Consider the following 56817-nt stretch of genomic DNA (forward strand, 5'->3'; position numbering starts at 1 on the left):
TCGTGGAAACCCGATTCTCTCGGATTCCCAACGGGGAACCGCCGCCTTCAACCTTCAACTACGCCTGGGACATTGCCGGCAAAGGCCGAGAGCAGCTACTTTGCCTACGCCTTCGGGGTACTGTTCTCGGACGAAGATCTGCTCGGACGGGGCGCGCAGCGCATGGCCAGCACGGTGGAGTTGCGCAGCCGTCGGGACACCTTGCGTCTGTTCGAGGAAAACAAGCTGGCCTACCGCGAGACCCCTCTAGGCGGCTGCGTGTCGACGGAAGCCTGCAAAACCGATCCTCTGGAGCCCATCCCGTACCACTGCCTGGAGACCAACTGCGTGAGTCAAGTGATCTTCGGCAAGCGACTCGAACACGTCATCAAGTTCCAAGAAGTGGCCGTGGCCACCTTAGAGAGGGACGAAGCAGGCAGTGTTGAGCATCGGCTGGAAGCTCGCCATCTCGAAGTGCTTCTTAAGGCAAATGAACGTCTGCGGAAGGGAGAGCGTTAATGGCTGCTAAGAGCCAAGTCGACAAGTATCTCCAAGCCCTCGAACGGCTCAAGGCCCGCGGGGCGCTCATCAATAACGATTCGGTGGCCAAAGAAGCCGGCTCAGGCAAGGGCAGCATCAAGAAATCAAGGCCAGGCTACGCGACGCTCATCGCCGCGATCGAGCAAGCCGCACTTGAACAAAAGCAAGTCAAAGCGGCAGCCGATCCCACTCCGCTGTTGCGGCAGCAACTTGCGACGTTGCAGCAACGGCTCGACAGCGCCCTAGAACGAGAAGTGTGTCTGCTCAACGAGGTGTATCACCTCAGAGAGGAGGTCCGCCAGCTCATGCTAGGCAGATTGACCGTCGTGCCCAACGCGACCCGCTGACCAAGTGCCACACTGATTGGTTACTCACCGACGGCGTGGCGTATGTCACGCAAGCGACGCGGAACGATGACGCAAGTTAGCGGCGCCCGACAATGGACACATCGCCCCCTTCAATACGGTCAAGTGTCCACAAACTGGAAACCTTGATGGACGAATGCCGAACGCTAAGTCGTTGATTCCGCTCGTGGCGGATGTGTCCACAGTCCGGCGAAGCGCCGAATAGGCGCGTATGTTTACCAATTTCATCACCCCGGCAGGGGTCGCAATCGCGCGTGGTCGCGAATTCTACCATCGCTCGCGGGAGCCCCCAAGAACGCCCGCCGCCGCATTCATCCCCAAGTCACAAAGCTTGCCGATAATCCGCTCACGAAAACGATTACAGCGGACCGCAAACCGATGACGCCGACGATCAAGGATGTCGCCGCCCACGCAGGCTTTTCCATCGCCACGGTATCGCGCGCGATCAACGCGCCGCACACCGTGAACCCCATCACGCTCGACAAGGTACGTCAGTCGATCGACGCGCTGAAGTTCCGCCCGAGCCCGCTCGGCCGGCAATTGCGCGGCGAGCGCACGCGCCTGATCGGCGTCGTGCTGCCGACGCTCGCGAACCCGGTGTTCGCGGAATGCCTGCAAGGCATCGACGATCTCGCGTCGGCGCAAGGCTATCGGCTGATGCTGATGACCACGCAGTACGACGTGGACCGCGAACGTCACGCAATCGAAACGCTGCGCGAGCATCGCGTCGAAGGGCTGATCCTGACCGTCGCCGATGCCGACACCCATCCGCTGCTCGACGAACTCGACCGCGACGGCCTGCTCTACGTGCTGATGCACAACGACACGGTGCGGCGCCCGTCGGTGTCGGTCGACAATCGCCTCGCCGCCTACGACGGCGTGCGCCGGCTGATCGCCCACGGCCATCGCCGCATCCTGATGCTGGCCGGCTCGTTCGCCGCGTCGGATCGCGCGCGTCAGCGGCATCTCGGCTACACGCAGGCGATGCAGCAGGCCGGACTCACGGCCGCGCCCGCGCTCGAAGTCGATTTCAACGCCGACGAACTGGCGCCGTCCGTGCTCGCGCATCTGACGCACGGCGCCAACCGTCCGACCGCCCTCTTCTGCAGCAACGATCTGCTCGCGATGGTCGTGATGCGCGGCCTGCGTCGCGCGCGTCTGAAGATTCCGCAGGACATGTCGATTCTCGGCTTCGACGGCCTCGCCATGAGCGAACTGCTGTCGCCGGCGCTCGCGAGCATCCGCGCGCCGAATCGCGAGATCGGCTGCGCGGCGTGGCAGCGTCTGCTCGCCCGCATCGGCGGCACGCGCGACGAGCGCGCCTTCCCCGCCACCTCGCTCGCGTTGACCTTGCCGCACAGCGTGCGCGAAGGCGCGACGATCGCGGCGCTCGGCTCGCAGACGAATCCCGACGAAGCGTCGCTCACTCATGGGCTGAGCGCCGCGGCAGCCACGCAACAGCCGTTCGTATAAGAAGTGCAGCAAGGCAAGCGCATCCGCACGCCCAACTGTCGTCACAAACTCGCGCAACACATCCAACCGCAACCACGTTATGGGCTCGGAGTCAGTGCCAATGCACCGACTCCGATCGACACAGGAGATCCGCAGTGACCCGCTCACCCTCACGCTTCGCGTCCTCGCTCAAACCGCTCTGGCGGAAACTGTCGCGCGCCGCCGCGACCGCACTGCCGGCGAGCCTGCTCGTCGCGGGCGCGGCGCTCGTCACGCTCGCACCGCAAGCCGCGCGCGCCGACGAAACCGCGATCTGCTACAACTGCCCGCCCGAATGGGCCGACTGGGCGAGCCAGATCAAGGCGATCCAGCAAAAGACCGGCATTCGCGTGCCGTTCGACAACAAGAACTCGGGCCAATCGATCGCACAACTGATGGCCGAGCAGAAGAGCCCGGTCGCCGACGTCGTCTATCTCGGCGTGTCGTCGGCGTTCCAGGCCAAGGACAAGGGCGTGATCCAGCCGTACCGGCCCGCGCACTGGGACGACATTCCCGCCGGCCTGAAAGACCCGCAAGGCTACTGGTTCACGATCCACTCGGGCACGCTCGGCTTCTTCGTCAACAAGGACGCGCTCGAAGGCAAACCGGTGCCGCGCTCGTGGGCCGATCTGCTGAAGCCCGAATACAAAGGCATGATCGGCTACCTCGATCCGTCGAGCGCGTTCGTCGGCTATGCGGGCGCGGTCGCGGTCAACCAGGCGCTCGGCGGCACGCTCGACAACTTCGAGCCGGGCCTCGACTGGTTCAGGAAGCTCAAGGCCAACGCGCCGATCGTACCGAAGCAGACCGCGTATGCGCGCGTGCTGTCCGGCGAAATTCCGATCCTGCTCGACTACGACTTCGACGCGTATCGCGCGAAGTACAAGGATCACGCGAACGTCGAGTTCGTGATTCCGAAGGAAGGCACGATTTCGGTGCCGTACGTGATGAGCCTCGTGAAGGGCGCGCCGCATGAAGCGAACGGCAAGAAGGTGCTCGATTTCGTGCTATCCGACGAAGGCCAGAAGCTGTGGGCGCAGGCGTATCTGCGGCCGGTGCGCGCGAGCGCGATGAGCGCGGAGACCGCCGCCCAGTTCCTGCCCGCGAGCGAATACGCGCGTGCGAAACCGGTCGACTTCGCGAAGATGGCCGAGAAGCAGTCGAGCTTCGGCGAGCGCTATCTGCAGGTGATGCATTGAACGACGTCACGTTCCCGCTGCGCTGGCGCATCGCGTTGCTCGCGCCGGCACTCGCGGTGTTCATCGCGTTCTGGCTGCTGCCGATGGGCGCGCTCGCGCAACTCTCCGGCGGCGGCCACGCATTCGCGACCTATCGCGCGATGCTGACCAATCCGCGCTATATGTCGAGCCTCGGCGCGACCGTCGTGCTGTCGGCGGCGGTCACGGCGGCCACGCTGGTGCTGTCGGTGATCGCGGGGCTGCTGCTCGCGCGCCGCGAATTCGCGGGCAAGCGCACGCTGCTCGCGCTGCTGACGTTTCCGCTGGCGTTTCCGGGTGTCGTCGTGGGCTTCATGGTCATCATGCTCGCCGGACGGCAGGGGCTGATCGGCGCGCTGTCGCTGAAACTCGCGGGCGATCGCTGGGTGTTCGCCTATTCGATGAGCGGTCTCTTTCTCGGCTACCTGTACTTCTCGATTCCGCGTGTGATCGTCACCGTGATGGCATCCGCGAGCAAGCTCGATGCGTCGCTCGAAGAGGCCGCGCGCTCGCTCGGCGCATCGCCGTGGCGCATCATGCGCGACATCGTGCTGCCGGCGCTGTCGCCCGGACTGATCGCGGCGGGCGCCGTGTGCTTCGCGACCGCGATGGGCGCGTTCGGCACGGCGTTCACGCTCGCCACCGACATCGACGTGCTGCCGATGACCATCTATACCGAGTTCACGCTGAACGCGAACATGGTGACGGCTGCTGGCCTGTCGATCGTGCTCGGCTTCGTCACGTGGGCGGTGCTCGCGATCGCGCGCAGCGCGAGCGGCTCGGGCGTGGCGGCGAGCGCATGAACGGCCACGCGTCGCCCGAACCTCGCGTTCGCGAACAGAACGACACCCTCCCTATGCACTCGATCACCGCCCCTTCCCCCTCCTCGCAGCCGGTAGCGGGACCACGCGCGCGACGCGCGTGGCCTTCCACGCGAACATGGCTCGCCGCGGGTCAATGGTTCGTCACACTGCTGCTGTGCGCGTTCCTGATCGTGCCGGTCGTCATGTCGATCGTCGCGGGGCTGACGGTCAACTACTTCAAGGGCGTGTCGAGCGGACTCACCTTGCGCTGGCTCGTCGAAGTGTGGACCCAGTATCACGACTCGGTGTGGCTGTCGCTCGAAGTGGCCGCGGCGACGCTCGTCGTCACGCTCTTGACCGGCGTGCCCGCGGGCTACGTGCTCGCGCGCAGCAAGACCCGCTTCGCCCGCATCGTCGAGGAGTGTCTGGTGCTGCCGATCGCGCTGCCGGGCCTCGCGTCGGCGCTCGCGCTGCTGGTGATCTACGGCGGCTTCACCGCGTTCCGGATGAGCGCGGCGTTTATCGTCGTCGGGCATGTGGTGTTCACGCTGCCGTTCATGGTGCGCGCGGTCGCCGCGGTCTGCGCGAGCAGCGATCTGCGCACGCTCGAAGAAGGCGCGGCGAGCCTCGGCGCGAGCTTCTTCACGCGCTTCGTGACGATCGTGCTGCCGAACGCGCGCCCCGGCATCGTCGCGGGCGCGCTCGCTGTGCTGACACTGTCGATCGGCGAATTCAACCTGACCTGGATGCTGCACACGCCCGACACGAAGACGCTGCCGGTCGGCCTCGCCGATACCTACGCGTCGATGCGCATCGAGATCGGCAGCGCCTACACGATCCTGTTTTTCATCATGACGATGCCGCTGCTCGTCGCGATGCAATGGCTCGGCGTCGATGCGACCGGCCAGCGCAGCGCGTCGAAGCGGCGCGCCGTTTCTTCCGCGAAGCCCATCGACACGCCATGAAACTGACCTCGGTTCCCATCACGCTCACGCAGTGCGCCAAGACGTTTCGCGGCACGCGCGTGCTCGAACCGCTCGACCTGTCGATCGGCGCGGGCGAGACCCTCGTGCTGCTCGGACCGTCGGGCTGCGGCAAGACGACGACGCTGCGCCTGATCGCCGGGCTCGAAAGCCCCGACGCGGGCGGCCGCATCGCATTCGGCGACGACGACGTGACCACGCTGCCGATCGAAGAACGCGCGGTCGGCATGGTGTTTCAAAGCTACGCGCTGTTTCCGAATCTGAACGTGCGCGGCAACATCGGCTACGGTCTGAAGATCAAACGCGTGCCGGCCGCGGCCGCGCGACAACGCGTCGACGAACTGCTCGGCATGATGCGGCTCACCGCGCACGCGGACAAACCGATCGATCAGCTTTCCGGCGGCCAGCGTCAGCGGGTGGCACTCGCGCGCGCGCTCGCGGTGCAGCCGCGCGTGCTGCTGCTCGACGAACCGCTGACCGCGCTCGACGCGCGTCTGCGCGACGCGTTGCGCACCGAGATGAATGCGCTGTTGCGCGAGCTCGGCATCACGACCGTCTACGTGACGCACGATCAGGCCGAGGCGATGGAGCTCGGCGATCGGATCGTCGTGATGAGCGCGGGACGCATCGAGCAGATCGGCTCGCCGCGCGACATCTACTATCGTCCGGCCAATCGCACGGTCGCGCAGTTCGTCGGCACGATCAACCGTGTCGCGGGAGAGCCGCGCGACGGCATGCTGATGACGACCGGCGGTGCCGTGCCCCTACCCGCGCATGGGCCGAATGCGCACGGCGCGTATGAAATCTTCTTTCGCCCCGAGGACGCGCGGCTCACCGACCCCGCGCTCGCGCAGCTGCACGGCCAGATCGAAAGCACCGCGTTTCTCGGCGAACGCACGCGTTTGACGATTGGCGGCGCCGCGTCCGAGCCGCTCTTCATCGATGTCGCGGGCCGTATCGAGCTTGCGCGCGGCACGCCGGTCGGCATTTCGATCGAGCCGGACGCACTGATTGCGCTATCGTAGGTAAAAGCGGCGCCGCGGCCTGGCGCTCAACACGAAGAAACCCGAAGGACCTCTGTCATGCTGCTGGCTCAAATTAGCGACCTGCATATCAAGCAACCCGGCGGACTCGCGTATCGCCGCGTCGATACCGCCGCCTATCTCGCGCGCTGCGTCGATGCGCTCAACGCGCTGACGCCGCGCCCCGACGCGGTGCTGATGACCGGCGACCTCGTCGATCAGGGCGACCCGCAGCAGTACGCGCACCTGAAGACACTGCTCGCGCCGCTCGAGATTCCGTACTTTCTGATGGTCGGCAATCACGACGAGCGCAACGCGTTGCGCGCGGCGTTTCCCGAGCGCGACGAATTGCAGAGCGGCGGAGAGTTCGTGCAGTACGCCGTTGACGTCGGCCCGCTGCGCGTGATCGCGCTCGATTCGCTGGTGCCCGGTTCGAGCGCAGGCATGCTGTGCGACACGCGGCTCGCGTGGCTCGCGCAGCAACTCGATGCGGCGCGCGGCAGGCCGGTCGTGGTCGCGCTGCATCATCCGCCGTTCGTTTGCGGCATCGGACATATGGACGAGATGCGGCTCGACCAGACTGCATCGGACCGGCTCGCGGCGCTGATCGCCCAGCATCCTAATGTCGAGCGCGTGCTTTGCGGGCACGTGCATCGGTCGATGTTCGTGCGCTTCGGCGGCACGATCGCGAGCGCGATTCCGGCACCCGCGCACCAGGTGGCGCTCGATTTTCGCGAGGACGGACCGTCGGCGTTCGTGATGGAGCCGCCCGCGTACGCGCTGCATTACTACGATCCGGCGACGGGCATCGTCACGCATCATGCGTATGTCGAGCCCGCCGACGGCCCCTATCCGTTCTACAACGCTGGCGCGTTGATCGACTGATTTGATCGACTGAGTTGATCGACTGAACCGGTCGCCATACTTCGCCACATCCTGATACCGGACGCGCGGGCGCGCCTCGCGCCCCGGCGCTGCGAGTGGCAAGCCACGATTGCCGGCTTGCGTCCGCGCTAGCGCTCGCGCAGGCTGCCGCGGCCGTCAGCAGGAACCCCGCCGCTCCGGTATGATCGGCACGCTTGAGGACCGCGCATGGGCCGGTCCGTCAATCCGTCTCCGTCATGTCCACTTCCGACGCCTCCACTTCCACTTCCGCTTCCTCCGCCCGGTCGTTGCGCGGCCTGTTGCTGCTGCTCGCGACGATCGCCGGTGTCTCGGTCGCGAACATCTATTTCAACCAGCCGCTGCTCGACAACTTCCGCCAGTCGTTTCCGGGCAGCGCGTCATGGGTCGGCACGGTGCCGGCCGTTACGCAACTCGGCTACGCGGCCGGCATGCTGCTGCTCGCGCCGCTCGGCGACCGCTTCGACCGGCGCCTGTTGATCCTGCTGCAGATCGCAGGCATCTGCGTCGCGCTCGTCGTCGCGGCGTCGGCACCGACGCTCGCGGTGCTGGTCGTCGCGAGTCTCGCGATCGGCGTGCTCGCGACGATCGCGCAACAGGCCGTGCCGTTCGCGGCCGAACTCGCGCCGCCGTCCGAGCGCGGCCACGCGGTCGGCACCGTGATGAGCGGCCTGCTGCTCGGCATCCTGCTCGCGCGGACCGCGTCGGGCATCGTCGCCCAATACTTCGGCTGGCGCGCGGTGTTCGGCGCATCGGTCGTCGCGCTGCTCGCGCTCGCGGTCGTCATCATTCTGCGTCTGCCGAAGAGCCAGCCGACCTCGACGCTGCCGTACGGCAAGCTGCTCGTGTCGATGTGGCATCTGGTGACCGAGCATCGCGCGCTGCGCGAAGCATCGCTAACGGGTGCGGCGTTGTTCGCGGCGTTCAGCATTTTCTGGTCGGTGCTCGCGCTGCTGCTCGCGGGCGCACCGTTTCATCTCGGGCCGCAGGCGGCGGGGCTGTTCGGTATCGTCGGCGCGGCCGGTGCGCTGGCAGCGCCGCTCGCCGGCAAATTCGCCGACCGGCGTGGGCCGCGCGCGATCATCACCGTGTCGCTCGTGCTGGTCGTGATCGCGTTCCTGATCTTCGGCGCGTCGGCGAAGAGCATCGCGGGACTCGTGGTCGGCGTGATCATTCTCGACATCGGCGTGCAGGCCGCGCAGATTTCGAATCAGTCGCGCATCTACGCGTTGCAGCCCGATGCGCGCAGCCGCGTGAATACCGTGTTCATGGTCGCGTATTTCATCGGCGGGGCGCTGGGCTCGGGCGTCGGCGCGATCGTGTGGCCGGTGTTCGGCTGGATCGGCGTCACTATCGCGGGCATCGTGTTCGCCGGGCTCGGGGCGTGGAATCATTTGCGCTTGCCGGCGCGAGCTGGGCATTGAGCGAGCGCTTCGATGTTTGACTGATGACGGCGCTGCCCGGACGGCGTGCGTTCTTCAGAACTTGCAGCGAGCGTTCAAACGCCGCCGCTCCGCCCCGACGCATACTCATGCAGCGCATCCAGCACACGGTCGAACTCGAACGATTTGTCGTAAAAGTGCCGCACGCCGTACTGCTCGCAGCGCGCGCGATACGCGGGCAACGCGTGATTGGTCAGTACCGCCGCGAACATCGAATCGATCAGACCCTCGCGCTGCAGATAGGCGAGCACCGGTACGCCCGAGCCCTGCTTCAACTGCAGATCGACGATCACCGCGTCGAACGCTTCGTCGCCGAGCAGCGCGATCGCCTGATCGGCGGAATCGGCATAAGCGGCGACGCGCAGCAGGCCCGACGCGTCGATCGCCTCGACGAGGCTGCGGCGGATCAGCGGCGAATCCTCGATCAGCAGCACGCGCAACGGTGCTCGGCTGGCTGATTCGGTAGCAGGGTTCGGTTCGCTGTTCATCGGGATGTCTCGATCGTCCGTCATTCGATCAGGCCATTCTTGATCGCGTAATACGTGAGGTCCGCGTTGTTCGCGAGACGCATCTTCTCGAGCACCCGCGCGCGATACGTGCTCACCGTCTTGACCGACAGATGCAGTTCTTCGGCGATCTCGGTCGGCAACTGGCCGGCCGCGAGCTTGCAGAAGATCTGGAATTCACGCTCCGACAGCGCTTCGTGCGGACGCCCGGCGGCGGGCTTGTCGAGATTGTCGGCGAGCGTATCGGCGACCGCCTCCGACAGATAGCGATGCCCGCGCGCGACCGAGCGGATCGCGCGCACGATTTCCTCCGGCTCGCAGTCCTTGTTCAGATAGCCGTTCGCGCCCGCGCGCAGCAGGTTGATCGCGTACTGGCTCTCGGGATAGCCCGACAGGATCAGCACGCCCTGCTCGGGACGCACCTGCTTGATCACCCGCAACGTATCGATGCCGTTCTTGTCCGGCATCGCGATGTCGAGCAGCACGACGTCGAAAGCCTGCTCCCGCACGAGGCCGATCGCTTCCTCGCCGGTGGCGGCCTCGGCGGCGACGCACATGTCCGGCTCGTCGGCGACGAACTGTCTGAAACCACCTCGAACGATCGCATGATCGTCAGCTATCAGCACTCGAATCATCGGTTGGGTGTCCGTGCAAAGGGAATCGCTCCGAAGCCGACATTGTAATGACCCGGGGCCGCGCCTGAACGCGCAATGCGAAGGCGGCTTCGCGCCGCAGCCGCCGGCATTGCCGGGTTCACTCGCGCCCGCTTCTTCGTCGCTTCTTCGTCGCTTCTTCGTCGCTTCCCTGTCACTCTGGCGCGTTACTCACGCCCCGTCAGCAGATCCGCCATATCGTCGGCATGTTCTTCCTCGACCGCGAGAATTTCCTCGAACAGCCGGCGCGTGGTCACGTCCTTCTCGCCGAGATAGCGGACGATCTCCCGGTACGTGTCGATCGCGATGCGCTCCGCGACCAGGTTCTCGCGAATCATGTCGGTCAGATCGGTACCTTCCTTGTATTCCGAATGCGCGCGCGTCTTCAGGCCGTCCGGCGCGAAGTCCGGTTCGCCGCCAAGCTGCACGATGCGCTCGGCGATACGATCGGCGTGTTCCTGCTCCTCGGTGGCGTGCTGGGCGAATTCCGCCGCAACCGCTTCGGAATTGATGCCCTTCGCCATGAAGTGGTGGCGTTTGTAGCGCAGCGTGCAGACGATCTCGGTAGCGAGCGCGTCGTTGAGCAGCTTGAGCACCGTGTCGCGATTCGCGGCGTAGGTCTGCGTCACCGGACCGTCCGACATGTGCTTGCGCGCGTCCTCGCGGATCTTCTTGATGTCCATCACGAACGTGTCGCCAGATTGCTTCGTCATCGAACTTCTCCTTTATCCGGTATTGGGGGAATCGCGCATCGGCACGCATTGCGCCTGATGCGCGGAGGGTGGAACAACGTATACGTATTGCGTACTTCGCTGCCTGGCCCGTGTTGCGTTCATCCAGGCTCGCCCGGCTACGCTCGGAACACGCCGAGCAGCAACGTGACCACGAACACGACGAGGAAGATGTAGAACAGGATCTTCGCGATTTCGGCCGCGCCTGCCGCGATGCCCGTGAAGCCGAACACGGCCGCGATGATCGCAATCACGAAGAAGACGATCGCATAGTGAAGCATGGCATTTCTCCCTTTTGTTGGCCCTTGAATCGACTACGAGCGACTACCAGCAAACCGCTCGCCCGCTATGAAGGCGCGGCTTGACGCCGTTGCGACGGCCGCGCTAATCGATCATTTTCTTCGTCACGACGAAACCCAGCACGAGGAACACCACGCACAGCACGACGAAGACGAAGAACAGGAACTTCGCGATCGCCGCCGCGCCGGCCGCGATGCCGGTAAAGCCGAGAAGACCCGCAATCACCGCGACGACCGCGAAGAACAGTGCCCACTTCAACATGATGGCTTCCTCCGGAAACATTGAATGAACGATCGAGTCCATGCTATCGATGCGCGGGGCCGCACGCATTCCGACGCTCGCCGTTTTTCGTGTGAGAATCCGCTTACATTGGATTACGACGACGTTACGCCCGCGGCTTCGCACGATGCTGGAGTCGATGCCTGGGTCCGAGTCGATGCCCCCTTTCCGGAGCCGAAAGTGTCGAATCTGCAGAACCCGCCGGACCAACCGGGCGCGCGCGCCACGGCTCGGCTCGCCGACTGGATGCGCAATCGCAGTTGGGCGATCGCGATGACCGTGGCGATCGTGATCACGGTGGGCGGCCTCGTGATTCTGGAGACCGCGCGGCAGCGCATCACCGCCGAGTACGAAACCGCACTCGAAGCACGCGACGTCACCGTGCGACTGAGCACGCTCGCGAGCGACCTGTCGCGCCTTACGGCGCAGCAAAACCAGTTTCTTCTGACGAAGGACGACGCGACCGCCCACGCGTTCTGCGCGAGCGCCGCGCGCATCCGCGACACCACGCAGCAGCTGGAGCGCTTCTATCGCGGCGGCCGTGCGGACAGCGCGGAGCTCGCGAGCTTCACGCAGATTCTCGCGCTGATCGACGCGCGCATCGGCGCGGGCGCCGCCGCGATGCAGCACGCGGCGCCGCATCCGCTCGATCTCGGCGCATGCGGGCCCGCAAGCGACGTCAATCCGGCGGACGCGTCGTTGATCGACAGCACGCTCACGCTGCTGCGCGACAACGAGGAGCGTCGCGCGCAGCATGCGCTGGCCGCGAGCCGCGCCGATCAGCGGCTATCGACGCTGTGCGCGGCGGGTCTGTCGGCGCTCAATATCGTGCTGTTCATTCTGCTGTTTCGCAATCTCGGCATCCAGATCGACAGGCAGGCGCGCGCGCAGCGTCAGTTGGTCACGCAGCAGGAGGAGCTCGACCAGTTGGTGGGCGAGCGCACGCGCCAGCTCGAAGCGCTCGGCTGGCATCTGCAGGCGGTCAGCGAAAACGAAAAAACCCAGCTCGCGCGTGAGTTGCACGACGAGCTCGGCGCGATTTTGACCGCCTGCCGGATGGACGTCGCGTGGGCGCGCCGCAAGCTGAAGGACAGCGAGCCCGACATCGCCGACAAGCTGCAGCGCGCGCTCGCCAATCTCGACCAGGGCATCGCGTTGAAGCGGCGCATCATCGAGGACATGCGGCCGACCGTGCTCGCCAATTTCGGGCTCGTCACCGCGCTGCGCACGCTCGCCGACGAAGCCGCGCAGCGCAACAACTGGACGCTCGAGCTGCACCTGCCCGCCGACGACATCCAGCTCGACGAGCAGACCGAGATCGCGCTGTTTCGGGTCGCGCAGGAGTCGCTGACGAACGCCGCGAAGTACGCGCGGGCCTCGAAGGTCGGCATCGCGTTGCGGGTCGGCGACGGCGAGGTCGCGCTGCATATCGCGGACAACGGCGTCGGCATCATGCCCGCCGACCTGACGCGCACGCATACGCACGGCCTGCTCGGCATGCGCCAGCGCGTGGCCGCGCATGGCGGGCGCTTCGAGATCCGCCGCGGCGCGCAGAGCGGCACCGACATCGATGTCGTGATGCCAAGCGCGAGCACCGCGACGCCTTCGGTCGATCTGCCGCCGGCGTCGCCGGCCACGCCGTCGCAAAGCCCCGTCTGACAGGTACTCATCGCAGCCCCGCAAGCCTTTGTAGGAGTGCGCCGACGCAAACACCGGAGCACGCCTACAACAAAATCGCGGCGCGGCCGACAGCGCCGCCCCCGCCCTTTTTTTACCATGCAATCAGGCCGGTTCGAAACCGGATCGAGACCTCATCGACTGGCATGGCCCCGGTCGGACGACATCAACCGATGCATTCTCGACAAGGAGAACTTTCATGACTCGACTGATCGCTTTGCTTGTGCTCGCAGGAACCGCGATGCTCGTCACCGGTTGCAACACGATGGCGGGCGCCGGCCAGGACATTTCGAAGGGCGGCAACGCCATCACGAACTCGGCGGAAAAGGCTAAATAAACCGACACATGGCAGTTGCATTTTCAGAGCCCGTCGCGGGATGCCGCGGCGGGCTTTTTTTCGTGAAAGTTCGCTCGCTGGCTTTCGACGCGCCGCGTTTTCAGAACGCGATAAAACGGCACGGCGACCCACTGCCGTGGATCGCCGTGCCGTCCCCCTTCCCGATCTTCCGGAGTCCCTGGTTGTTTGGCTAGCGCGTGCGGATCGTCACTGCTCGCGCTGCGCAGGGCTTATCCGGCCATCGGCGGCCCCCGTCATTGCCCGGTCAACGTATTCGACAGTTCCACGCTCGGCGTGCCCGTGTTGCCGTTCTGCGCGATCAGCAGATGAATCTGCCCAGGAGCCAGCTGGCTCAACGTACCCCCGATCGGCACCGACGTGATCAGCCAGTCGGCGTTGTTCGCGAGCGAGAACGAGTTCGACTGGAAGATCGGCGTCTTGCTGCCGGCCACGGTCGCGATCAGCACGTACTGGCCGCCCGACACGTAGATCGAATCCTGGCCGCTCGCCGGCACCGCGTTCTTGAACGACACGCCCGCAATCGTCGGCGATACGTTGGTGATGCTGGTCGAGGTGGCCTGCACGAGGTAGAGGTCGAGGTCCGTCGCGTTCGCCGACGCATTGAAGCCGCGCACGCGCGCGTCATTGGTCAGCAGGCCCTTGTCGAACGGATCGTCGATCAGGCCGATGTCGGGCGCGGACAGGCCCGGCAACGCGAGCACCGTGTACACGTGGCCCTTCGCGACATCGGGGAAGTTGCCGCTCGCGAGCGTGGTCTTCGTGCCGGTCGCCGCGTAGGCGACGCTCGTCGAGCCCGTGTTGATATTGGTGAGGTTGGTCACGCCTTTATACGCGATGTTGGTCTGCCCGGAAGGGGCGCTGCCATTGACGAGGAAGTCGACGGCGGGGCCGCCCGGAATCGCGTGAATGAAGTGGATCTCGGGATTGGTCAACCCAAGTTCCTTGCCGGCATCGCTGCTCCCGCTGCCGCCGCATGCGCTCAGTACCGCCGCGGCCGCAACGACCGCTGCCATCGTTCGGATCATTTTCATTGTGTTCACCTGTCTCGATGTCGGGCTTGACGCTCATCGCCCATTGATACGTGGACGAGCGCGGCATACCTCGCGGTCGTCCCCCTCCCGTCCGTGCCGCACGGTGCGCCGGTTTTCCGGTGGGCGCGTCCGTGTCGATGGACGCTCGCATTCAGCAATGGCTGTGCCGTGGCCCTAAAAATTGGCGTGAGACGACTGACCAATGTCTTGCGGATCAATGGATTGCGGAGATTTAGAATTTTTCTTCGGCGCTGCGGCCGGGACCGCGGTGTATCGTTCGTGCGGCCTCCCCACTTACACGGTCCCTGCATGTCTTACCAACACTTACTCGCCGAGCTCGACCTGGGCTTCACACGTCTGCGCAATCGCGTCGTGATGGGTTCGATGCACACGGGCATGGAAGACCGCTTCTGGCATTACCCGCAACTGGCCGCGTATTTTCGCGAGCGCGCGAAAGGCGGCGTCGGCCTGATCATCACAGGCGGCATTTCGCCGAATCGTCAGGGCTGGCTGCTGCCGTTCGGCGGCACGCTGAACTCGGTGTTCGACCTGCGCAATCACCGGCTCGTGACCGAGGCCGTGCATGCGGAAGGCGGCAAGATCGCGCTGCAGATCCTGCATGCGGGATGTTATGGCTATCAACCGTTCGTGGTGTCGGCCTCGGCGGTGAAGTCGCCGATCTCGAAGTTCAAGCCGCGCGCGCTGACGCTCGCCGGCATCGAGCGAACCGTGCGCGACTACGCGCGTTGCGCGCGGCTCGCGCAACGCGCGGGCTACGACGGCGTCGAGATCATGGGCAGCGAAGGCTATCTGCTGAACCAGTTCCTGTGCCCGCGCACGAACCACCGCACCGATCGGTACGGCGGCAGCCTCGAGAATCGCATGCGGCTCGCGTGCGAGATCGTCGAGCGGGTGCGGGCCGAATGCGGCGAGCGCTTCATCGTCGTGTACCGGCTGTCGCTGATCGATCTGGTCGAGGGCGGCAATACGTGGGAAGAAACCGTGCAGGTCGCGCAGGCGCTCGAAGCGGCCGGCGTGACGATCTTCAACACCGGCATCGGCTGGCACGAGGCGCGCGTGCCGACCATCGTGACCTCGGTGCCGCGCGCGGCGTTCGCATCGCTGACCGGGCGTCTGAAGGCCTCGGTCAACGTGCCGGTGATCGCGTCGAACCGCATCAACACGCCCGAGGTGGCCGATGCGCTGATCGCCGACGGCACGGCGGATCTCGTGTCGATGGCGCGGCCGCTGCTCGCCGACTCCGACTTCGTGCTGAAAGCCGCCGCGGACCGCGCGGACGAAATCAACACCTGCATCGCGTGCAATCAGGCCTGCCTCGATCACACGTTCAAAAACCAGCGCGCGAGCTGTCTCGTCAATCCGCGCGCGGGACGCGAAACCGAGCTCGTCTACCGTCCGCTCGCGAGCGCGCAAGCCGTGCGCTCGATCGCGGTGGTCGGCGCCGGGCCGGCCGGCTTGTCGGCCGCGACGGTGGCGGCCTCGCGCGGCCATCGCGTGACGCTGTTCGAGGCGAGCGACAGGCTCGGCGGCCAGTTCAATCTGGCGATGCGCGTGCCGGGCAAGGAAGAGTTCAGCGAGACGATCCGCTATTTCGGCAGCCAGTTGCAGCGCCATCGCGTCGACGTGCGGCTCGGTACGCGCGTCGATGCGGCGCTGCTCGCGGCGGGCCTCTACGACGACGTGATCGTCGCGACCGGCATCGTGCCGCGGCGTCCGGCGATCGCCGGCATCGACGGGCCCAACGTGCTGTCGTATGTCGACGTGCTGCGCGGCGCGCCGGTCGGCGCGCGCGTCGCGGTGATCGGCGCGGGCGGCATCGGCTTCGACGTCAGCGAGTTTCTGCTGCATCGCGCGGGCGAGCCGCTGCCGGTGCCGCGCGATACCTGGCTCGACGAATGGGGCGTCGACCTCGCGGTGCGCGAACGCGGCGGCCTGAAGCCGCCTGCTCCCGCGCTACCGGTACGGCAGATCTGGCTATTGCAACGCAAGGCCGGCAGGCTCGGCGCGGGGCTCGGCAAGACGTCCGGCTGGGTGCATCGCGCGGCGCTCGCGAGGAATGGCGTGCAGATGCTCGGCGGCATCGAGTATCGGGAGATCAGCGCGCGCGGTCTGAGGATCGCGCGAGACGGTGCCGACCAATGGCTCGACGTCGATACGATCGTCGTGTGCGCGGGGCAGGAGTCGTTGCGCGAGCTGTTGCCGTCGGCGGTCGATGGCAGCCACGGCAGCGGCGCGCCGCGTTTTCATGTGATCGGCGGCGCGAAGCTCGCGACCGAACTCGATGCGAAACGCGCGATCCGCGAGGGCGCGGAACTGGCGGCCAGGCTTTGACGGCGGGCACGCGGTTCGACGGCAACCGCGTCGCTATCAGGCGCTGCCCTTCTTGCGGTAATCGAACCAGAAAGACAGGCCGACGCTGATCAGAATCACGATCGTCGCGATCACCGTCGAGCGCGTGACCGGCTCGCCGAGCAGCAGCGCGCCCAACGCGACCGCGACGAGCGGATTCACGTACATGCAGCTGCTCGCGATGATCGGACTCGTGTGGCGAATCAGGTAACCGTACGCAATATACGCGGCCATCGTGCCGATCAGCATCAGATACAGGAACGCGACGAGCGGCAGAAAATGCAGTTCGAGCATCCGTTCGCCCGACGCCAACGCGACCAGCGTCGAGATCGCGCCGCCGAGGCCGACCTGCAGCGAGGTGGACAGAAACAGGTCCGACGGCAGCTTCAACACCCCGGCCAGATGCGCGCCGCCGGCCCAGAACAGCGCGCCGCACAGAATCGCGAGGCTGCCGCCGGCCGAGTCCGGCGTGCTGTCGCCGTGACTCAGAATCACGATGCCGGCGAGCCCAAGCCCGACCGCGAACCATTCGCCGCGGCCAATCTTACGTCCGGCGACGGCCGCGATCACGGTCGCGAACAACGGCACCGTCGCGACCATCACGGCCGCGGTGCCGGTGCCGACCGTGCGCATGCCGTACGCGAGCATGCCGCTCGACAGACCCACCAGCATCGTGCCGACGAGGCCCGCGTTGCGGATTTCGGCAAGGCTCGGCCAGATCGGCTTACGGCGCGCGGCGAACACGAATAGACCGATGCCGGCGAACAGGTTGCGCAAGCCCGACATCAGCAGCGGTGGAAACGAGCCGAGCGCGACGTGCACGCCGAGATAGGTCGAGCCCCACACCAGATAAACGACGGCCAGCGCGAGCGCGAGTTGCCCGTTGCGCGACTGCGGCAAACGCAGCGGCCAGCCACGCGGAGAAAAAGCGGAAGAGCGTTGCAGCGACATGCGTTCAGCCCGCCGTCGCCACTCGACCTGCGCGCTGCGCTCGATGCCCGCGCGGCGCCGGGCCTGCGTCGATGCCTTGCGGGCGGGATGGCGGGCACCGCATCGGCGATGCGGTCTGGGGGGCGAGGCTGGCGGACATGTCGGTGGAACGGTAAGACGATGGGCGGCGCAAGAAGCGCCAGAAACGGCTGTGGCGGTGGAATCGGTCAAAACGACCTGATGCCGGAAGGCCGCGATGCGCGGCGGCTACGCTGATGAAAGCCGCCGCGCGCACCGCATTATGCAGTAAGCGCCGAGTGCGCCGCGCGTCAGAATCGTAACTTTTTGGCGTGCCTGCAACAGAAAAGCCGGGGACGCATCCCCGGCTTGCCTTCGACCCGCAATCCAACCGATGCGCCGCGCATCGGCAGGATCGCTAAGCACCGTGGCCGTGTACTCAGTTGCCCATCGCGCCCGACGCCTCGTGCTTCATGCCCGTCGCATCGCCGCCCTTTTTCATCGAGTCGTGTTTCATCGCGTCCTTCTTCATACCGTCCTTCGACATGCTGTCTTTGGACATTGAATCTTTCGACATCGCGTCCTTCGACATCGCATCGTTGGACATCGCGCCGCTCGCCTGCGCGAACGCCGTGCCTGCGCCCGCCAGCATCAGCAACGCGACCGTGGTGATTGCAATCTTCTTCATGGGATGACTCCGTTGGTGGTGAATCATTCGAAACCGGCTCGAGCCGGGGTGCTTCCGAAGCCGCTGCCGCAAGCGAGCGTGCGCCCGCATGCGTCAGGAGCCTCCGAACCAGTTGTAGCCCTGGTCGACCCAATAGCCGCCGGGAAACGTGTTGGTGACGAATATCTCGACGATGTGCTTCGGATTCTTGTAGCCGAGCTTGGTCGGCATGCGCAGCTTCATCGGATAGCCGTATTTCGCGGGCAGCCGCTCGCCGTCGTAGGAAAACGTCAGCAGCGTTTGCGGATGCAAGGCGGTCGGCATGTCGATGCTTTCGTAGTAGTCGTCCGCGCATTTGAAGCCGACGTACTTCGCCGTCGTATCCGCGCCGACACGCCGCAGGAAATCGGCGAACGGCGTGCCGCCCCAGCGGCCGATCGCGCTCCAGCCTTCGACGCAGATATGCCGCGTGATCTGCTCGGCATGCGGCAGCGCGTACAGCTCGGGCAGCGTCCACACGCGCTGGCCGGTCACGAGGCCGCTCAGTTTCAGCTGGTAGTCGGAGCCGTCGACGTGCGGCACGTCGTCGATGCCGTAGTACGCATTGAACGGAAACGGCCGCGTGATCTGCGCTTCGGTGTAGGTCGGCGCGAGCTGCTTCGGATCGAACAGCGCGGCCTGCGCGCGATCGTTCAGCCGGGATACGGCAGTCAGGAAATGGTTCACTGAAGCGTCGTCGGTCAGCGAGCAGCCGGTCAGCATCGACAGGCCGCCGAGCGTCAATAGCTGCTTGCCGAACAGGCGCCGCGACGGCATCGCCAGTTCGCGCTTCGCATCGATCAGGATCGATGCGCGGTCGAGCGTGTGGCTAACGCGCGGCGCGGATGGGTCCGCTGGTTTGTCGGTCGGCTTGTTCATGATTCGGGATCCGTAAGGAATTCGCGTTGCGCCTGGTTGCGCGAGCGCATGAGCATCAGCGTGGGCAGCGGCGCATCAACGTCCGCTCAGCATCGCGAGCAGCGAGCGCGGCACGAGCGCGACCATCGCCAGATGCACGGCAAGAAACGCGGCCAGTAGCGACATCGCGCTGAAGTGCACGACGCGCGCGCTGTCGTAGCCGCCCATCAGTTCGCGCAGCAGCGGAAACTGCACCGACTTCCAGATCGCGAGTCCCGACAGCACGAGCACGATCAGATCGGCGATCGCAAACAGGTAGGCGAATTTCTGCACCGCGTTGTAGACGCGCAGATCGTCGTGGGCCAGCTTCCCGCGCAACGCGGCGATGAAATCGCGCAGCACCGCGCGCGGCGTCAACGGCAGGAACTTGCGCACGAAACGCCCGCTCGCGAGATTCAGCGCGATATACACGAGGCCGTTGAACACCAGCAGCCACATCGCCGCGAAGTGCCATTGCAGCGCGCCGCCGAGCCAACCGCCCAGCGTGATCGCGGTCGGAAAGCCGAACGCTGGGAAGATCGGCGACGCGTCGTAGATGCGCCATCCCGACAGCATCATCACGATCGCGGCGAGCGCGTTCAGCCAATGCGTGATGCGCAGCCACAGCGGGTGGATGACGCCGCGCTTCGGTGCGGCGGGCGCGGCGGGTGCGTCGGGACGCAAGGTATGGGGTGTGGCCATGGGGCTCTCCTCGAACGGCGGTAGAGAATGCGGCGCGCGCGATGCCGATCAACGGCACGCGGGAAGATCGGTCGCTTGCAGCACGTCGCCGCTCGCGTCGCTTTCGACGAACGCGACCACGCCGAAGCGCTCGGCGCCGGCGCCTGGATCGGCTTTCGCAGCGACGCTGGCATCGCGGACGTCGACGTCCTGATGAATCCGCGCGTGACCGGCAACAAGTGGCACGGGCCCGAACCAAGCGCGCACCACACGCTCGTGATGCAGCGTCGCGCCGCGGTTCTCGCCCGCGCCGACCTGCGACGTCAGCGCGTTTTCGTAGACCGCGACATAGCCGCTCAACGGACCCGTGGCGGCTGCCGCACTGCTGAACTGCGCATCGACATCGAACGCGCCGGGGGTATGCGGGCTCAGCGCGAGCGCGACGCTCGCCTGCGCGGGTTCGGCGACGAGCTCGTCGATGCGGCGCTCGAAACTGTCGCGTTGCGACCAGTCGCGCAGCTCGCGGCCCGCGACGAACACTTCCGGCGTATAGATCGTGTGCGCGCCGCCGAGACGGGTCAGCGTCTGCTGACGTTCGGTGAAGCGATGCTGGGAAAAGCGGTCGGTCCAGCCGAGGCTGTTCCAGTAGTCGACGTGCAGCGCGAGCGGCACGATGCCGTGCGCGGCGCCGTCGCTTTTGAATTGACCGAGCCAGCGGTCGGCGGGCGGGCAGCTGTCGCAGCCCTCGCTGCTGTACAGCTCGACGAGCGCGACCCGGTGCGCGGGGCTGTGCGTGGTGCACGGGGGCCCGGCCGCGTCGGCTGCGGCAATGCCAGAACCGCTCAGCAGAAGAAACGCGAGGCCGGCGGCGGCTGGCGAAAAAAACGTAAAGCGCTGAAGTATCGAGCGATTGTGCGAGGTCGACATGACGTGCTCCGATCGTAATCTGCACGTTTGTCGACCCGCGCGGCCGGTTATGACAAGCCTGTTTTAATTTTTTTCGGCGTGGGTTGAACCCGTCAAGGCTCGCCCTCGATTCAGTCGTAACTGACCACCACCGTGACGCGCGTGTCCCTATCGGTACGCTTCGCGTCCAGCGACTGCATGCCGCCGTTCACTTCGAGCGCGATATCGACCCCGCCGGCGACGCCCGGCGGCGCGCTGAAGGTCACCGTGCGCGAAAAGCGCTGACCCGCCCCGCTCGCGCTATCGACAGCGACGCCGGTGGGCGCCATCGCCGTGCTGATCTGCATCGGCGGCGCGACGATCATCCCCGCGAACCGGATCACCCCGCCCGTCACCGTCGATGCCGCCGGCGCCGCCAGCGGCGCGGCGAGCAATGCCGCCATCGCGACCGTGCGATCGAAGGTTCGCCACCGCCTTGTTTCCGCTTTCATGTGCACCTCTGTGTCGATCGGCGCGAGTCACGCCGCGCCATTCACGCGCCATCCCGCGAATCGGTTCGCTGGAGCGCGCCCTTCGCAGCACTTTCTTTAGCGGCAATCTTCCGACTGGCTCGAACGTAAGGTGGATCAGGTCGTCTTCATCCGGCATCGCACAAAAGCGGCTTCTCGGCGCGGCGCGACGTCGCCAGCGGAGGTGCCCGACGCAGCGTGCTAACATCAAACTTCGATCAAACTTCGTCTCGCTGCTGCCGCGCGGCCTCACGTTTTATCGCGCGACACCTTTCGTTCGGTCTTCTGCCAACCTCTGGTCGTTTTGCCCGTGACTTCTTTGCGTCGTCCGACTTTCCGTGCTCTCGCCCGTTTGCGCCCACGCCGCGCAAGCGGCGACGCGCGCGCGAGTGTCGCGCGGCAAAGCGCCGGGGGGACGTCCCGAACGCTCCCGCTTCACGCCGCCCGGCGCCCTCGCTGACGCAGCCCGCCATACCCTGGGCCGCGTCGCCGGGCTCCGGGCTTTCCGATTCGTTCATTCATCCGCCGACCACCCCGCGTGGGTCGTCGCACGCGGCCTTCCTGCAACGTTTATCCGGAGTCCTTGATGATGAAGAAGATCAAAACCTGCTATCTGACCGAACTCGACGTGGCCCGCCTCGAGAAACACGCGGCTGCCGACACGAAACTGCAGCACATGCTCGACGACGTGCTCGAACGCGCGGTGATCGTCGACTCGCACGACGTTCCCGCCGACGTCGTCACGATGAACTCGCAAGCGACGCTGATCGACACAGCGAGCGGCGAGCAGATGACGTGGACCGTCGTCTATCCGCCCAACGCCGATTTCGCGCACGGGCGCCTGAACGTGTTCTCGCCGGCCGGCCTCGCGCTGCTCGGCGCGCGCCGCGGCGAGAGCATCCGCTTCACGCCGCCGAGCGGCGATCACAAAGTGCTGAAGCTCGACAAAATCCTGTATCAGCCCGAAGCCGCCGACGATTTTTTGCTGTAAGCCGGCTGTTCCCTGGCTGTAAGTTGCCCTGTCTGATGCGATCTCGAATCAAGCGTAGGAGATGTCCGGTTTCATCTGGACCAATTTTCTGAATCGTTCGGACAGGTTGCCAAACCGCGGGCGGCCGGTGTATCGTGTGCGCTGCTAACGCGGGGGTCCTGCGTGGCGCGGAGCTGGAGGTCCGCGTTGCGTGGGTGAGAAATACCCTTTGAACCTGATCTGGATAATGCCAGCGCAGGGAAGCGTACGGAATTCGCACCCAGCCTCAACCGCCTCACCTCTCCCGCGAATTCCGACCACTTCCATCTCGGTCTCCTGCTTAGCCGCCCCACTTTGTACGGAGACTTACATGAACGCCAATCCGAAGTTTATTTCCGCCGAAGCCCACGTGGACGAGGCGGCCGTCGCGCCGTTGCCGAATTCGCGCAAGGTCTACGTGACCGGCTCGCGCGCCGATATCCGCGTGCCGATGCGCGAAATCTCGCAGGCCGACACGCCCGACAGCTTCGGCGGCGAAAAGAATCCGCCGATCTACGTGTACGACACGTCGGGCCCCTACTCCGACCCGGACGCGAAGATCGACATCCGCGCGGGTCTGCCTGCGCTGCGTCAGACGTGGATCGAGGAGCGCGGCGACACCGAGCCGCTGACCGGTCTGTCGAGCAGCTTCAGCCGCGAGCGCGCCGCCGATCCCGCCACCGCGCAGCTGCGCTTTCCGGGCCTGCACCGCACGCCGCGCCGCGCAATCGCCGGCAAGAACGTCACGCAGATGCACTATGCGAAGCAAGGCATCATCACGCCGGAAATGGAATACATCGCGATTCGCGAAAACCAGCGTCGCGCCGAATATCTGGAGACGCTGAAGGCGAGCGGCCCGAACGGCACGAAGCTCGCCGCGATGATGGGCCGCCAGCATCCCGGCCAGGCATTCGGCGCGAGCGCGTTCGGTCCGAACGGCCTGAGCGAAATCACCGCGGAGTTCGTGCGCGAGGAAATCGCGCGCGGCCGCGCGATCATTCCGAACAACATCAATCACCCGGAAAGCGAGCCGATGATCATCGGCCGCAACTTCCTCGTGAAGGTCAACGCAAACATCGGCAACTCGGCGGTGACCTCGTCGATCGGCGAGGAAGTCGACAAGATGACGTGGGCGATCCGCTGGGGCGGCGACACGGTGATGGATCTGTCGACCGGCAAGCACATTCACGAAACGCGCGAATGGATCATCCGCAACAGCCCGGTGCCGATCGGCACGGTGCCGATCTATCAGGCGCTCGAAAAGGTCAACGGCAAGGCTGAAGACCTGACGTGGGAAATTTTCCGCGACACGCTGATCGAGCAGGCTGAGCAGGGCGTCGACTACTTCACGATCCACGCGGGCGTGCGTCTGCAATACGTGCCGCTCACGGCGAACCGGATGACCGGCATCGTCTCGCGCGGCGGCTCGATCATGGCGAAGTGGTGTCTCGCGCATCACAAGGAAAGCTTCCTGTACGAGCATTTCGAAGAGATCTGCGAAATCATGAAGGCCTACGACGTGGCCTTCTCGCTCGGCGACGGTCTGCGTCCCGGCTCGATCTACGACGCCAACGACGAAGCGCAACTGGGCGAGCTGAAGACGCTCGGCGAGCTCACGCAGATCGCGTGGAAGCACGACGTGCAGGTGATGATCGAAGGTCCGGGCCATGTGCCGATGCAGTTGATCAAGGAGAACATGGACCTGCAGCTCGACTGGTGCGACGAAGCGCCGTTCTACACGCTCGGGCCGCTGACCACCGACATCGCGCCGGGCTACGATCACATCACGTCGGGTATTGGCGCCGCGATGATCGGCTGGTTCGGCACCGCGATGCTGTGCTACGTCACGCCGAAGGAACACCTCGGCCTGCCGAACAAGGACGACGTGAAGACCGGCATCATCACGTACAAGCTCGCCGCGCATGCGGCGGACCTCGCGAAGGGTCATCCGGGCGCGCAGGTGCGCGACAACGCGCTGTCGAAGGCGCGCTTCGAGTTCCGCTGGGAAGACCAGTTCAATCTCGGTCTCGACCCGGACAAGGCGCGTGAATTCCACGACGAAACGCTGCCGAAGGATTCGGCCAAGGTCGCGCATTTTTGCTCGATGTGCGGCCCGCACTTCTGCTCGATGAAGATCACCCAGGACGTGCGCGAGTTCGCCGCCCAACAGGGCGTGACCGACGACGAAGCGCTGAAGAAGGGCATGGAAGTGAAGTCAATCGAGTTCATGAAGCAAGGCGCGGAGATTTATCAGCGGCAATAAACCGCTTGCGCAATTCGCGCGAGGCTGCACCGCAGTATCGAAGCCCGCCGGCATGGCGGGCTTTTTTCGTTTCGTCGAGCAGGCACGCTGCGTGCTGAGGGATGGAAACAATCGTTTCCAACAACGAACGGAGGCAGCATCATGAAATCGATCCGTCAATTCAGTGCCCGTCTGGGCACGGTCGCAGTCGCCATTTCGCTCGTCGCAGGTCTCGCAGCATGCGACGGTATGTCCCCACGCACACGCGATACCGCAATCGGCGCCGGCGTCGGCGGCGCGGCCGGCGCGGCGATCGGCGGCAGCGCTTTGTCGACGCTGGGCGGTGCTGCGGTAGGCGGCGTGATCGGCAATCAGGTCGGCAAGTGAGCGTTGCGGCCGATGAGCGCCCAGGCGTTCAGACAGGATGACGAACGATATTTTCCGACCGCGACCCAGGGTGCGCAGGGCCGTGCATGCCGCGCCCTCGCGTCGACCACGCGCGTGGAAACAGACTGAAATATGCGGTTGCTGTTTTGCCACAGCGCTGCCGCGGCAAGAGCGTAAGCTCCTCATCACGATGTCGCGCGAAGCGCCATCGGTTCATCGAGGAGCGTGCCATGGAGTCCCGCGTCGTCAGCCATCTTCGCGCGGTGCGCCTGTCGACGCCACGCGATTCGTCCCGTTTTTCCGCGCGCTTCGCTCGGCCCGCCGCCACGATTTCCGCGCTCGCTTCCAGTCTCTTTTTAGCGGGCTGCTATTACCCCGCCGGCTACTATCCCGCCGGCTATTACCCGGCGTACTACTCGACCGCACCGGCGACCACAGCGAACCAATCCGCGCCGGCGACCGATCCACAGCAGCAGCCTCAAGCTCAGGCGCAAATGCAGGTCGTGCCGCAGAACGTGCCGCCCGCTTACGTAGCTCCCCCGCCCGCATATGCGGCGCCGCCGGTTTATCCGGCCTACTATCCGCCGCCGGCCTATCCTTACCCCGCTTATTACGGCTATCCCGCCTACTACGGACCGTCGATCGCGATCGGCGTCGGCGGCTATTGGGGTGGCCATTGGGGCGGCCACTGGCATTGACCCGCCCTCTCTCGTCGTGAAGCGTGCTCGCGCCGGCACTTCGGCTACCGGTGCGCGCGTATCTTCATCAGTCGTTTTTCCTGCGCCTATCGGCTGCCACCGCGCATACTGCGCCCGTACTTTCCCGGCTTGACGCGCCAATATGGCGCTCTATGCTTGGAAGGCTTCATGCAGCACCCGCTTAAATCAGGCGACGCCGCTTCGTCGAGACCACTTGCGAGCGTCCGCCGTGTCACAGCGACGCGCCGTCACGCGCATTCCCCCGCGTCGAATTACACAACAACGAAGGAGACGTGATGTTTCACCAACTACTCACTCCGGTCGGCAATTCGCTTTTTCCGTCTTTCATCGTCGCCGCGCTACCGATCATCGCCGTGCTCGCGCTGCTCGGCTGGGCGCGCAGGCCCGCGTGGCAAGCATCGCTCGCGGGACTGATCATCGGTTTGATCGTGGCGGTTTTCGTCTGGCAGTTTCCGGTCGGGCTCGCGTTCAACTCGGTCGCGGCCGGCGCCGTGTTCGCGTGCTGGCCGGTCATGTGGATCGTGTTCACCGCGATCCTGCTGTACAACATCGCGCAGCGCTCGGGGCGCTTCGCGGCCTTCCGCCTGTGGATGATCGACAACCTGCCGAACGACCGGCGCATCGTGCTCGTCGTGGTCGGATTTTCGTTCGGTGCACTGCTCGAGGGCATCTCCGGATTCGGCACGCCGGTTGCGATCACGAGTTCGCTGCTGATCATGCTCGGCTTTCCGACGCTCGAAGCGCTGACCTTCACGCTGATCTTCAACACCGCGCCGGTCGCGTTCGGTGCGCTCGGCGTGCCGATCACGGTGCTCGGCGCGGTCACCCATCTGCCGTCCGACTTGCTCGCGAAAATGGTCGGGCGGCAATTGCCTTTCTTTGCGGTCCTGCTGCCCTTCTATGTGATCGGCGTGTACGCGGGCTTTCGTAACATGCTGCGCGTCTGGCCGGTGCTGCTGGTGTCGGGTCTGAGCTTCGCGCTGACCCAGTTCGTCGTCTCGAACTTCGTGAACTACAGCCTGACCGACGTGCTGTCTTCGCTGGTTTCGCTGATCCTCACCGTCGCGTTCCTGCGCGTCTGGAAGCCCGCCGTCGATCCGAAATTCGCGGTCAACGTCGACCGCATCAATGAAGTGCGCGGCAAGATCGGCGGGGTGCAGGGCTGGTATCCGTGGATCATCGTGTCGGTCGTCGTGATCATCTGGACTGTCGCGAAGATCTTCACGATCGGCGACATCAAGGTGTCGTGGCCGGGTCTCGACAAGGCCGTGTTCATCACGCTGTACAACACGCCGTACGCCGCGATCTGGGACTTCCAGCCGCTCGCGACCGGCACCGCGATCCTCGTCGCGGCGCTCATCACCGCGTTCGTCGTGCGGCTCTCCCCGGCTGAATTCGGCAAGGCGATCGGCGATACCTGGGTGCAGACGCGCATCGCGATTCTGACCGTCGCGACGATCGTCGGCCTCGCCTATCTGATGAACTACTCGGGACTCACCTATACGCTCGGTCTCGGAGTGGCGTCGGTCGGGCCGCTGTTTCCGCTCGTGTCGGCGTTCCTCGGCTGGGTCGCGGTGTTCCTGTCGGGCAGCGATACGTCGGGCAATGCGCTGTTCGGCAATCTGCAGGTGGTCGCGGCCAACCAGCTCAATCTGAATCCGGTGCTGATGGCGGCGACCAACTCGTCGGGCGGCGTGATGGGCAAGATGATCTCGCCGCAGAATATTTCGACCGGCGTCGCGACCACCGAGTTGAAGGGCAAGGAAGGCGTCGTGTTCGCCAGGACCTTCAAGCATTCGATTCTGCTGACGGTGCTGCTCGGCCTGCTCGTCTGGGCGCAGCAGAACTTCCTGCAGTGGATGATTCCGCATTGAAGTCGTGCCGCTAGCGGCGTAATGCAATTCACATCGTTTGGTAAGGGCGCCCGCTTACGGCGGGCGCCCTTTACAATCCCGTCCTCAGCAACGCCCCGACGAATCGCAATTTTTCTCACATAACGGTGAGAATTGCTCGTTTGGCACGCGTCGCCCGCAACACTTACGATCGACATCACCGGACGCGGCCGTCTCCCGGATCTTGCCGTTTCATTCCACTCTGAAACGATTCGCGCGATCGCACTGCTACGATGTGCTGGCGTCCCGACTCAACCGCGCCCGGCGCCATTCCAATGAAAGCCAGAAACCTGTTGCAACTGCTGATTCTCGCCGCCCTGTGGGGCGCGTCGTTCCTGTTCATCCGCGTCGGCGTGACCGACTTCGGCGTTGCGCCGCTGATGGCGCTGCGTGTCGGCATCGGCGCCCTCTTTCTCGCGATCGTGCTGATCGCGCGACGACCGCTGCAACAATCCGCCACCGTGTTGCGCACGCGCGCGCTGCCGCTGCTGGTGGTCGGCATCCTCAACTCGGCGGCACCGTTCTGCCTGTTCGCGTATGCCGAGCTGACGCTGTCGGCGGGCGTCACGTCGGTGATCAATGCGTGCGCGCCGCTGTGGGGCGCGCTGGTCGGCTTCATTTGGCTGGGCGACCGGCTCAGCGGGCTGCGCACGCTCGGTCTCGTGGTCGGCTTTCTCGGCGTGCTGATGCTCGTGTGGGATCAGATCGCGACGCCGGCCGGCTCGGCCATCTCGCCGCTGACCGTCGCGCTCGCGGCCGGCGCGGCGCTCGGCGCCACGCTGCTCTATGGCATCGCCGCCAACTACACGAAGCGTCACCTGACCGGCGTCGACGCGCTGACCGTCGCGACCGGCACGATGATCGGCGCGACGATCGTGCTGCTGCCGCTCGCGGTGATCTACTGGCCCGCCGCGCCGATCTCGCTGCGCGCGTGGAGCGCGGTGATCGCGCTCGGCGTCGCCTGTACCGGCGTCGCGTACATGCTGTTCTTCCATCTGATCGCGGTCGCCGGGCCGACGCGTGCGATCACGGTGACCTTCGTGATTCCGATCTTCGGCATCCTGTGGGGCGCGTTGTTTCTCGGCGAGACGGTGTCGCCCGGCATGCTCGAAGGCTGCGCGGTGATCCTGGTCGGCACCGCGCTGGCGACCGGCGTGGTCAAGCGCTTGCCGTGGATGGGGACGCGGCGCGCGGATACCTGAGTGCACGGAGACAGTTCGCAGCCGCGCGCGGTCGCGGATAGCGCGCGCAACGCGCTGGGATGCGGATCGAGGAAACCCGGGGAGAGTGACGTCACCGCGATCACGTCGCGTCACTCTGGCTCAGATCGGCACACCTCGCGCGTCGAAATGCCTGGTCGAAAAAAAACCGCCCGGATTTCTCCGGGCGGTTTCGTCTTACCGGCGGCGTAGGCCGCGAGGCTCGGGTATCAGTGCAGCTGGTCGACCATCAGGCTCATGATCTGCTTGGCCTGCGAGCTTTCGTCGAGCTGCCCCTTGTCGTCGACCACGGCCACGCGCGTCTGGTTCGGCGTCACCGCGCGCACGTTCACGCGATACTGCTTGGCGACCTTCTCCTTCCGGCCGTGGAAGACCTGGCTCCAGAAGCCCTGCTCGGCCGACGACATATCCTTCGGATCGACATAGCGCACGAAATACAGGCCACGGCTCACGTCGCGGTCGTCGACCGTGAAATTGCTGCGATCGAGCGCGAGGCCCACGCGCAGCCACGCACGGTCATACGGCTCGCCGAGCGTGAGTTCGGTCGACGAGAGCTGCGCCGACGTGTTGTTGTTCGCCGAATCCGCGTCCGGCATCGGCGGCTGGGCCGAGAGCACGACGTTCTGCGCGGCCACGGCGGCCGTTGCCGACTTCGCGCCCGCCGTCGCCGCGTTCGGCGCGGTCTGCGTGCCCGCAGGCGACAGTTCGGCGTTCTGCGTGCCAGCCGCGGTGGTACCCGAATCGGCCCGCGCGAGCGACGCCATCAGGCGCTTCAGATATTCCTGCTCAAGTGCCGGGTCGTTCGGCTTCGGTTGCCACTGGGTCGACTCGTTGTTGGTGCCGGTGATCGCCTCACGCATGCCTTTCTGGCTGACGAACACGTAGGTGCCGCCGTTCGGCGCCGCTTCGAGACGGGTGCGGAACTTGTTGCGCTCCGAGGCCACGTAGCTGTTGCCCATTGCCTTCGACAGCGTGTTGCGGATGAAGCCGTCGTTGATCTGCGCGTGGGTTTCGTTCCAGTCGGTTTCCATCACGCCCTTGTCGCGCTGGTCGACGACGAGCAGGAAACCCTGCTCCTGCCAGAAGCGGCGGATTTGCGGCCAGGCCTGATCAGGCGTTTTGTTGTCGAGCACGAGCCAGCTTTCCGTGCCGTCGCGCTGGATATGGATGCCCTGCACTGCCGGCACGACCGCGACCGCGTCGCCGGCCGGCGCCTGCGCCTGCACCTGTTTGAGCGTGGACAGCGAAGTTTCGCCGCCCTGCGGCGGCAGCGAGCGCTGATCGGCCGTCTCGTCGATCATGTTCGGCGGTACGGCAAGCGATGCCTGCTTCGAACGGGAGTCGCTCCTATAGTCGATTTTGGTCGGCGACGAGGTGCCGCAGGCCACCAGCCCGCCTGCCATGAGCATTACTGCAAACCGCTTGGTGAGACGAAAATCAATCATGTTCGGGGAATCCTTCCGCAACGCCACGGCAAGTTTCCGTGGATCAACCCAACATTTTACCGGTCCCGGCGAGACGTGTGCAAAAACTGGGGTTTGCCCGCGAATCGCCCGGTGGAAAAGGGCATCCCGGCAGCGGCAGATGGAGCGCAAAGGTCCGGTGCCCGCACGATGATCGCCACGGTGAGTCGCATGCGATGGCGACGAAGCGACAACTGGAAAAATGTCCTCGCCCCTCCCTCCTATTTACCTGCTGATGAGGTAAATTTCACACTCAATGACACTTTCGGATTGACCTCGGGAGTGCTCCTATCTTTTCGTCGGAGGCCTGTCGAATAAGGGTTTCCGGCCTGCATGCGGCTCATTTTTTCAACCTCGCGGGCGTTCCTGGCCGCCGCGGTGTGCAAAGAACTGAAAAAACCGGTGCTACGTTAATCGCGTTATCTCAATAAAAAATCCGGCGCCAAACGAGGAAGGCCTCATGTCCAAGTCCTGTTTCAATCCATCCGCTATCGCGTCCGCGATCGCCGTCGTCGCATGCTGCGCGAGCTTCGGCGCGCATGCCGAATTGGGCGGCACGATGCCGAGCCAACCGACGTCGGGCGCGAGCGCGCCTCGCACGCTGCTCAATGGCGCACTGCGCGAGCGCACGTGGACCGATGCCGGCAATACGACCATCAGCGAATACGCGACCAGCACCGGTCTGATCGTCGCCTACGCATGGCAAGGCCCGACGATGCCGGATCTGCACGCGCTGCTCGGCAAATACGGCGACTCGTACAAGACAGGCGCCGCCGCGGCGGGCGGCAGCGGCAACCTGCATGCGTCGCGCGTCACGCGCTCCGACGTGATCGTCGAGTCCGGCGGACCGATGCGTGGCTACGTCGGACGCGCGTGGCTGCCGGCGGCTTTGCCCGCCGGCGTCACCGCCGACGACATTCAGTGACGCGTGCGCCCCGCACGCGTCGCTCGCGCACCCTTCTTGCCTGAGTTCCACCCGACGGACCGCCACGCCATGAAATCCGCCCTGCGTTTCCATGCCCTGCTTCTGATCGTCTGCGCGGCCCTCGTCGGCTGCGGCGGCGGAGGCGGCAGTTCCTCGTCCAGTTCGTCCGGCTCGGGCTCGACGCCGTCCGCGAGCACGCCGACCTCGCCGACCGGTCCCAGCGGCGCGTCGAACACGAGCGCGACCGTGCCGCAATCGACCACGCCCAACGTGCAGCCGGTCACGGTCAGCGTATCGCCCGGCAATACGCGCAACATGCTGACGACGAGCGTCACCGTCTGCCAGGCCGGCACCAGCAACTGCGCGACGATCGACGACATCCAGGTCGACACCGGCTCGAACGGCCTGCGCATCCTCGCCTCGGCGCTGCCGACGACACTGTCTCTGCCGACCATCGCCGCGGGCAGCGGCGCGAGCGCCGAATGCGCGGTATTCGGCAGCGGCTACGCGTGGGGCTCGATCCGCAACGCGGACGTGCGCATGGCTGGCCAACAGGCATCATCGATTCCGATCCAGGTGATCGCCGACAGCGCGCTGCCCGCCGCCCCCGCCGACTGCGCGAACTCGGGCGCGTCGCTGCTGACGGTGTCGAGCCTGCACTCGAACGGGATCCTCGGCGTGGGTCTGTTTCCGGTGGACTGCGGCAACGGCTGCTCGAACTCCGCATTGCCGCGCTGGTATTACAGCTGCACGACGAGCGGCTGCACCGCGACCGCGCAGCCGCTCGCGCACCAGGTCACCAACCCGGTCAGCAGCTTCCCGCTCGACAACAACGGCGTCGTGATCGACCTGCCGGCCGTCGCCGATGCGGGCGCGGCCAGCGTGTCGGGTTCGCTGATCTTCGGCATCGGCACCCAGTCGAACAACACGCTGACTAGCACGAACGTGCTGAAGGCGAACTCGGTGACCGGCTACGTGACGACGAGCACGGGCGGCCAAACCTATGCGGTGAGCTATCTCGACAGCGGCTCGAATGGCCTGTTCTTCCATTCGACGCAGTTCCCGTTGTGCGGTGAGTGGTACTGCCCGACTTCGACGCAATCGGCGAACGCGTCGCTGACCGGCATCGATGGCGTGTCGAGCACGGTGTCGTTCGACGTCGGCGATTCGAATACGCTGTTCGCGTCGTCGAACAATGCGTTCGACAACCTCGCGGGCGATTCGAGTCAGGGCTTCGGCTGGGGCTTGCCGTTCTTTTACGGCAAACGCATTTACACGGCGATTGCGGCGCGCAATACGTCGGCCGGCCAGGGGCCGTACTACGCGTTCTGAGGTTGCCCGGGTTGGATGCGCGGTGAGGGCGCGGCGCGCGGGTGCGAACTCAGCCCGCCGCGCTAGCCGGTTGCGGAGCCGGCGTGGCCAGCTTCGCCGGCGCGAGCCAGCGGAACACGTTCAGCTCTTCGCCATGGAACGTGCACTCGGCGGCGGCCGGCGTGCTGACCTTCTTCGGCTCGACCGGCTTCGGGGCCACCTTGACGTCCGACGCCGCATTCGGTGCCGATGCCGCGAGCGGCGCGGAAGCTGCCACTGCGGACGCGCTCACTACGTGCTCGATCGACCCCTCCACCACGACGCGCGAGCCGTGAATCGCGGCGCCGCGATGCGAGACCCGCAGCGTACCCGACGACATTCCCGACGACGCCTCGGCCAGCTTGCTGCGCATCAATTGCTCGCAGGCGCTCGAGTTGCGGTTGACGATCGTGCAGGCCGCCAGCAGCGCCGCGGCGCTCGCGATACAGGCGATAGAGAGAAGGCGAATCTTCATCGATGTTCCGTTGTTCCAGGCGTCGGTCATTGTAGCTTACGACCCCGCTGCCCGGCGGCGCGGCCACCTGCCGCTTGACCTGGGCGCGGCGCATCGGCATCGTGTCGATCGGCTGCGCGGTTGGCCTAGGCGCGCCGCCAAACCCAAGCCGCTTTCCTCAAGGTAACGACCTCGCCTTCTTCATGCTCAGCCTCATCCTGCTCGCGATCGCCGCCTACACCGCGACCAACATGGACAACCTGTTCGTGCTGCTCGGGTTTCTGACCGAAACGGGCGCGCAACGCCGCCGCGTCGTCGTGGGTCAGTACGCGGGATCGCTGATCCTCGTCGCCGTGGCGCTCGTGCTAGCGGCCTTGCTCACGCGCCTGCCACCCGGCTATGTGGGCCTGCTCGGCTTCCTGCCAATTACGGTGGGCCTGCACAAGGCATGGCGGCGCTTCGGTCCCGGCCACGCGCGGCGCAACGGCAGCGAGGACGGCGACGCGCATGGTCATGCACACGACAACCCTCTCGCCGCGCGCCGTGCCGCCACGCTAGCGGCCCAGAGCGGCTCATCGAGCTGGACCGTCGCCGGCATTGCGATCTCCAACGGCTCGGACAACATCGCCCTCTACGTGCCGCTGTACGCGAGTCACACGGCCGCCCAGAACGCGCTGATTTCGCTCGTGTTCATCGTGATGATCGGGCTGTGGTGCGCCGGTGCGTCATGGCTCGTCGACCATCCGCTGCTCGGTGCGCCGATCCGCCGCTACGGTTCGGCGCTGCTGCCGCTGATCCTGCTCACGATCGGCGTATCGGTGATCGTGAGCAACGATACGCTGCCGCTCGTGTTCGGGATGTGAGTGGCGCGGCGATTGGTCGAAGTGCGGCTCGGAAGCAGGAAAATCCCGCGCGGTGTTCAGCGGCTTCGAATGCCGCCTCAGCGCCGCGGCCTCCTCTTGCCGCTCCCGGCCCGGCAAACTCAATTCCCCGGCCGCTGCGGCTGCACGTAAGTGCGCACGCCCGCCAGCGGTGCGCCGTAGCCGCCCGCGCTCGCATTGTTCGGCAAGCCGTTGACGAGCTGCGCGCGCGGATCGGTCGGATTCAGATTCAGCTCGCCTGCCTGCTGGTTGCCGTGGGTCGGATACTCGCTGCCAAGCGCCGCCTGCGGCATCAGACGCGTGCTGTTCTGCGGCGCATTCATGTCGTTCTGCGCGCTGAGCCCCTGCGCACCCGCCGGGACGGCAAATCCGCCTGCCATCGCTGCAACCGCCGCGCATAACACCAGCCGCGCGACGCCCGATGTATTCGCTACCTGTTCCATATCCGCCTCCTGCAAAGTGAAATGAGCGATGCCTCGCGACCGCCCACGCACGGAAAGCGCAAGCCGCCCGCCTGCCAGCCGCCACCCGTCCTGACTGATACGTACCGCCGCTGCATCCGGATTCAACGAGTGGGCCCGCAATCCCGCCCGTCCTGCCGCAGGAGATCCCTGAGCCGCTCCACGGGAATCCTTGACGCAATCTCAATAATATGTTCCCATTGCGCACTATGTACCGCGCCCAGACCACCCTATCGCTACTACTAGCCCGCTCTACCGGGCTAGGTCTGCTGCTGCGCGCGTCCGCTTCTCTCTGATACACCGAAGCATCGCTTGAATCCCCAGTAACTGACCCAGCCCCGGTTTCCGACCGGCGGCCCAGTATCGCGTTTTCGTCGTCCGGTCGACACCCGTTCCACGGTCTCTCCCTCGGATGATGAAAATGTTGAAAAACCCCGCTACCAAGTACCGCTCGTTCAAGCCGATCAATTTGACGGATCGCCAGTGGCCGTCGCGCACCATCACACACGCGCCGATCTGGATGAGCACCGACCTGCGCGACGGCAATCAGGCACTGTTCGAGCCGATGAACGCCGAGCGCAAGATGCGCATGTTCAAGACGCTGGTGCAGATCGGTTTCAAGGAGATCGAAGTCGCGTTTCCGTCGGCGTCGCAGACCGATTTCAACTTCGTGCGCGAGCTGATCGAGGGCGGCCATATTCCCGATGACGTGACGATCGAAGTGCTCACGCAGGCCCGTGACGATCTGATCGAGCGCACCTTCGAATCGTTGCGCGGCGCCCCGCGCGCGATCGTCCATCTGTACAACGCGACCGCGCCGGAATTCCGCAAGATCGTGTTCGGCCTCGAAAAGAGCGGCGTGGTCGAACTCGCGCAGAAGGCCGCGCGCACGATGAAGCGCCTCGCCGACGCGCAGCCGGAAACCCACTTCACGCTGCAATACAGCCCGGAAGTGTTCAGCGGCACCGAACTCGAATTCGCGAAGGAAGTCTGCGACGCGGTGTTCGACATCTGGCAACCGACGCCCGAGCGCAAGGCGATCGTCAATCTGCCGGCCACCGTCGAAATGGCCACGCCGAACGTCTACGCGGACCAGATCGAATGGATGCACCGCAATCTCAAGCGCCGCGATTCGCTGATCGTCTCCGTTCACCCGCATAACGACCGCGGTACTGCCGTCGCCGCCGCGGAACTTGCGGTGATGGCGGGCGCGGATCGTGTCGAAGGCTGCCTGTTCGGCAACGGCGAGCGCACCGGCAACGTCGACCTCGTCACGCTCGCGTTGAATCTGTACACGCAGGGCGTCGACCCCGAACTCGACTTCTCGAACATCAACGAAGTCGCGCGCACGGCCGAGGAATGCACGCAATTGCCGGTGCATCCGCGTCATCCGTATGTCGGCGACCTCGTCTTCACCGCATTCTCGGGCTCGCACCAGGACGCGATCAAGAAGGGCTTCGCCGCGCAGAAGCCGGACGCGATCTGGGAAGTGCCGTACATGCCGATCGATCCGAGCGACCTCGGCCGCACCTACGACTCCGTGATTCGCGTGAACAGCCAGTCGGGCAAGGGTGGCATCGCGTATCTGCTCGAGCAGAGCTACGGCGTCGTGTTGCCGCGCCGTCTGCAGGTCGATTTCAGTTCGGCCGTGCAGCGCTTCACCGACGACAGCGGCCAGGAAGTCACGCCCGCGCAGATCTGGGAACTGTTCCAGCAGGAATACGTGCGCACCGCCGAGCCGGTCCGCTATATCAGCCACAGCCTGTCCGAGCATCACGGCCGCGAGCACATCAAGCTCAACGTCGAAATCAACGGCACGCCGCGCGTGCTGACGGGCGCCGGCAACGGCCCGCTCGACGCGCTGATGCACGCGTTCGACGTGCCCGTGCGGATCCAGCACTACGAGGAACGCGCGCTCACGCAGGGCGCCGATGCGCGCGCGATCGCGATCGCCGAAATGGCCGGTGCCGACGTGGCGGGCAGCGCGTTCGGCGTCGGTGTCGATGCGAACCTGATCACCGCGTCGATCCGCGCGGTGATCAGCGGCGTGAACCGCGCGTATGCACGCGTGAACGCGGATGCGCAGGCGCGTTTCTTCGACGTCGCGCTGAGCGACGCAACGGTGTAAGTCCAGGGTCTGCCGCGTTGAACGTGTGGCGCACCGCACGTTCAACGGGCTGACAGTAACGAAAAAGGGGCGTTTCGACGCCCCTTCTTTTTTACGTGAATTTATCCGCTGCAGCGTCGGTCGAGGTTCATTGGTACACGTCGCGGCCGAAGTACTTCAGCGAAATCCGCTGGTACGTGCCGTCTTTTCTGATGCCGGCGAGCGCGTCGTCGATCGCCGCCCGCAGCTTCGGATTGCCCTTGCGGATCAGCACGGCCGACTTGTCGCTGCTATTGGGCGACGTATCGACCGCGACGACCTTGATCCTCGCGTCGGGCTCGCGCTTCCTGTAGTCGAGAAACGACAATGAATCGTTGACGGTCGCGTCGACCCGGCCCGTGACGAGCAGATCGATCGACTCGTCGAAGCCCTGCGCCGGGATCACCTGCGCGCCGTGCGCGGCCGCGATCCTGCCGACGTTGCTGGTCAGCGTATTGGCCGACTTGCGGCCGTTCAGGTCATCGAAGGATTTGATCGTCGTGTTGTCCGACGCGACGATCAGCACCGCGTGCGACGTGATGTACGGATCCGAGTAATCGTATTTGAGCTTGCGCTCGTCGGTGATCGCGATCTCGTTGATCACCGCGTCGTAGCGATTGACGTCGAGACCGGCGATCAGCCCTTCCCATCTGGCTTCGATGAACTGCGGCTTGACGCCCAGACGCTGCGCGATCGCGCTGCCGAGCTCGACGTCGAAGCCGGTCAAGTTGCCCGCGTCGTCGTGATAGGTGAACGGTGCGTAGGTGCCTTCGGTGCCGATCCGGAACACGCGCGATGCCTTGATCTGCGCGAGATCGTCGGCGCTCGCTGGATGCGCCAATGCCGCCTGCAACAGCGCGATCATCGCGAGTGAACGAATCGGCTTCATCGGACGGCTCCGTCTGGGTGGCTGCGCAGGTGGCGGACCGCCGCGTCTGGCGAGCGGTGCCGGTGCGCGGCCGGCTGGGTGGGCCGACTGTAGCAAACCGTCCGCGAAATTCAAAGCGCTTCGCGCGTGGGCCCGTGGGCACGCTCACGCGCGCCGCTCAGCCGCTGCGTTCGCCCGTCGACAACATGACACAGGCAAAAAGGCCCCGCAAGCGCTCATCCTTTCACGAGCCTTTGCGGAGCCTTTTCGTGGAGCTTTCGGTGCGGCTGGCGTTTCGGTACGCCGTGCAGTGCGTCAGTAAGTCTCCAGATGCAGCCGCCCTTCCCGCTTCAGCTTCGCCCACAACGCTTCCCAATCGAGCTGATGCTGCTCGCCGATGTCCTTGAGCGCCTGCAGCACTCCGTCCTCCATGCCTTTGAGGCCGCACACGTAGATATAGGTGTTGTCGTCCTTCAGCAGGTTCGCGACATCGGCCGAACGTTCGCGCATCGCGTCCTGCACGTAGCGCTTCGCCTGTCCCGGCGTGCGCGAAAACGCCAGCGTCGTGTCGATGAAATCCTTCGGCAGATTGGTCAGCGGTCCGAAGTACGGAAGCTCCTCCTTGGTGCGCGCGCCGAAGAACAGCATCAGCTTGCCGGTCGCGCCTTTCAGACGCTTGCGCCGGCGGTACTCGGTCATCGCGCGCATCGGCGCGGAACCGGTGCCCGTGCAGATCATCAGCAGATGCGAGTTCGGGTGATTCGGCATCAGGAAGGTGCTGCCGAACGGGCCGATCACGTTGACCACGTCGCCCTTCTTCAGATCGCACAGATAGTTCGAGCAGACGCCGTCGATCGCGTCGCCGTGCTGCTGCGACACGCGCCTGACCGTCAGCGACACGTTGTTATAGCCGGGCCGCTCGCCATCGCGCGGACTCGCCACCGAGTACTGGCGCGCATGATGCACGCGGCCATCGGCGGCAGCGCCCGGCGGCAGAATGCCGATCGACTGGCCTTCGAGCACCGGAAACGGCATCGAGCCGAAATCGAGCACGATGTGATGGATATCGCTCGACGTCGGGCCGTCGGTGAGCCGGTAGTTGCCGACCACGGTCGCGGTGGTCGGCGCCTTGTGCGTGTACAGATTCACGTAAGGCTTCGCGGCCGACCACGGCGGCACGACCGCGCCGCGCAGGGTGTCGACTTCGATGCCGTCCGCTTCGGCGGAGCCGTCGCCCGCAGCGGACGCCGCCGCCGTTTCTTCAGCCGGCACCGCCATCGTGTTCTGCTCCGGCAGCACGTCCCACTTGAACTGCTCGTCGATCGAATACGCGTCGGCCTTCAGCACCGTGCGCCAATTGTCGATCGCGCCGGTCGGGCACGGCGGCACACAAGCCATGCAACCGTTACACACATCGGCCTTCACGACGTAGTTGTTGTCGTCGTGCGTGATCGCATCGATCGGACAGGTCTCTTCGCAGGTATTGCAGCGAATGCAGATCTCCGGATCGATCAGATGCTGCCGCAGAACTTCGACCGATACTGCGCCGTTCATGACTACCTCCACCAGGTAATACGGCGCGCACGCGGCGCGCCTTTCGTGCTTCGGCTACTTCAGTTGCTTCCGTTGCTTCAGTTGAAGCGCACGTATTCGAAATCGACCGGCTGACGGTTCACGCCCATCGCGGGCGGCGCGATCCAGTTCGCGAACTTGCCCGGCTCCGCGACGCGGCCCATCAGCGACGCGACAAATGCGCGGTCTTCGGGCGAGGCAAGCCACTTCGCTTCGTTCGCAGCCCATTCGGCTTCGCTGATCACGCGGCCGTCGGGCGACACCCGCGTGCCCGCGAAGGTGCCGATCTGCCGGTTGAACGCTTTGTGCGGCACCGTCATCCGAAAGTCGATACCGGCTTTCTCGAGCACCTTGTTCCAGCGGCCCACACCCGACACCGAGTCCTTGATGTAGTCGTCGCGCAGCACTTCGTTCATCGCGTTGAGCATCGGCACTTCGCGCTCGACGAGCTTGCCGTCCTGCACGTCGAGCAGCTTGTAGCTATGCTCGCTCAGCCGATGATCGTCGTCGCGCTTGCCTTCCTCGTAGCGGCCCTTCAGGCCCGAGCTATAGAACGTCGCCGCGTTCGACGAATGATCGGCACCGAACAGGTCGATCGTGACCGAGTAGTGGAAGTTCAGATAGCGCTGGATGGTCGGCAGATCGATCACGCCGGCCGCGCGGATCTTCGCGACGTCGTCGGTGCCGAGTTCGTTCATCACCTGCGCGGTGCGCTGGATCACGCGCGACACGCCCGATTCGCCGACGAACATATGATGCGCTTCCTCGGTCAGCATGAACTTCGTCGTGCGCGCGAGCGGATCGAAACCGGACTCCGCGAGCGCCGACAACTGGAACTTGCCGTCGCGGTCGGTGAAATACGTGAACATGAAGAACGCGAGCCAGTCCGGCGTTTTCTCGTTGAACGCGCCGAGAATGCGCGGATTGTCTTCGTCGCCCGAGCGACGGCCAAGCAATGCTTCGGCTTCCTCTCGACCGTCGCGGCCGAAGTAGCGATGCAGCAGATACACCATCGCCCACAAATGGCGCCCTTCCTCGACGTTCACCTGGAACAGGTTGCGCAGATCGTACAGCGACGGCGCGGTCAGGCCGAGGTGACGCTGCTGCTCGACCGAAGCAGGCTCCGTATCGCCCTGCGTGACGATGATGCGGCGCAGGTTCGCGCGGTGCTCGCCGGGCACGTCCTGCCACGCGGCTTCGCCCTTGTGCTCGCCGAAGTGAATCTTGCGATCCTGCTCGCCCGGCGTGAGGAAAATGCCCCAGCGGTAGTCGGGCATCTTCACGTAATCGAAGTGCGCCCAGCCGCCCGGGTCAACGCTGATCGCAGTGCGCAGATACACGTCGTACCCGTGCGAGCCTTCCGGGCCCATATCGCCCCACCACGACAGAAAGTTCGGCTGCCATTGCTCGAGCGCGCGCTGCAGCGCGCGGTCGTCGGCGAGGTTGACGTTGTTCGGAATCTTTTCGCTGTAGTTGATCGAGGACATGGTCGGTTCCCTGGGTCAATTCGCTGTTCGGAAGCTGCAGTGGCGAGAGGCGCGTATCGGCAGGCGGCGTCGTTTAGTCGGAGTGAGCGCGGCGCAGATCACACGCGCGACACGTCGAATTGCGCCTTGCTGCCTTTGCCGTACACCTTGAGCGCACCCTTGTCGCCCACAGCGTTCGGCCGGTTGAAGATCCAGTTCTGCCAGGCGGTGAGACGGCCGAAAATGCGCGTCTCCATCGTCTCCGGCCCGTTGAAGCGCAGATTCGCTTCGAGGCCCGTCAATGCATCGGGCGACATCGCCGCGCGCTCTTCCAGCGCGATGCGGATTTCGTCGGCCCAATCGATGTCGTCCGGCGACGCGGTGACCAGACCCAGACGCTCGGCGTCGAGCGCCTTGACCGGCTGGCCGATCAGCGCGCGTACCGCGTCGAGCGGCTCGGCTTCCTCGTAGAAGCGTCGCGCGAGCCGCGATTGATGCGTGACCATCGGATACAGACCGAAGTTGACTTCCGACAGCGTGATCGCCGGCTCCTCGTCCTCGTTGTCGGGCAGCGCGGCCATGTAGGTGCGATCGGCGGCGAACGCGAGTTCCGCGAACGTGCCGGCGAAGCACGAGCCCGGCTCGATCAGCGTAAAGATGGAGCGCGACGACACGTCGAGACGCGCGAGCGTGCGGCGCAGCATGCCGATCGTTTCGCGCACGAACCAGTGATCCCTGTGCTGCAGCAGCGTCGCGTCGACCGCCAGCAATTGGCGCGCGTCGCCTTCGGTCTTGAACACCCAGGTGCCGATGTCGAGCGCGTTGGTGCGCATCGACAGGATCGCGTCGTCGAGTTCGCGCGCGAATTGCAGCGGCCACCAGTTGGCGCCGGCCGCGACGATCGCTTCGATGTCAGTCGGTTGCTCGGTGTGCGGCGCACGCGCGGTGAAGGTCGCCACACGTTTCGTGCGATCGATCGTCACGTCGACCGTCCGATAGCCGAGGCCGTCTTCGCGATCCGTGCGTTCGATGCGCGTCAGCGCGACACCCTGTGCATCGTCCGGACGATCGCTGTGCGCGGCGAGTTCGAGCGCGCGCGCCTGAATGGCCTGCTCGAACTGGTTCGGCTTCACGACTTCGTCGACCAGACGCCACGCCTTCGCGCGTTCGCCGCGCACACCCTCGACCACCGTGCAGAAGATATCCGCGCGATCGTGGCGCACCTTGCGCTTATCGGTCACGCGCGTGAGACCGCCGGTGCCGGGCAATACGCCGAGCAGCGGCACCTCCGGCAGCGACACCGAAGACGAGCGATCGTCGATCAGATAGATTTCGTCGCAGGCGAGCGCGAGTTCATACCCGCCGCCCGCGCACGCGCCGTTCACCGCGGCGAGAAACTTCAGCCCCGAATGGCGCGACGAATCTTCGAGCCCATTGCGGGTTTCATTCGTGAACTTGCAGAAGTTGACCTTCCACGCGTGCGACGACAGCCCCAGCATGAAGATATTCGCACCCGAGCAGAACACCCGGTCCTTCAGGCTCGTCACCACCACCGTGCGGACTTCCGGATGCTCGAAACGAATGCGCTGGATCGCGTCGTGCAGTTCGATGTCGACGCCGAGATCGTACGAATTGAGCTTCAGCTTGTAGCCGTCGCGAATGCCGCCGTCCTCGGCGATGTCGATGCCGAGCGTCGCGACCGGACCGTTGAAGCTGAGCTTCCAGTGCTTGTACTGCGACGGCTCGGTGCGGTAGTCGACCGGCGCGGCCTGAGCAACGGCGGTGGGTGCTGTGGACATGCGGCGTCTCCTGACTGGACGATGCAATCTGTTTTTTTGAACAATAGTGCATTGTCATACCAGCGTAAAGCACTTTAGTGCATTTTCACGGGGAAACCCTGGCGCCCACGATTGGTCAGTTCATGCGCGCTTCGTCGGGCGCTTCCGCCGCAAGACGCGCGGCCAGGCGGTCGCGCAGTTGCAGATAGGCATCGGCCAGCGTCTTCTCGCTGGTATCGAACGACATATCTGCGCGCCCGTACAGCTCGGCGCGCCCGGCGAGGATGCGCTTCAGGTCGTCCATCGCCTCGCGGTTGCCGGACATCGGCCGCAGATCGCCTTGCGCGACGACGCGGCGCATATGCTCGTCGGGCGTCGCCTGCAGCCACACGGTGAAGCAGTGCGACAGCAGCACGTTGAAGGTGCCCGATTCCGACACGAGCCCGCCCGGCGACGCGATCACCGCCCGCGGATGCTCGTGGATTACCGCCTCGAGCGCGCGCTGCTCGTAGCGTCGATACGCGCTCGCGCCGTACAGAGAATGGATCTCCGACGGCGGACAGCCCGCGAGTTGTTCGATCACGCGCGTGAGCTCGATGAACGGCACTTTGCGCTCCTGCGCGAGCATGCGCCCGAGCGTCGACTTGCCCGCGCCGCGCAGGCCGATCAGCGCGATGCGGTCCTTGCGGTGCGGGTCGCGCGGCGCCTGCGCGAACATCTCCACGAGCGCGATGCGCGCACGCTGCAGCGCGGCCTGGTCGCGGCCCTGCAGCAGTTCGCGGATCAGCAGCCATTCGGCGGACGCGGTGGTTTCGTCGCCGATCACCTCGGCGAGCGAGCAGTTCAGCGTGGCCGCGAGTTGCCGCAGCACCAGCACCGACGCGTTGCCGACACCCGATTCGAGATTCGCCAGGTGCCGCTCCGACAAACCGGTTTCGGCCGCCAGCGTCTTGCGCGTCATGCCGCGGCGCGCGCGCAGCAAACGCACGCGCTCGCCCATCGCGGTCAGGAAAGGATCGCGTTCTTCGCGCTCGATGCCACGTTCGGCCGTGCGTTCACCCGCGCGCCCGGCGGGTTCGGCGCGGGCCGCGTCGTCGTCGGTTTCGTCCGACGGTGCGGGAGAGTACTTTTGATTCATGTTTTGCGACCTCATGACTACGATACATGTACTATAGTGCTTGACACGCACGACGTGAACGGTTTAATTTTCGCCAAAAGCAGATCCAATCACGAACACAGTCGCGCGCCGCCGTGGCATTCGGGCGGCGTCACGGAGACGGCGCCGCAATACGCATGCATCAAAGTGCCGGGGGCCGGTTATCCGGGGGCCGGCGCACCGGTGCCCGGATATCCGGCCGTGCGTGAGCGCGCTTCTGGAGGCTCGCATGTCCCCACAGGAATTCCAGCGCCTGATCGCAGGCGTCACTGGGCAACTCGCCGGGCGGCCGCTCGACGCTGCGCTCGCCCACTGGCTGAACGACACCTGGCCCGCCGACAGCCCCACCTTCCAGGAACTGGCGAACGCCTGCCGCAGCGGCGTCGCCGAAGGCTGGCTGTGCAATCGCGAGGCCGGCGGCATCCGCTACGGCCGCATCTTCAAGGCGCTGCCCGACACGCACGGCTTTTCGGTCGACGTCGTCGACATGCAGGACATTGCCGGCCCGCACCACGTGCATCCGCACGGCGAGATCGATCTGATCATGCCGCTCACCGAAGGCGCGACGTTCGACGGCCATCCGGCCGGCTGGTGCGTGTACGGCCCCGGCTCGGCGCATCGACCGACCGTCGCGAACGGCCAGGCGCTGGTGCTGTATCTGCTGCCGCAAGGGGCGATCGAATTTACGCGCGCTTGAGCAGCACATGAGCCGCGAGCGGGCAGCATCGAGCGGATCACGGGCAGACAAAAGCCGGACCGCGTCCACGGATGGAGGAGACATATGGAAGCCCTGCTGGAAACGAGTGCGCGCGAGCCGGTTGCGCCGCCGCCCCCGCTGTTCAACTTCGCAAGGCACCTGTTCCAGTTGAACGAAGCGCGCGCGAGCAAAGTCGCTTATATCGACGACCACGGCGCGCTGACCTACGGCGAGCTCGAACAGCGCGCGCGACGCTGCGCCAGCGCACTGCGCGCGCTCGGCGTGCATCCCGAGGAGCGGGTGCTGCTCGTGATGCTTGACACCGTGTCGCTGCCGGTCGCGTTTCTCGGCGCGTTGTACGCCGGCATCGTGCCGGTCGTCGCGAACACCTTGCTGAGCGCCACCGACTATGCGTACATGCTGACGCACAGCCATGCGCGGGCGGTGATCGTGTCGGAACCCTTGCTACCCAACGTGACGGAAGCGCTAAAGAGCATCGACGACGACGGCTGTCAGCTGATCGTGTCGCAGCCTTGCGCGTCCACCGAAGCGCCGCTCGCGGCGCCCCGCTTCGAAACGCTGGTTGACGCCGCAACGCCCGCGCTCAAAGGCTGCGCCAGCAACGCGGACGACATCGCGTTCTGGCTGTATTCGTCGGGCTCGACCGGCAAGCCGAAAGGCACCGTCCACACGCATGCGAATCTGTACTGGACCGCCGAGCTGTATGCAAAGCCGGTGCTCGGCATCGTCGAGAGCGACGTGGTGTTCTCGGCGGCGAAGCTGTTCTTCGCGTACGGGCTCGGCAACGCGCTGACATTCCCGCTGTCGGTCGGCGCGACCGCGATCCTGATGGCCGAGCGCCCGACCGCCGACGCTATCTTCGCGCGCCTCGTCGAGCATCGTCCGACCGTGTTTTACGGCGTGCCGACCTTGTACGCGAACATGCTGGTGTCGCCGAATCTGCCCGCGCGCGCCGACGTCGCGATCCGCGTGTGCGCGTCGGCCGGCGAGGCGTTGCCGCGCGACGTCGGCGAACGCTTCACCGCGCACTTCGGCGCCGAGATTCTCGACGGCATCGGCTCGACGGAAATGCTGCACATTTTCCTGTCGAATCGCGCGGGCGAAGTCGAATACGGCACGACCGGGCGCCCCGTGCCCGGCTACGAAATCGAGTTGCGCGACGAAGCCGGGCGGCCGGTGCCCGATGGCGAAATCGGCGATCTGTTCATCAAGGGGCCGAGCGCCGCGCTGATGTATTGGAGCAATCGCGAGAAGACGCGCGCGACCTTTCTCGGCGAATGGATCAGGAGCGGCGACAAGTACCGGCGTCTCGCGAACGGCTGTTATGTTTACGCGGGCCGCAGCGACGACATGCTGAAAGTGAGCGGCCAGTATGTGTCGCCGGTCGAGGTCGAGATGGTGCTCGTCGCGCATCCGGCGGTGCTCGAAGCGGCGGTGGTCGGCGTCGATCATGGCGGACTCGTGAAAACGCGTGCGTTCGTCGTGCTCAAGCGCGACTTCACGCCGTCCGACCTGCTCGCGGAACAACTGAAGGCCTTCGTCAAGGAACGGCTCGCGCCGCACAAGTACCCGCGCGATATCGTGTTCACCGACGATCTGCCGAAAACCGCCACCGGTAAGATTCAACGCTTCAAGCTACGCGAACTGTCATAGGTGATTCATTGATGCAGAACCCGGGTACCGCCCCTGCCGTTTCCTCCGCCAGTGCCGCCAGCCGCTTCGCCGAATTGCCCGCGACCGCGTCGCATGGGCCGTTGCGTATCGAGTACCGCTGGGTCAATGAGCAGGCGAGTGCGGAGGCAAACGATCCGCCGATCGCGGTATTCCTGCACGAAGGTCTCGGCTCGATCGCCATGTGGCGCGACTGGCCGCAGACGTTGTGCGAGCGGCTCGGCATGCGCGGGCTCGTCTATTCGCGGCCCGGCTACGGACTCTCGACACCGCGTGCGCCCGACGAGAAATGGCCGGTCGATTTCATGACCGCGCAGGCGCGCAACATCCTCCCCGCGCTGCTCGACGCGCTCGAGATCGATCCGCGGCAACGCCAGCGCATGTGGGTGATCGGCCATAGCGACGGCGGCTCGATCGCGCTGCTGTACGCGGCGCTCTATCCCGAGGCGCTCGCGGGCGCGGTCGTGATCGCGCCGCACGTGTTCGTCGAAGACGTCTCGGTGCAAAGCATCGCCCAAACCAGGCAGCTTTACGAAACCACCGATCTGCGCGCGAAGCTCGCCCGCTATCACGCGGACGTCGATTCCGCGTTCTACGGCTGGAACGATATCTGGCTCGATCCGGCGTTCCGGCAGTGGTCGATCGTCGAGGCGCTTGCGCCGATCCGCCGAGCGCTGCTCGCGATCCAGGGCCACGACGACAATTACGGCACGATGGCGCAGATCGACACGATCGCCGCGCGCGTGCCGCATGCGCAACTCGTCAAGCTCGACGCCTGCGGACACTCCCCGCATCGCGACGCGCCCGCCGCGCTCAACGATGCGATCGTAGGATTCGTTCGCGGCCAGCAATAAGCGGCCCCCAACCTGTTACCGATACTTCATAAAAATTACACGGATCGGCGATTATGCTGCGGCATCGCTGACCTCGGCACCTCGATGGCGAGGCATCCCTTCCCCGCCCGGAGACAGTGCCATGCCCTTCGTGTCGAACCCGAACCGTGCGCCGCGATGCAAACGTTTGACGGGCGCCGTGGCGGTCATCGTGCTGTGCGCGCTATTGGGTGCATGCAGCGACGACGACCCACCCGCCGCCCCGAATACCATCAGTTCTACCGAGCATCCCGCCGCTAACCCCGGCGACCCGACGAGCGCCACGCCGGCGGCCGACTCCGCGCCGCCGACGCTGACGATCCGGACACCGGCGGCACCCGCATCCGAAGCCGGCACGGCGCTGTCCGCCGCGTCGCCGCCGCTTGCCAGCCCCGTCATCCATACCGTCGATTGAGAATCGCGCCGCGCGCGGCGGCGGGTTTGCCTTCCCGCGTCCGACGCAGCATCGCCGTTTCAGTACCGCAATTCGCTGTCCCCGTGCCTTTTTCCCCCACCGAAGATCAAAGACACAACCGCCACAACCATGACCTCAAACAATCGCCGTGATTTTCTGCGCTCGGCCGCGCAAGCCGCCGGTTCCTTCGCCGCGTTGAGCATGCTGCCGCCGGGCATCCGCAATGCGCTCGCGATTCCGGCCAACAACCGAACCGGCACGATCCACGATGTCGAGCACATCGTCGTGCTGATGCAGGAGAACCGCTCGTTCGACCACTACTTCGGCACGCTCAAAGGCGTGCGCGGCTTCGGCGACACGCGCGCGATCAAGCTCGCGAACGGCCAGCCGGTGTGGTATCAGCCGCTCACCGCCGACACCGCCGGCGCCGGCTACGTGCTGCCGTTCCATCCCACCGCGCCGAATCTCGGCCTGCAATTCCTGCAGGATCTCGCGCACGACTGGGGCACCACGCATGCGGCATGGAACGGCGGCCGCAACGATCAGTGGGTGCCGTCGAAAGGCGCGACCACGATGGCCTACCTGACGCGCGACGATATTCCGTTCCACTATCAGCTCGCCGACGCATTCACGATCTGCGACTCGTACCACTGCTCGCTGATGGGCCCGACCGACCCGAACCGCTACTACATGTGGAGCGGCTGGGTCGGCAACGACGACAGCGGCGGCGGTCCGGTGATCGACAATTCGGAACTCGGCTACGGCTGGTCGACCTTCCCCGAAGTGCTGCAGAACGCCGGCATCTCGTGGAAGATCTATCAGGACATCGGCACCGGGCTCGATGCGAACGGTTCGTGGGGCTGGACGCAGAACGCGTACATCGGCAACTACGGCGACAACTCGCTGCTCTATTTCAACCAGTATCGCAACGCGCAGCCGGGCAACCCGCTGTACGACAACGCGCGCACCGGCACCAACGCGGCGAACGGCGACGGCTACTTCGACATCCTGAAGCGCGACGTGCAGAACGGCACGCTGCCGCAGGTGTCGTGGATCGTCGCGCCCGAAGCGTACTGCGAACATCCGAACTGGCCGACCAACTACGGCGCGTGGTACATCGACCAGGTGCTGCAGATCCTCACGTCGAACCCGGACGTGTGGAGCAAGACCGTGCTGCTGATCAACTACGACGAAAACGACGGCTTCTTCGATCACATCGCGGCGCCGTTCGCGGCCGCGTCGAGCGCGAACGGTCTGTCTACTGTCGACATTACGCACGACATCTACGCGGGCGATCCGAAGAACGTCGCCGGGCCGTACGGGCTCGGACCGCGCGTGCCGATGCTGGTGGTCTCGCCGTGGTCGAAGGGCGGCTACGTGTGCTCGGAAGTGTTCGACCATACCTCGGTGATCCGCTTCATCGAAAAGCGCTTCGGCCAGCACCACGATCTGCGCGAATCGAACATCACGCCGTGGCGCCGCGCGGTGTGCGGCGATCTGACCTCGGCGTTCAACTTCGCGAATCCGAACGCGTCGGTACCGTCGCTGCCGAGCACGAGCGGCTACGTGCCGCCCGACCAGAACCGTCACCCGGACTACGTGCCGCAACCGCCGGCGCTGCAGACGGTGCCGAAGCAGGAAGCGGGCGTGCGCCCGGCTCGCGCATTGCCGTATGAACTATTCGTGCGTGTCGACGAAGGCGCGAACGGCAAGCTGACGATGCGCTTCGTCAACACCGGCCGCGCGGGCGCGGTGTTCCTCGTGTACGCGGCGGGTAGCGCCGACGCGCCGCGCAGCTATACCGTCGAAGCAGGCAAGCATCTGCAGGACACGCTGCTCGTCAACGCCGATGGCAGCTACGACTTCAGCGTGCACGGGCCGAACGGATTCCTGCGCCGCTTCGCGGGCAAGCTGGTTACGCGCAGTTGGCGGAATGGATCGGACACCGCACGACCGGTGGTCGCCGAAGGCTACGATGTGGCGAACGGCAATCTGCAACTGCGGCTCGAGAACGTCGGCACCGCGCGTTGCGAGTTCACGATCGTCAACGCGTACGACGCGAACCACGTCATCAGGCATTCGGTGCGCGGCGGCGACACCGACAATCTGTACCTCGATCTGCGCAACGCCTACGGCTGGTACGATCTCTCGATCACCGTCGATACGGACCCGACCTTCGCGCGGCGCATCGCCGGTCACGTGGAGACCGGCAGCAGCAGCCTGAGCGATCCGGCGTTGGGCGGCTGAGCGTCGCTGCGACGCAACTCTGCAAAAGCAACGGCCGCTGGCTCCTCGAGCACAGCGGCCGTTCTTTATCCAGCTCTGGAACGCAAACCCGCAAACGCGCGTCGGCGCTTACGACTCGAAATCGAGCCCGCCGATCAACGTAACCGGCTCACCCTGCGTATGCGTGGAGAAATCGAGTTCGCGCGCCTGGGTCCACGCATTGAGCTTGCGCGGCAGCGCGGCCAGATATCTGGCGAAACGCGGTGCGCCCTGCTCGCCCATCAGTCTCTCTATTTCGTCGCTGTCCCAGGTCAGATACAGATTCAACGGATGCGGGTAGTGGCCGAGCTTTTCGAGCGGCGTTGCGTGAATGCGCACGCGGGTGGGCTGCCCCTCTTCGCCATGCGGCAACACCTCGGTGTGCACGGTCTTCGCGAAACTCGCGGCAATCGCCTCGGCAATGCGCGGCGCGAACTCCTGATCGAAACGAATTGCACTCTCCGCGCGCATCCAGGCTCTCCGCTGTAATTCTGATCGTGGGTCGGTCATCGTAGCAGACTCAGTTTTTCGCCGGCGGCAGCGCGTGCGGTTCGTGCGTGCCGGTCTTCTCCAAAGCCTCGCGCAGCGCCTTGCGGATCACCTTGCCGGTGGCCGTCATCGGCAGGCTTTCGACGAAGCGAATCTCGCGCGGATATTCATGCGCGGCCAGACGCGTCTTCACGTGCTGCTGGATCTCGCGCACGAGCGCATCGTCGCCGACGAAACCCGCTTTCAGCACCACGAACGCCGTCACGATTTCGGTGCGCTCGCGATCGGGCGTGCCGACCACGGCCGCCATCGCGACGGCCGGATGACGCAGCAGCGAGTCCTCGATCGACGCCGGCCCGATGCGGTAGCCCGCACTCGTGATCACGTCGTCGCCACGGCCGACGAAGCGAATGAAGCCGTCCGCGTCGCGCGTGCCGAGATCGCCGGTCAGCAGAAACTTGCCGCGGAATTTCTCGCTGGTGGCCGCATCGTTGCGCCAGTAGCCGAGAAACATCACCGGATCGGGCGCGGCCACCGCGATATCGCCGATCGCGCCGGGCGGCAATTCGTTGCCGGCGGCATCGACGATCGCGACATGGTGGCCCGGCACCGCGCGCCCGATCGCGCCGAAGCGCGGCTCGAACAGCGCCGCGCACGACGACACCACCACGTTGCACTCGGTCTGCCCGTAGAACTCGTTGATCGTCACCCCGAGCGCGTCGCGCCCCCAGCCGATCAGTTCCTCGCCCAGCGATTCGCCGCCGCTCGCGACCGATTGCAACGCGAGACGCAGATCGGCGGGCCGCTCGACGCCGCGCATCATCTTCAGCGCGGTCGGCGGAAGAAACGCATGGGAGACCGCGTGACGCGCGAGTAGGTCGAATGCGGCATGGCCGTCGAATTTCGCAAAACGGCGCGCCAGCACCGCGACGCCGTGATGCCACGATGGCAGCAGCACGTCGAACAGACCGCCGATCCACGCCCAGTCCGCGGGCGTCCACATTAGCGTCGCGTGCGCGGGAAAGCCTTGCTGCGACATCTCGACGCCGGGCAGATGCCCGAGCAAAACGCGATGCCCGTGCAACGCGCCCTTCGGTTTGCCGGTCGTGCCCGAGGTATAGATGATGATCGCCGGGTCGTCCGCGGCGGTGTCGGCCGGCGTGAACTCCGCGGGGGCGCCATTCAACGCGTGCCAGAACGAGCGCACCGGCTCGTCCGATGCTTCGTCGTCCTGCTCGATATCGACACTGAACACGTGTCGCAACTCGGGCAGCGCGCCGCGAATTTCGTCGATCTTTTGCACGCCGGCGCGATCGGTGATCAGCGCGACCGCGCCGCTATCGCCGAGGCGATGCTCGATCGCGTCGACGCCGAACAGCGCGAACAGCGGCACCGCGACCATGCCGGCCTTGTATGCCGCGAGATGCGCGATGGCCGTTTCGATCGATTGCGACAGGAAGATGCCGATGCGCTCGCCGCGCCGCGCGCCCGCCGCGAGCAGCGCGTTGGCGAAACGGTCGGACAGTGCCTTCAGCTCGTCGAACGTATAGCGGGTCGCGCGGCCGTCGGCGTCTTCATAGATCAGCGCGAGACGCCCCGAGCCATCGGCCCACTTGTCGCACGCGTCGACGCCGATGTTGTAACGCGGCGGAATGCGCCACGTGAAATGGGTCGTGAGCGAATCGTAAGTCTCGCCGTCGAGGTTCATCGTGTCTCCGGATATCGTCGTTATCGCTGCATCGCGTGATGCATAGCCCATCGCCCGATGTATTTGAGCGTATGGCCGGTGTTCCGCAGTTTAGCCCACGACCCTGCCCGAGCCCTGCGCCTGCTCCAGCACGAAGTCGATGAAGGTCGCCGCCGCGCGCGTGTGATGCCGGTTCGGCATGTACAGCATGTACATATGCGTGCCGAAGATGCTGAGCCGCCACGCATCGAGCGCGGTCAGCACGGCGCCGCGTTTCAGATCGTCCTGCACCACGTAGTCGGGCACGAGTCCGACGCCGAGACCGGCCAGCACCGCCTGCCGCAAAAATAGAAAGTTTTCCGAAATGATCGTCGGTTCGAGCAGCACCTCATGACGCTCGTCGCGCAGATACGCGGCGAGCCGCAACTGCTTGCCGATCACGGCCGCCGTAATCAGCGGCGCGGTGCGCAGGTCGTCGAGCGTCGCGGGCATGCCGTGCGTGCGCGCGAATTCGGGAGATGCGCAAGCTACGTAGCGGACCGGGCCCATGTCCCGCGCGACGAGGTTTTGCGGCGGCTCCGACATCACACGCACCGCGATGTCGATCTCGTCGCGCATCAGATCCTCGACGCGGTTCTCGAACATCACATCCAGCACGATGCCCGGATACAGCCGCTTGAACGCGATCAGCCATTCGGACATCACGAGTTGCCCGTAGCCGCTCGGCACGCTGAGCCGCACGCGACCCTGCAGGCTCTGGCCGAGCGTCGTCACCGATTCGCGCGCGGCCAGCAACGCGTTGCGGATCGTGCGGCCGTGCTCGTAGAGCCGCAGACCGATCTCGGTCGGCTCGACGCGACGCGTGGTGCGTCGCACCAATTGCAGGCCGACCGAACGCTCCAACTGGTTCAGGTGATAGCTGACGTTCGCGCGGCTCATCTTGAGCCGGCGCGCCGCCTCGCTCAGATTGCCGGCGTCGAGGATGTCGACCAGCAGGGTCAGCGAGTTGACGTCCATCGCCATATCTTTGTCAAAATAATTTTGACAGTCTGTCAATCAACCATGTGATTGTCAATGAACGTTGACCACTCCAGAATGAGACGATCGGACGCGCGCGCGTCGCCACCATCAAACGGAGACATCAGCATGACCCCTTCCTCCTCAGCCGACGTCGTCACCCGCGAATTGCGCGGCAAGGTCCTGCTCGTCACGATCGACCATGCGCCGGTCAACGCGCTATCCGCCGACGTGCGGCGCGGCCTGCTGGCCGCGATCGAAGCCGCCGACGCCGAGCGCGCCGTGGAAGCCGTGCTGATCGTCGGCGCGGGGCGCAACTTCATCGCCGGTGCCGATATCCGCGAGTTCGGCAAGCCGCCCGTGCCCCCTTCGCTGCCCGAAGTATGCAACCGCATCGAGGCCTGCGCGAAACCCGTGATTGCCGCGCTGCACGGCGCCGCGCTCGGCGGCGGGCTCGAAGTGGCGCTCGCCGCGCATTACCGGATTGCCGTCGACGGCGCGAAGCTCGGCCTGCCGGAAGTGCAGCTCGGCCTGCTGCCCGGAGCGGGCGGCACGCAACGCACGCCGCGCCTGATCGGCGCGCCGGCCGCGCTCGATCTGATCTTGAGCGGCCGCCATGCGAGCGCGAAGGAAGCGCTCGCGCTCGGGTTGATCGACCGTCTCGGCGACAGCGGCGACATCCTCGCCGAAGGGCTCGCCTACGCGCACGAGTTGCTCGCCGCGCACGCGCCGGTGCGCCGCACGCGCGATGCCGCCGCGTTGCACGATCGCGCCGCCAGCCTCGCCGCCGTCGCGAAAGCGCGTGAAGAAACCGCGAAAAAAGCGCGCGGCCTGTTTTCGCCGCTGAAAATCGTCGACGCGGTCGAAGCCGCGATCGAACAGCCCTTCGACGAAGGACTGAAGCTCGAACGCAAGCTGTTCCTGCAATGCCTCGACAGCCCGCAGCGCGCCGGCCTGATTCACGCGTTCTTCGCCGAGCGCGAAGTGCTGAAAGCGCCTGAAACGCGCGATGCGAAACCGCGCGCGCTCGACGCGATCGGCGTGATCGGCGGCGGCACGATGGGCGCGGGCATTGCGGTCGCGGTGCTCGACGCGGGACTGCCCGTCACGATGATCGAACGCGACGAAGCGTCGCTCGCGCGCGGCCGCGCGCATATCGACAAGGTCTACGACGCGCTGATCGCCAAAGGCCGCCTCACCGCGGAGAAGAAAGCCGCGACCATGGCGCGCTGGAGCGGCAGCACGTCGTACGATGCGCTTGCTCACGCCGACCTCGTGATCGAAGCCGTGTTCGAAGATCTCGACGTCAAAAAGGCCGTATTCGCCGAGCTCGATCGCGTCTGCAAGCCCGGCGCGGTGCTCGCGACCAACACCTCGTATCTGGACATCGAAGCGATCGCGGCCAGCATCTCGCGTCCCGCCGACGTAATCGGTCTGCACTTCTTCTCGCCGGCCAACATCATGAAGCTGCTCGAAGTCGTGGTGCCGAAGCAGGTCAGCGCCGATGTCGTGGCGACCGCGTTCGAGCTCGCGAAGAAGCTACGCAAGACGCCGGTGCGCGCGGGCGTGTGCGACGGCTTCATCGGCAATCGGCTGCTCGCCGTGTATCGCGCCGCCGCGGACGCGCTGATGGAAGACGGTGCGTCGCCGTATCAGATCGACGCGGCGGTGCGCGCGTTCGGCTTGCCGATGGGCCCGTTCCAGGTGGTCGACCTCGCCGGCGGCGACATCGGCTGGGCGGCGCGCAAACGCCGCGCGGCCACGCGCGACCCGAACGCGCGCTACGTGCAGATCGCCGACCGCCTGTGCGAGCGCGGCTGGTTCGGCCAGAAGACCGGCCGCGGATTCTATCTGTACCCCGAAGGATCGCGCGGCGGCATGCCCGATCCCGAAGTCGAGGCGATCATCGACGCCGAGCGCGTGCGCGCGGGCATCACGCCGCGCAGCTTCACCGACGAGCAGATCATGCGCCGCTATCTGGCCGCGATGATCAACGAAGGCGCGAACGTCGTGCACGAAGGCATCGCGCTGCGCCCGCTCGACGTCGATGTGACGCTGCTGTACGGCTACGGCTTTCCGCGTTACCGCGGCGGTCCGATGAAATACGCGGACAGCGTGGGCCTGGCGACGATTCTCGCCGACATTCGCGAGTTCGCGAAGGAAGACCCGCTGTTCTGGCGGCCGTCGCCGCTGCTGATCGATCTGGTCGAGCGCGGCGCGGATTTCGCGAGCCTGAACTCGACCGCCTGAGCCACCACGAACACTGACGGAACGACTGCGATGGATCTGAACTTCACCCCCGAAGAAGAAGCGTTTCGCGCCAGCGTGCTGGCCTTTCTGCGCGACAAGCTGCCGCGTCGTCTCGCCGACAAGGTGCACGGCGGCCGGCGTCTGACGCGCGACGATATGGCCGAGTGGCACGCGATTCTGAATGCGCAAGGCTGGCTCGCGAACCATTGGCCGAAGGAATACGGCGGCCCCGGCTGGAACCCGGTGCAGAAATTCATCTTCGAAAACGAATGCGCACTCGCCGGCGCGCCGCGCGTGGTGCCGTTCGGCGTCAACATGCTCGGGCCCGTGCTGATCAAGTACGGCAGCGACGCGCAGAAACGTCACTGGCTGCCGCGCATACTCGATGGTTCCGACTGGTGGTGCCAGGGCTATTCGGAGCCGGGCGCGGGCTCCGACCTCGCGTCGGTCAAGACAACCGCGGTGCGCGGCACGGACGCCGAGGGCGAGCACTACATCGTCAATGGCCAGAAGACGTGGACCACGCTCGGTCATTACGCAAACATGATCTTCTGCCTCGTGCGCACCGCGACCGACGTGCGCAAGCAGGAAGGCATCAGCTTTCTGCTGGTCGACATGAACACGCCGGGCGTCGAGGTGCGGCCGATCATCACGCTCGACGGCGAGCACGAAGTCAATGAAGTGTTTTTCACCGACGTGCGCGTGCCGGCCGGGAATCTCGTCGGCGAAGAAAACAAGGGCTGGACTTACGCGAAATATCTGCTCACGTACGAGCGCACGAATATCGCGGGCGTCGGCTTTTCGGTCGCCGCGTTCGACCGTCTGCGCAAGATCGCCGCGAAACAGCGGCGCAACGGCCGGCCGCTCGCCGAGGATCCCGCGTTCGCGGCACGCATGGCGCGCGTCGAGATCGATCTCGAGAACATGAAGACGACCAACCTGCGCGTGATCGCGGCCGTGGCCGGCGGCGGCGTGCCCGGTGCCGAGAGTTCGATGCTGAAGATTCGCGGCACCGAAATCCGTCAGGAGATTTCGTCGCTGACGCGGCGCGCGATGGGCGCTTATGCGCAGCCGTTCGTCGAGGAAGCGCTGCACGAAGGCTTCGACGGCGTGCCGGTCGGCCCCGACGAAGCCGCGAGTGCCGCGTCGCAGTATTTCAACAATCGCAAGCTGTCGATCTTCGGCGGCTCGAACGAAATCCAGAAGAACATCATCTCCAAGATGATCCTCGGACTGTAAGACTGTAAGAGGCGCACGTCATGAATTTTCAGCACACCGAAGACCGCCGCATGCTGGCGGATTCGCTGAATCGCTTCATCAGCGAGCAGTACGGCTTCGCCACGCGCGACAGGATCGCGAGTTCGACGCAAGGCTTCAGCGAGGAATTGTGGGCGCGCTTCGCGGAGCTTGGCGTGATCGGCGCGTTGTTCGACGAAGCGAGCGGCGGTTTTGGCGGCGGCGGATTCGATATTTCCGTCGTGTTCGAGAGCATCGGCCGTGGGCTCGTCGTCGAGCCGTTTCTCGATACGCTGATCGTCGGCCGGGCGATCGCTCGCAGCGGCAGCGACGCGCAGAAAGCGGCGCTCGGTTCGTTGATCGACGGCTCGCGGATCGTGGCGCTCGCGCATGGCGAACCGAACAGTCATTACGAACTGCCTCGGGTCGCTGCGACGCGCGCGGCGCGCAGTGACAATTGGTGGACACTGAACGGAGCGAAGGCTGTCGTTCAGCTTGGCGAGCATGCGCAAGTGTTCCTCGTCTCGGCACGCACGAGCGGCGAGGACGATGCCGAAGCCGGCATCACGCTGTTGCTGGTGCCGAGGGACGCCGCGGGAGTGACCGTGCGCGGCTATCGCAAGATCGACGGCGGACGCGCGGCCGAAGTGACGTTCGACAACGTCACGCTCGGCGACGACAGCGTGCTCGGCCCAGTAGACCAGGGCTACGCGACGCTCGAATATGCGGTGAGCTGCGGCGTGCTCGCGCTGTGCGCGGAAGCGGTCGGCGCAATGGACGTCGCGAAAGACTACACGCTCGACTATCTGCGCACGCGCAAGCAGTTCGGCGTGCCGATCGGCAGCTTCCAGGCGTTGCAGCATCGCATGGCCGATCTGCTGCTCGAAATCGAGCAGGCGCGCTCGGCGGTG

Annotated in this window: 52 protein-coding genes, 1 pseudogene and 1 riboswitch (1 of these 54 only partly in view); of the genes and pseudogenes, 30 read left to right on the forward strand and 23 right to left on the reverse strand. The window is 65.4% G+C overall.

What is annotated here, in order from left to right; all coding sequences use genetic code 11:
- The 9 genes and pseudogenes from EVC45_RS27110 to EVC45_RS27150 all read left to right on the forward strand — a co-directional run.
- Positions 1-498, forward strand: a pseudogene (locus EVC45_RS27110) (hypothetical protein); the annotation flags it as partial.
- Complete coding sequence (locus EVC45_RS27115) at positions 498-866, forward strand: hypothetical protein (RefSeq protein ID WP_129961296.1); 369 nt, start codon at positions 498-500, stop codon at positions 864-866. The pseudogene EVC45_RS27110 and the gene EVC45_RS27115, both read left to right, overlap by 1 nt.
- 396 nt (positions 867-1262) lie before the next feature.
- Complete coding sequence (locus EVC45_RS27120) at positions 1263-2357, forward strand: substrate-binding domain-containing protein (RefSeq protein ID WP_129961297.1); 1095 nt, start codon at positions 1263-1265, stop codon at positions 2355-2357.
- Positions 2358-2569: 212 nt separating this feature from the next.
- Positions 2570-3574, forward strand: coding sequence for an ABC transporter substrate-binding protein (locus tag EVC45_RS27125; protein WP_248295275.1), 1005 nt, complete (start codon positions 2570-2572; stop codon positions 3572-3574).
- Positions 3571-4395, forward strand: a complete 825-nt coding sequence (locus EVC45_RS27130) for an ABC transporter permease (protein WP_129961299.1) — start codon at positions 3571-3573, stop codon at positions 4393-4395. The genes EVC45_RS27125 and EVC45_RS27130 overlap by 4 nt, the downstream gene beginning before the upstream one ends.
- A gap of 53 nt (positions 4396-4448) precedes the next feature.
- Complete coding sequence (locus EVC45_RS27135; RefSeq protein WP_248295272.1) at positions 4449-5360, forward strand: ABC transporter permease; 912 nt, start codon at positions 4449-4451, stop codon at positions 5358-5360.
- Entirely contained in the window at positions 5357-6403 is a 1047-nt protein-coding gene (locus EVC45_RS27140; protein WP_129961300.1) for an ABC transporter ATP-binding protein, read from the forward strand. The genes EVC45_RS27135 and EVC45_RS27140 overlap by 4 nt, the downstream gene beginning before the upstream one ends.
- Positions 6404-6460: 57 nt before the next feature.
- Positions 6461-7285 carry a phosphodiesterase gene (locus EVC45_RS27145; RefSeq protein WP_129961301.1) on the forward strand — a complete coding sequence of 275 codons (825 nt, stop codon included), beginning with the start codon at positions 6461-6463 and terminating at the stop codon, positions 7283-7285.
- A gap of 236 nt (positions 7286-7521) precedes the next feature.
- Positions 7522-8727 (forward strand): MFS transporter, encoded by a 1206-nt coding sequence (locus tag EVC45_RS27150; protein WP_129961302.1) that lies wholly within the window; start codon positions 7522-7524, stop codon positions 8725-8727.
- Positions 8728-8801: 74 nt separating this feature from the next.
- Here EVC45_RS27150 and EVC45_RS27155 read toward each other — a convergent pair whose 3' ends face one another.
- The 5 genes from EVC45_RS27155 to EVC45_RS27175 all read right to left on the reverse strand — a co-directional run bounded on the left by EVC45_RS27155 (position 8802) and on the right by EVC45_RS27175 (position 11196).
- Positions 8802-9233, reverse strand: coding sequence for a response regulator (locus EVC45_RS27155; RefSeq protein WP_129961303.1), 432 nt, complete (start codon positions 9231-9233; stop codon positions 8802-8804).
- A gap of 20 nt (positions 9234-9253) precedes the next feature.
- Positions 9254-9886 carry a response regulator transcription factor gene (locus tag EVC45_RS27160; RefSeq protein ID WP_013089872.1) on the reverse strand — a complete coding sequence of 211 codons (633 nt, stop codon included), beginning with the start codon at positions 9884-9886 and terminating at the stop codon, positions 9254-9256.
- Positions 9887-10071: 185 nt separating this feature from the next.
- Complete coding sequence (locus EVC45_RS27165) at positions 10072-10617, reverse strand: bacterioferritin (RefSeq protein ID WP_129961304.1); 546 nt, start codon at positions 10615-10617, stop codon at positions 10072-10074.
- Between the two features lie 137 nt (positions 10618-10754).
- A complete protein-coding gene (locus EVC45_RS27170; RefSeq protein WP_129961305.1) occupies positions 10755-10916 on the reverse strand; it encodes a DUF1328 domain-containing protein in 162 nt (53 codons plus the stop codon).
- Positions 10917-11019: 103 nt separating this feature from the next.
- Positions 11020-11196, reverse strand: coding sequence for a DUF1328 family protein (locus EVC45_RS27175; RefSeq protein WP_129961306.1), 177 nt, complete (start codon positions 11194-11196; stop codon positions 11020-11022).
- A 198-nt stretch (positions 11197-11394) separates the two neighbouring features.
- Here EVC45_RS27175 and EVC45_RS27180 point away from each other — a divergent pair, with 198 nt between their 5' ends.
- Together EVC45_RS27180 and EVC45_RS27185 are read left to right on the forward strand one after the other, a co-directional pair.
- Positions 11395-12873, forward strand: coding sequence for a sensor histidine kinase (locus EVC45_RS27180; RefSeq protein WP_248295273.1), 1479 nt, complete (start codon positions 11395-11397; stop codon positions 12871-12873).
- Between the two features lie 217 nt (positions 12874-13090).
- Positions 13091-13228 carry an entericidin A/B family lipoprotein gene (locus tag EVC45_RS27185; protein WP_129961307.1) on the forward strand — a complete coding sequence of 46 codons (138 nt, stop codon included), beginning with the start codon at positions 13091-13093 and terminating at the stop codon, positions 13226-13228.
- A 254-nt stretch (positions 13229-13482) separates the two neighbouring features.
- Here the strand turns inward: EVC45_RS27185 and EVC45_RS27190 are convergent, their stop codons facing one another.
- Positions 13483-14280, reverse strand: coding sequence for a DUF4397 domain-containing protein (locus EVC45_RS27190; RefSeq protein WP_129961308.1), 798 nt, complete (start codon positions 14278-14280; stop codon positions 13483-13485).
- Positions 14281-14589: 309 nt separating this feature from the next.
- Here EVC45_RS27190 and EVC45_RS27195 point away from each other — a divergent pair, with 309 nt between their 5' ends.
- Positions 14590-16632, forward strand: coding sequence for an NADPH-dependent 2,4-dienoyl-CoA reductase (locus EVC45_RS27195; RefSeq protein WP_129961309.1), 2043 nt, complete (start codon positions 14590-14592; stop codon positions 16630-16632).
- 36 nt (positions 16633-16668) lie between these two features.
- Here the strand turns inward: EVC45_RS27195 and EVC45_RS27200 are convergent, their stop codons facing one another.
- The 6 genes from EVC45_RS27200 to EVC45_RS27225 all read right to left on the reverse strand — a co-directional run bounded on the left by EVC45_RS27200 (position 16669) and on the right by EVC45_RS27225 (position 21279).
- A complete protein-coding gene (locus EVC45_RS27200) occupies positions 16669-17601 on the reverse strand; it encodes an EamA family transporter (RefSeq protein WP_129961310.1) in 933 nt (310 codons plus the stop codon).
- A gap of 436 nt (positions 17602-18037) precedes the next feature.
- Positions 18038-18286 (reverse strand): pentapeptide MXKDX repeat protein, encoded by a 249-nt coding sequence (locus EVC45_RS27205; RefSeq protein WP_129961311.1) that lies wholly within the window; start codon positions 18284-18286, stop codon positions 18038-18040.
- 93 nt (positions 18287-18379) lie between these two features.
- Entirely contained in the window at positions 18380-19183 is an 804-nt protein-coding gene (locus EVC45_RS27210; RefSeq protein ID WP_129961312.1) for a molybdopterin-dependent oxidoreductase, read from the reverse strand.
- 75 nt (positions 19184-19258) lie between these two features.
- Entirely contained in the window at positions 19259-19903 is a 645-nt protein-coding gene (locus EVC45_RS27215; RefSeq protein WP_129961313.1) for a cytochrome b/b6 domain-containing protein, read from the reverse strand.
- A gap of 48 nt (positions 19904-19951) precedes the next feature.
- On the reverse strand, positions 19952-20809 hold the full coding sequence (locus tag EVC45_RS27220) for a thioredoxin family protein (protein WP_129961314.1): 858 nt from the start codon (positions 20807-20809) through the stop codon (positions 19952-19954).
- A gap of 110 nt (positions 20810-20919) precedes the next feature.
- Entirely contained in the window at positions 20920-21279 is a 360-nt protein-coding gene (locus EVC45_RS27225) for a hypothetical protein (RefSeq protein WP_129961315.1), read from the reverse strand.
- A 607-nt stretch (positions 21280-21886) separates the two neighbouring features.
- Here EVC45_RS27225 and EVC45_RS27230 point away from each other — a divergent pair.
- The 6 genes from EVC45_RS27230 (at position 21887) to EVC45_RS27255 (ending at position 28748) form a co-directional block, all read left to right on the forward strand.
- Positions 21887-22288, forward strand: coding sequence for a GreA/GreB family elongation factor (locus EVC45_RS27230; protein WP_211193485.1), 402 nt, complete (start codon positions 21887-21889; stop codon positions 22286-22288).
- Positions 22289-22429: 141 nt separating this feature from the next.
- A riboswitch (TPP riboswitch) is annotated at positions 22430-22547 on the forward strand.
- Positions 22548-22637: 90 nt separating this feature from the next.
- Positions 22638-24569, forward strand: coding sequence for a phosphomethylpyrimidine synthase ThiC (thiC, locus tag EVC45_RS27235; RefSeq protein WP_129961317.1), 1932 nt, complete (start codon positions 22638-22640; stop codon positions 24567-24569).
- 141 nt (positions 24570-24710) lie between these two features.
- Positions 24711-24935: a glycine zipper 2TM domain-containing protein gene (locus tag EVC45_RS27240; RefSeq protein WP_129961318.1), complete on the forward strand. Its 225-nt coding sequence runs from the start codon at positions 24711-24713 to the stop codon at positions 24933-24935.
- Between the two features lie 230 nt (positions 24936-25165).
- A complete protein-coding gene (locus EVC45_RS27245) occupies positions 25166-25633 on the forward strand; it encodes a hypothetical protein (protein WP_129961319.1) in 468 nt (155 codons plus the stop codon).
- A gap of 296 nt (positions 25634-25929) precedes the next feature.
- Positions 25930-27528, forward strand: a complete 1599-nt coding sequence (locus EVC45_RS27250; protein ID WP_129961320.1) for an L-lactate permease — start codon at positions 25930-25932, stop codon at positions 27526-27528.
- A 293-nt stretch (positions 27529-27821) separates the two neighbouring features.
- Positions 27822-28748, forward strand: a complete 927-nt coding sequence (locus EVC45_RS27255; protein WP_129961321.1) for a DMT family transporter — start codon at positions 27822-27824, stop codon at positions 28746-28748.
- A gap of 227 nt (positions 28749-28975) precedes the next feature.
- Here the strand turns inward: EVC45_RS27255 and bamC are convergent, their stop codons facing one another.
- Entirely contained in the window at positions 28976-30211 is a 1236-nt protein-coding gene (bamC, locus tag EVC45_RS27260) for an outer membrane protein assembly factor BamC (protein WP_129961322.1), read from the reverse strand.
- A 478-nt stretch (positions 30212-30689) separates the two neighbouring features.
- Between bamC and EVC45_RS27265 the strand changes: the two genes are divergently transcribed.
- Together EVC45_RS27265 and EVC45_RS27270 are read left to right on the forward strand one after the other, a co-directional pair.
- Positions 30690-31154 carry a DUF2844 domain-containing protein gene (locus tag EVC45_RS27265; protein WP_129961323.1) on the forward strand — a complete coding sequence of 155 codons (465 nt, stop codon included), beginning with the start codon at positions 30690-30692 and terminating at the stop codon, positions 31152-31154.
- A gap of 69 nt (positions 31155-31223) precedes the next feature.
- Complete coding sequence (locus EVC45_RS27270) at positions 31224-32486, forward strand: DUF3443 domain-containing protein (RefSeq protein WP_129961324.1); 1263 nt, start codon at positions 31224-31226, stop codon at positions 32484-32486.
- A 49-nt stretch (positions 32487-32535) separates the two neighbouring features.
- On the opposite strand, the gene EVC45_RS27275 is transcribed toward EVC45_RS27270, so the two are convergent.
- Entirely contained in the window at positions 32536-32979 is a 444-nt protein-coding gene (locus EVC45_RS27275; protein WP_129961325.1) for a hypothetical protein, read from the reverse strand.
- A 182-nt stretch (positions 32980-33161) separates the two neighbouring features.
- Between EVC45_RS27275 and EVC45_RS27280 the strand changes: the two genes are divergently transcribed.
- Positions 33162-33821, forward strand: coding sequence for a cadmium resistance transporter (locus EVC45_RS27280; protein ID WP_129961326.1), 660 nt, complete (start codon positions 33162-33164; stop codon positions 33819-33821).
- 119 nt (positions 33822-33940) lie between these two features.
- Here the strand turns inward: EVC45_RS27280 and EVC45_RS27285 are convergent, their stop codons facing one another.
- Entirely contained in the window at positions 33941-34282 is a 342-nt protein-coding gene (locus EVC45_RS27285) for a hypothetical protein (RefSeq protein WP_129961327.1), read from the reverse strand.
- A 439-nt stretch (positions 34283-34721) separates the two neighbouring features.
- Here EVC45_RS27285 and leuA point away from each other — a divergent pair, with 439 nt between their 5' ends.
- Positions 34722-36428 carry a 2-isopropylmalate synthase gene (gene leuA / locus EVC45_RS27290; RefSeq protein ID WP_129961328.1) on the forward strand — a complete coding sequence of 569 codons (1707 nt, stop codon included), beginning with the start codon at positions 34722-34724 and terminating at the stop codon, positions 36426-36428.
- Between the two features lie 127 nt (positions 36429-36555).
- Here the strand turns inward: leuA and EVC45_RS27295 are convergent, their stop codons facing one another.
- The 5 genes from EVC45_RS27295 to EVC45_RS27315 form a co-directional block, all read right to left on the reverse strand.
- Positions 36556-37335, reverse strand: coding sequence for an amino acid ABC transporter substrate-binding protein (locus tag EVC45_RS27295; RefSeq protein WP_129961329.1), 780 nt, complete (start codon positions 37333-37335; stop codon positions 36556-36558).
- Positions 37336-37629: 294 nt separating this feature from the next.
- Complete coding sequence (boxA, locus tag EVC45_RS27300; RefSeq protein WP_129961330.1) at positions 37630-38868, reverse strand: benzoyl-CoA 2,3-epoxidase subunit BoxA; 1239 nt, start codon at positions 38866-38868, stop codon at positions 37630-37632.
- 77 nt (positions 38869-38945) lie between these two features.
- Positions 38946-40373 (reverse strand): benzoyl-CoA 2,3-epoxidase subunit BoxB, encoded by a 1428-nt coding sequence (boxB, locus tag EVC45_RS27305; protein ID WP_129961331.1) that lies wholly within the window; start codon positions 40371-40373, stop codon positions 38946-38948.
- Positions 40374-40471: 98 nt separating this feature from the next.
- A complete protein-coding gene (gene boxC / locus EVC45_RS27310) occupies positions 40472-42151 on the reverse strand; it encodes a 2,3-epoxybenzoyl-CoA dihydrolase (RefSeq protein ID WP_129961332.1) in 1680 nt (559 codons plus the stop codon).
- Between the two features lie 115 nt (positions 42152-42266).
- Positions 42267-43268 (reverse strand): helix-turn-helix transcriptional regulator, encoded by a 1002-nt coding sequence (locus tag EVC45_RS27315; protein ID WP_129961333.1) that lies wholly within the window; start codon positions 43266-43268, stop codon positions 42267-42269.
- 247 nt (positions 43269-43515) lie between these two features.
- On the opposite strand from EVC45_RS27315, the gene EVC45_RS27320 reads away from it, so the two are divergent.
- The 5 genes from EVC45_RS27320 (at position 43516) to EVC45_RS27340 (ending at position 49209) form a co-directional block, all read left to right on the forward strand.
- Positions 43516-43983: a DUF4863 family protein gene (locus tag EVC45_RS27320; RefSeq protein ID WP_129961334.1), complete on the forward strand. Its 468-nt coding sequence runs from the start codon at positions 43516-43518 to the stop codon at positions 43981-43983.
- 84 nt (positions 43984-44067) lie between these two features.
- Positions 44068-45657, forward strand: coding sequence for a benzoate-CoA ligase family protein (locus tag EVC45_RS27325; protein WP_129961335.1), 1590 nt, complete (start codon positions 44068-44070; stop codon positions 45655-45657).
- Between the two features lie 11 nt (positions 45658-45668).
- Entirely contained in the window at positions 45669-46529 is an 861-nt protein-coding gene (locus EVC45_RS27330; protein ID WP_129961336.1) for an alpha/beta fold hydrolase, read from the forward strand.
- A 121-nt stretch (positions 46530-46650) separates the two neighbouring features.
- Positions 46651-46962 (forward strand): hypothetical protein, encoded by a 312-nt coding sequence (locus EVC45_RS27335; RefSeq protein ID WP_129961337.1) that lies wholly within the window; start codon positions 46651-46653, stop codon positions 46960-46962.
- A gap of 129 nt (positions 46963-47091) precedes the next feature.
- Positions 47092-49209, forward strand: coding sequence for a phosphocholine-specific phospholipase C (locus EVC45_RS27340; RefSeq protein WP_129961338.1), 2118 nt, complete (start codon positions 47092-47094; stop codon positions 49207-49209).
- 108 nt (positions 49210-49317) lie between these two features.
- Here EVC45_RS27340 and EVC45_RS27345 read toward each other — a convergent pair whose 3' ends face one another.
- From EVC45_RS27345 to EVC45_RS27355, 3 genes are all read right to left on the reverse strand, one after another.
- Positions 49318-49698, reverse strand: a complete 381-nt coding sequence (locus tag EVC45_RS27345) for a DUF5594 family protein (protein WP_129961339.1) — start codon at positions 49696-49698, stop codon at positions 49318-49320.
- Between the two features lie 49 nt (positions 49699-49747).
- Positions 49748-51424, reverse strand: a complete 1677-nt coding sequence (locus tag EVC45_RS27350) for an acyl-CoA synthetase (protein WP_129961340.1) — start codon at positions 51422-51424, stop codon at positions 49748-49750.
- Between the two features lie 90 nt (positions 51425-51514).
- Positions 51515-52420, reverse strand: a complete 906-nt coding sequence (locus EVC45_RS27355; protein WP_129961341.1) for a LysR family transcriptional regulator — start codon at positions 52418-52420, stop codon at positions 51515-51517.
- A 129-nt stretch (positions 52421-52549) separates the two neighbouring features.
- Here EVC45_RS27355 and EVC45_RS27360 point away from each other — a divergent pair, with 129 nt between their 5' ends.
- The 3 genes in view from EVC45_RS27360 to EVC45_RS27370 are tightly spaced (at most 30 nt apart) and all read left to right on the forward strand, a layout consistent with a single transcriptional unit that may run on beyond the window.
- Positions 52550-54670, forward strand: a complete 2121-nt coding sequence (locus EVC45_RS27360) for a 3-hydroxyacyl-CoA dehydrogenase NAD-binding domain-containing protein (protein ID WP_129961342.1) — start codon at positions 52550-52552, stop codon at positions 54668-54670.
- Positions 54671-54700: 30 nt separating this feature from the next.
- Positions 54701-55909 (forward strand): acyl-CoA dehydrogenase family protein, encoded by a 1209-nt coding sequence (locus tag EVC45_RS27365; RefSeq protein ID WP_129961343.1) that lies wholly within the window; start codon positions 54701-54703, stop codon positions 55907-55909.
- 20 nt (positions 55910-55929) lie between these two features.
- Positions 55930-56817 carry the 5' portion of an acyl-CoA dehydrogenase family protein gene (locus EVC45_RS27370; protein ID WP_129961344.1) on the forward strand. 285 nt of this gene lie beyond the right edge of the window, so only the first 888 of its 1173 coding nucleotides appear in the window; the start codon lies at positions 55930-55932; its stop codon lies off the right edge, out of view.

The organism is Paraburkholderia sp. UYCP14C (genome assembly GCF_004197395.1).
Lineage (GTDB): Bacteria > Pseudomonadota > Gammaproteobacteria > Burkholderiales > Burkholderiaceae > Paraburkholderia.

What these genes read in the sequence shown, in the direction of transcription:
- EVC45_RS27115 (WP_129961296.1), top strand. Translation starts at nt 498, where the DNA reads ATGGCTGCTAAGAGCCAAGTCGACAAGTATCTCCAAGCCCTCGAACGG.
- EVC45_RS27120 (WP_129961297.1), top strand. Translation starts at nt 1,263, where the DNA reads ATGACGCCGACGATCAAGGATGTCGCCGCCCACGCAGGCTTTTCCATC.
- EVC45_RS27135 (WP_248295272.1), top strand. Translation starts at nt 4,449, where the DNA reads ATGCACTCGATCACCGCCCCTTCCCCCTCCTCGCAGCCGGTAGCGGGA.
- EVC45_RS27140 (WP_129961300.1), top strand. Translation starts at nt 5,357, where the DNA reads ATGAAACTGACCTCGGTTCCCATCACGCTCACGCAGTGCGCCAAGACG.
- EVC45_RS27145 (WP_129961301.1), top strand. Translation starts at nt 6,461, where the DNA reads ATGCTGCTGGCTCAAATTAGCGACCTGCATATCAAGCAACCCGGCGGA.
- EVC45_RS27150 (WP_129961302.1), top strand. Translation starts at nt 7,522, where the DNA reads ATGTCCACTTCCGACGCCTCCACTTCCACTTCCGCTTCCTCCGCCCGG.
- EVC45_RS27155 (WP_129961303.1), bottom strand. Translation starts at nt 9,233, where the DNA reads ATGAACAGCGAACCGAACCCTGCTACCGAATCAGCCAGCCGAGCACCG.
- EVC45_RS27160 (WP_013089872.1), bottom strand. Translation starts at nt 9,886, where the DNA reads ATGATTCGAGTGCTGATAGCTGACGATCATGCGATCGTTCGAGGTGGT.
- EVC45_RS27165 (WP_129961304.1), bottom strand. Translation starts at nt 10,617, where the DNA reads ATGACGAAGCAATCTGGCGACACGTTCGTGATGGACATCAAGAAGATC.
- EVC45_RS27170 (WP_129961305.1), bottom strand. Translation starts at nt 10,916, where the DNA reads ATGCTTCACTATGCGATCGTCTTCTTCGTGATTGCGATCATCGCGGCC.
- EVC45_RS27175 (WP_129961306.1), bottom strand. Translation starts at nt 11,196, where the DNA reads ATGTTGAAGTGGGCACTGTTCTTCGCGGTCGTCGCGGTGATTGCGGGT.
- EVC45_RS27185 (WP_129961307.1), top strand. Translation starts at nt 13,091, where the DNA reads ATGACTCGACTGATCGCTTTGCTTGTGCTCGCAGGAACCGCGATGCTC.
- EVC45_RS27190 (WP_129961308.1), bottom strand. Translation starts at nt 14,280, where the DNA reads ATGAAAATGATCCGAACGATGGCAGCGGTCGTTGCGGCCGCGGCGGTA.
- EVC45_RS27195 (WP_129961309.1), top strand. Translation starts at nt 14,590, where the DNA reads ATGTCTTACCAACACTTACTCGCCGAGCTCGACCTGGGCTTCACACGT.
- EVC45_RS27200 (WP_129961310.1), bottom strand. Translation starts at nt 17,601, where the DNA reads ATGTCGCTGCAACGCTCTTCCGCTTTTTCTCCGCGTGGCTGGCCGCTG.
- EVC45_RS27205 (WP_129961311.1), bottom strand. Translation starts at nt 18,286, where the DNA reads ATGAAGAAGATTGCAATCACCACGGTCGCGTTGCTGATGCTGGCGGGC.
- EVC45_RS27210 (WP_129961312.1), bottom strand. Translation starts at nt 19,183, where the DNA reads ATGAACAAGCCGACCGACAAACCAGCGGACCCATCCGCGCCGCGCGTT.
- EVC45_RS27215 (WP_129961313.1), bottom strand. Translation starts at nt 19,903, where the DNA reads ATGGCCACACCCCATACCTTGCGTCCCGACGCACCCGCCGCGCCCGCC.
- EVC45_RS27220 (WP_129961314.1), bottom strand. Translation starts at nt 20,809, where the DNA reads ATGTCGACCTCGCACAATCGCTCGATACTTCAGCGCTTTACGTTTTTT.
- EVC45_RS27225 (WP_129961315.1), bottom strand. Translation starts at nt 21,279, where the DNA reads ATGAAAGCGGAAACAAGGCGGTGGCGAACCTTCGATCGCACGGTCGCG.
- EVC45_RS27230 (WP_211193485.1), top strand. Translation starts at nt 21,887, where the DNA reads ATGAAGAAGATCAAAACCTGCTATCTGACCGAACTCGACGTGGCCCGC.
- thiC (WP_129961317.1), top strand. Translation starts at nt 22,638, where the DNA reads ATGAACGCCAATCCGAAGTTTATTTCCGCCGAAGCCCACGTGGACGAG.
- EVC45_RS27240 (WP_129961318.1), top strand. Translation starts at nt 24,711, where the DNA reads ATGAAATCGATCCGTCAATTCAGTGCCCGTCTGGGCACGGTCGCAGTC.
- EVC45_RS27245 (WP_129961319.1), top strand. Translation starts at nt 25,166, where the DNA reads ATGGAGTCCCGCGTCGTCAGCCATCTTCGCGCGGTGCGCCTGTCGACG.
- EVC45_RS27250 (WP_129961320.1), top strand. Translation starts at nt 25,930, where the DNA reads ATGTTTCACCAACTACTCACTCCGGTCGGCAATTCGCTTTTTCCGTCT.
- EVC45_RS27255 (WP_129961321.1), top strand. Translation starts at nt 27,822, where the DNA reads ATGAAAGCCAGAAACCTGTTGCAACTGCTGATTCTCGCCGCCCTGTGG.
- bamC (WP_129961322.1), bottom strand. Translation starts at nt 30,211, where the DNA reads ATGATTGATTTTCGTCTCACCAAGCGGTTTGCAGTAATGCTCATGGCA.
- EVC45_RS27265 (WP_129961323.1), top strand. Translation starts at nt 30,690, where the DNA reads ATGTCCAAGTCCTGTTTCAATCCATCCGCTATCGCGTCCGCGATCGCC.
- EVC45_RS27270 (WP_129961324.1), top strand. Translation starts at nt 31,224, where the DNA reads ATGAAATCCGCCCTGCGTTTCCATGCCCTGCTTCTGATCGTCTGCGCG.
- EVC45_RS27275 (WP_129961325.1), bottom strand. Translation starts at nt 32,979, where the DNA reads ATGAAGATTCGCCTTCTCTCTATCGCCTGTATCGCGAGCGCCGCGGCG.
- EVC45_RS27280 (WP_129961326.1), top strand. Translation starts at nt 33,162, where the DNA reads ATGCTCAGCCTCATCCTGCTCGCGATCGCCGCCTACACCGCGACCAAC.
- EVC45_RS27285 (WP_129961327.1), bottom strand. Translation starts at nt 34,282, where the DNA reads ATGGAACAGGTAGCGAATACATCGGGCGTCGCGCGGCTGGTGTTATGC.
- leuA (WP_129961328.1), top strand. Translation starts at nt 34,722, where the DNA reads ATGTTGAAAAACCCCGCTACCAAGTACCGCTCGTTCAAGCCGATCAAT.
- EVC45_RS27295 (WP_129961329.1), bottom strand. Translation starts at nt 37,335, where the DNA reads ATGAAGCCGATTCGTTCACTCGCGATGATCGCGCTGTTGCAGGCGGCA.
- boxA (WP_129961330.1), bottom strand. Translation starts at nt 38,868, where the DNA reads ATGAACGGCGCAGTATCGGTCGAAGTTCTGCGGCAGCATCTGATCGAT.
- boxB (WP_129961331.1), bottom strand. Translation starts at nt 40,373, where the DNA reads ATGTCCTCGATCAACTACAGCGAAAAGATTCCGAACAACGTCAACCTC.
- boxC (WP_129961332.1), bottom strand. Translation starts at nt 42,151, where the DNA reads ATGTCCACAGCACCCACCGCCGTTGCTCAGGCCGCGCCGGTCGACTAC.
- EVC45_RS27315 (WP_129961333.1), bottom strand. Translation starts at nt 43,268, where the DNA reads ATGAATCAAAAGTACTCTCCCGCACCGTCGGACGAAACCGACGACGAC.
- EVC45_RS27320 (WP_129961334.1), top strand. Translation starts at nt 43,516, where the DNA reads ATGTCCCCACAGGAATTCCAGCGCCTGATCGCAGGCGTCACTGGGCAA.
- EVC45_RS27325 (WP_129961335.1), top strand. Translation starts at nt 44,068, where the DNA reads ATGGAAGCCCTGCTGGAAACGAGTGCGCGCGAGCCGGTTGCGCCGCCG.
- EVC45_RS27330 (WP_129961336.1), top strand. Translation starts at nt 45,669, where the DNA reads ATGCAGAACCCGGGTACCGCCCCTGCCGTTTCCTCCGCCAGTGCCGCC.
- EVC45_RS27335 (WP_129961337.1), top strand. Translation starts at nt 46,651, where the DNA reads ATGCCCTTCGTGTCGAACCCGAACCGTGCGCCGCGATGCAAACGTTTG.
- EVC45_RS27340 (WP_129961338.1), top strand. Translation starts at nt 47,092, where the DNA reads ATGACCTCAAACAATCGCCGTGATTTTCTGCGCTCGGCCGCGCAAGCC.
- EVC45_RS27345 (WP_129961339.1), bottom strand. Translation starts at nt 49,698, where the DNA reads ATGCGCGCGGAGAGTGCAATTCGTTTCGATCAGGAGTTCGCGCCGCGC.
- EVC45_RS27350 (WP_129961340.1), bottom strand. Translation starts at nt 51,424, where the DNA reads ATGAACCTCGACGGCGAGACTTACGATTCGCTCACGACCCATTTCACG.
- EVC45_RS27355 (WP_129961341.1), bottom strand. Translation starts at nt 52,420, where the DNA reads ATGGACGTCAACTCGCTGACCCTGCTGGTCGACATCCTCGACGCCGGC.
- EVC45_RS27360 (WP_129961342.1), top strand. Translation starts at nt 52,550, where the DNA reads ATGACCCCTTCCTCCTCAGCCGACGTCGTCACCCGCGAATTGCGCGGC.
- EVC45_RS27365 (WP_129961343.1), top strand. Translation starts at nt 54,701, where the DNA reads ATGGATCTGAACTTCACCCCCGAAGAAGAAGCGTTTCGCGCCAGCGTG.